At 57.5% G+C, this 52,485-nt stretch carries 66 protein-coding genes, 3 tRNA genes and 1 pseudogene (2 of these 70 only partly in view); 32 read left to right on the top strand and 38 right to left on the bottom strand.

Annotated features, from left to right (window positions below):
• The 8 genes from KVG87_RS09505 to KVG87_RS09470 form a co-directional block, all read right to left on the bottom strand.
• Nucleotides 1–75: the 5' portion of a phage tail protein gene (locus tag KVG87_RS09505; RefSeq protein ID WP_076567285.1), read on the bottom strand. 573 nt of this gene lie to the left of the window's left edge; only the first 75 of its 648 coding nucleotides appear in the window; it begins with the start codon at nt 73–75; its stop codon lies off the left edge, out of view.
• Between the two features lie 72 nt (nt 76–147).
• Nucleotides 148–567: a phage tail terminator-like protein gene (locus tag KVG87_RS09500; protein WP_217850414.1), complete on the bottom strand. Its 420-nt coding sequence runs from the start codon at nt 565–567 to the stop codon at nt 148–150.
• Complete coding sequence (locus tag KVG87_RS09495; RefSeq protein WP_217850412.1) at nt 564–1,220, bottom strand: hypothetical protein; 657 nt, start codon at nt 1,218–1,220, stop codon at nt 564–566. Before KVG87_RS09495 ends, KVG87_RS09500 begins: the two co-directional genes overlap by 4 nt.
• Entirely contained in the window at nt 1,217–1,585 is a 369-nt protein-coding gene (locus KVG87_RS09490) for a hypothetical protein (RefSeq protein WP_217850410.1), read from the bottom strand. Before KVG87_RS09490 ends, KVG87_RS09495 begins: the two co-directional genes overlap by 4 nt.
• Nucleotides 1,586–1,601: 16 nt before the next feature.
• Entirely contained in the window at nt 1,602–2,105 is a 504-nt protein-coding gene (locus tag KVG87_RS09485) for a DnaT-like ssDNA-binding protein (protein ID WP_217850408.1), read from the bottom strand.
• Nucleotides 2,106–2,162: 57 nt separating this feature from the next.
• The gene (locus KVG87_RS09480) at nt 2,163–2,747 is read right to left on the bottom strand and encodes a hypothetical protein (RefSeq protein ID WP_217850406.1); all 585 of its coding nucleotides are present in this window, start codon (nt 2,745–2,747) and stop codon (nt 2,163–2,165) included.
• A 50-nt stretch (nt 2,748–2,797) separates the two neighbouring features.
• Nucleotides 2,798–3,766 (bottom strand): major capsid protein, encoded by a 969-nt coding sequence (locus tag KVG87_RS09475; RefSeq protein ID WP_217850404.1) that lies wholly within the window; start codon nt 3,764–3,766, stop codon nt 2,798–2,800.
• Between the two features lie 11 nt (nt 3,767–3,777).
• Nucleotides 3,778–4,485 (bottom strand): hypothetical protein, encoded by a 708-nt coding sequence (locus tag KVG87_RS09470; RefSeq protein WP_099759319.1) that lies wholly within the window; start codon nt 4,483–4,485, stop codon nt 3,778–3,780.
• 140 nt (nt 4,486–4,625) lie between these two features.
• Here KVG87_RS09470 and KVG87_RS09465 point away from each other — a divergent pair, with 140 nt between their 5' ends.
• Nucleotides 4,626–5,180, top strand: coding sequence for a hypothetical protein (locus KVG87_RS09465; protein WP_217850402.1), 555 nt, complete (start codon nt 4,626–4,628; stop codon nt 5,178–5,180).
• A gap of 10 nt (nt 5,181–5,190) precedes the next feature.
• Here the strand turns inward: KVG87_RS09465 and KVG87_RS09460 are convergent, their stop codons facing one another.
• From KVG87_RS09460 to KVG87_RS09380, 17 genes are all read right to left on the bottom strand, one after another.
• Nucleotides 5,191–6,279 carry a minor capsid protein gene (locus KVG87_RS09460; RefSeq protein WP_217850400.1) on the bottom strand — a complete coding sequence of 363 codons (1,089 nt, stop codon included), beginning with the start codon at nt 6,277–6,279 and terminating at the stop codon, nt 5,191–5,193.
• The gene (locus tag KVG87_RS09455) at nt 6,254–7,717 is read right to left on the bottom strand and encodes a DUF4055 domain-containing protein (RefSeq protein ID WP_217850397.1); all 1,464 of its coding nucleotides are present in this window, start codon (nt 7,715–7,717) and stop codon (nt 6,254–6,256) included. The genes KVG87_RS09460 and KVG87_RS09455 overlap by 26 nt, the downstream gene beginning before the upstream one ends.
• Nucleotides 7,717–9,204 carry a terminase large subunit gene (locus tag KVG87_RS09450; RefSeq protein ID WP_217850395.1) on the bottom strand — a complete coding sequence of 496 codons (1,488 nt, stop codon included), beginning with the start codon at nt 9,202–9,204 and terminating at the stop codon, nt 7,717–7,719. The genes KVG87_RS09455 and KVG87_RS09450 overlap by 1 nt, the downstream gene beginning before the upstream one ends.
• Before the next feature lies 1 nt (nt 9,205).
• Nucleotides 9,206–9,805: a hypothetical protein gene (locus KVG87_RS09445; protein ID WP_131671980.1), complete on the bottom strand. Its 600-nt coding sequence runs from the start codon at nt 9,803–9,805 to the stop codon at nt 9,206–9,208.
• A gap of 372 nt (nt 9,806–10,177) precedes the next feature.
• Nucleotides 10,178–10,360 carry a hypothetical protein gene (locus KVG87_RS09440; RefSeq protein ID WP_047297581.1) on the bottom strand — a complete coding sequence of 61 codons (183 nt, stop codon included), beginning with the start codon at nt 10,358–10,360 and terminating at the stop codon, nt 10,178–10,180.
• Nucleotides 10,320–10,706 carry a hypothetical protein gene (locus tag KVG87_RS09435; protein ID WP_217850393.1) on the bottom strand — a complete coding sequence of 129 codons (387 nt, stop codon included), beginning with the start codon at nt 10,704–10,706 and terminating at the stop codon, nt 10,320–10,322. The genes KVG87_RS09440 and KVG87_RS09435 overlap by 41 nt, the downstream gene beginning before the upstream one ends.
• Complete coding sequence (locus tag KVG87_RS09430) at nt 10,703–11,029, bottom strand: phage holin, lambda family (protein WP_185757852.1); 327 nt, start codon at nt 11,027–11,029, stop codon at nt 10,703–10,705. Before KVG87_RS09430 ends, KVG87_RS09435 begins: the two co-directional genes overlap by 4 nt.
• Nucleotides 11,030–11,407: 378 nt before the next feature.
• A complete protein-coding gene (locus KVG87_RS09425) occupies nt 11,408–11,590 on the bottom strand; it encodes a hypothetical protein (protein WP_217850391.1) in 183 nt (60 codons plus the stop codon).
• 160 nt (nt 11,591–11,750) lie between these two features.
• Complete coding sequence (locus KVG87_RS09420; RefSeq protein WP_217850389.1) at nt 11,751–12,446, bottom strand: hypothetical protein; 696 nt, start codon at nt 12,444–12,446, stop codon at nt 11,751–11,753.
• Entirely contained in the window at nt 12,443–13,045 is a 603-nt protein-coding gene (locus KVG87_RS09415) for a recombination protein NinG (protein ID WP_217850387.1), read from the bottom strand. The genes KVG87_RS09420 and KVG87_RS09415 overlap by 4 nt, the downstream gene beginning before the upstream one ends.
• Nucleotides 13,042–13,512, bottom strand: a complete 471-nt coding sequence (locus tag KVG87_RS09410; protein WP_217850385.1) for a hypothetical protein — start codon at nt 13,510–13,512, stop codon at nt 13,042–13,044. Before KVG87_RS09410 ends, KVG87_RS09415 begins: the two co-directional genes overlap by 4 nt.
• Entirely contained in the window at nt 13,509–13,940 is a 432-nt protein-coding gene (locus tag KVG87_RS09405; RefSeq protein ID WP_217850383.1) for a hypothetical protein, read from the bottom strand. The genes KVG87_RS09410 and KVG87_RS09405 overlap by 4 nt, the downstream gene beginning before the upstream one ends.
• The gene (locus KVG87_RS09400; RefSeq protein ID WP_217850381.1) at nt 13,937–14,734 is read right to left on the bottom strand and encodes a hypothetical protein; all 798 of its coding nucleotides are present in this window, start codon (nt 14,732–14,734) and stop codon (nt 13,937–13,939) included. The genes KVG87_RS09405 and KVG87_RS09400 overlap by 4 nt, the downstream gene beginning before the upstream one ends.
• Nucleotides 14,721–15,692, bottom strand: a complete 972-nt coding sequence (locus KVG87_RS09395; protein ID WP_217850380.1) for an SIR2 family protein — start codon at nt 15,690–15,692, stop codon at nt 14,721–14,723. Before KVG87_RS09395 ends, KVG87_RS09400 begins: the two co-directional genes overlap by 14 nt.
• Nucleotide 15,693: 1 nt before the next feature.
• On the bottom strand, nt 15,694–16,416 hold the full coding sequence (locus KVG87_RS09390) for a Rha family transcriptional regulator (protein ID WP_217850478.1): 723 nt from the start codon (nt 16,414–16,416) through the stop codon (nt 15,694–15,696).
• A gap of 151 nt (nt 16,417–16,567) precedes the next feature.
• Nucleotides 16,568–16,993 carry a phage regulatory CII family protein gene (locus tag KVG87_RS09385; RefSeq protein ID WP_217850377.1) on the bottom strand — a complete coding sequence of 142 codons (426 nt, stop codon included), beginning with the start codon at nt 16,991–16,993 and terminating at the stop codon, nt 16,568–16,570.
• Nucleotides 16,994–17,071: 78 nt separating this feature from the next.
• Nucleotides 17,072–17,278, bottom strand: a complete 207-nt coding sequence (locus KVG87_RS09380) for a Cro/CI family transcriptional regulator (protein ID WP_034152713.1) — start codon at nt 17,276–17,278, stop codon at nt 17,072–17,074.
• Between the two features lie 107 nt (nt 17,279–17,385).
• Between KVG87_RS09380 and KVG87_RS09375 the strand changes: the two genes are divergently transcribed.
• Together KVG87_RS09375 and KVG87_RS09370 are read left to right on the top strand one after the other, a co-directional pair.
• Nucleotides 17,386–18,252: a S24 family peptidase gene (locus tag KVG87_RS09375; protein ID WP_217850375.1), complete on the top strand. Its 867-nt coding sequence runs from the start codon at nt 17,386–17,388 to the stop codon at nt 18,250–18,252.
• Between the two features lie 67 nt (nt 18,253–18,319).
• Nucleotides 18,320–20,311 carry an ATP-binding protein gene (locus KVG87_RS09370; RefSeq protein WP_225930832.1) on the top strand — a complete coding sequence of 664 codons (1,992 nt, stop codon included), beginning with the start codon at nt 18,320–18,322 and terminating at the stop codon, nt 20,309–20,311.
• Between the two features lie 41 nt (nt 20,312–20,352).
• Here the strand turns inward: KVG87_RS09370 and KVG87_RS09365 are convergent, their stop codons facing one another.
• Nucleotides 20,353–20,661: a DUF1654 domain-containing protein gene (locus KVG87_RS09365; RefSeq protein WP_225930815.1), complete on the bottom strand. Its 309-nt coding sequence runs from the start codon at nt 20,659–20,661 to the stop codon at nt 20,353–20,355.
• A 454-nt stretch (nt 20,662–21,115) separates the two neighbouring features.
• Here KVG87_RS09365 and KVG87_RS09360 point away from each other — a divergent pair, with 454 nt between their 5' ends.
• The 10 genes and pseudogenes from KVG87_RS09360 to KVG87_RS09320 all read left to right on the top strand — a co-directional run bounded on the left by KVG87_RS09360 (nt 21,116) and on the right by KVG87_RS09320 (nt 26,347).
• Nucleotides 21,116–21,292, top strand: a complete 177-nt coding sequence (locus KVG87_RS09360; RefSeq protein ID WP_217850371.1) for a hypothetical protein — start codon at nt 21,116–21,118, stop codon at nt 21,290–21,292.
• Nucleotides 21,293–21,870: 578 nt separating this feature from the next.
• On the top strand, nt 21,871–22,107 hold the full coding sequence (locus KVG87_RS09355) for a hypothetical protein (protein WP_217850369.1): 237 nt from the start codon (nt 21,871–21,873) through the stop codon (nt 22,105–22,107).
• The gene (locus tag KVG87_RS09350; RefSeq protein WP_083352044.1) at nt 22,104–22,337 is read left to right on the top strand and encodes a hypothetical protein; all 234 of its coding nucleotides are present in this window, start codon (nt 22,104–22,106) and stop codon (nt 22,335–22,337) included. Before KVG87_RS09355 ends, KVG87_RS09350 begins: the two co-directional genes overlap by 4 nt.
• Nucleotides 22,334–22,528 (top strand): hypothetical protein, encoded by a 195-nt coding sequence (locus KVG87_RS09345; protein ID WP_217850367.1) that lies wholly within the window; start codon nt 22,334–22,336, stop codon nt 22,526–22,528. The genes KVG87_RS09350 and KVG87_RS09345 overlap by 4 nt, the downstream gene beginning before the upstream one ends.
• Complete coding sequence (locus KVG87_RS26015) at nt 22,525–22,650, top strand: hypothetical protein (RefSeq protein WP_264082211.1); 126 nt, start codon at nt 22,525–22,527, stop codon at nt 22,648–22,650. The genes KVG87_RS09345 and KVG87_RS26015 overlap by 4 nt, the downstream gene beginning before the upstream one ends.
• 168 nt (nt 22,651–22,818) lie before the next feature.
• Nucleotides 22,819–23,625, top strand: coding sequence for a phage recombination protein Bet (gene bet / locus KVG87_RS09340; protein WP_217850364.1), 807 nt, complete (start codon nt 22,819–22,821; stop codon nt 23,623–23,625).
• On the top strand, nt 23,622–25,244 hold the full coding sequence (locus KVG87_RS09335; protein ID WP_217850362.1) for a YqaJ viral recombinase family protein: 1,623 nt from the start codon (nt 23,622–23,624) through the stop codon (nt 25,242–25,244). The genes bet and KVG87_RS09335 overlap by 4 nt, the downstream gene beginning before the upstream one ends.
• Nucleotides 25,241–25,483, top strand: a complete 243-nt coding sequence (locus tag KVG87_RS09330; protein WP_217850360.1) for a hypothetical protein — start codon at nt 25,241–25,243, stop codon at nt 25,481–25,483. The genes KVG87_RS09335 and KVG87_RS09330 overlap by 4 nt, the downstream gene beginning before the upstream one ends.
• A pseudogene (locus tag KVG87_RS09325) lies at nt 25,480–25,942 on the top strand (hypothetical protein). The gene KVG87_RS09330 and the pseudogene KVG87_RS09325 overlap by 4 nt, the downstream one beginning before the upstream one ends.
• Before the next feature lie 75 nt (nt 25,943–26,017).
• Complete coding sequence (locus KVG87_RS09320) at nt 26,018–26,347, top strand: hypothetical protein (protein WP_217850357.1); 330 nt, start codon at nt 26,018–26,020, stop codon at nt 26,345–26,347.
• Here the strand turns inward: KVG87_RS09320 and KVG87_RS09315 are convergent.
• On the bottom strand, nt 26,331–27,026 hold the full coding sequence (locus KVG87_RS09315; RefSeq protein ID WP_217850354.1) for a hypothetical protein: 696 nt from the start codon (nt 27,024–27,026) through the stop codon (nt 26,331–26,333). The two genes, KVG87_RS09320 and KVG87_RS09315, sit on opposite strands and share 17 nt — an antisense overlap.
• Before the next feature lie 105 nt (nt 27,027–27,131).
• Here KVG87_RS09315 and KVG87_RS09310 point away from each other — a divergent pair, with 105 nt between their 5' ends.
• Nucleotides 27,132–27,482, top strand: coding sequence for a hypothetical protein (locus tag KVG87_RS09310; protein WP_217850352.1), 351 nt, complete (start codon nt 27,132–27,134; stop codon nt 27,480–27,482).
• A 293-nt stretch (nt 27,483–27,775) separates the two neighbouring features.
• Here KVG87_RS09310 and KVG87_RS09305 read toward each other — a convergent pair whose 3' ends face one another.
• Nucleotides 27,776–29,242, bottom strand: a complete 1,467-nt coding sequence (locus tag KVG87_RS09305) for a hypothetical protein (RefSeq protein ID WP_217850350.1) — start codon at nt 29,240–29,242, stop codon at nt 27,776–27,778.
• A 77-nt stretch (nt 29,243–29,319) separates the two neighbouring features.
• Between KVG87_RS09305 and KVG87_RS09300 the strand changes: the two genes are divergently transcribed.
• Nucleotides 29,320–29,964 (top strand): phiTE_072 family protein, encoded by a 645-nt coding sequence (locus KVG87_RS09300; RefSeq protein WP_217850349.1) that lies wholly within the window; start codon nt 29,320–29,322, stop codon nt 29,962–29,964.
• 1 nt (nt 29,965) lies between these two features.
• On the opposite strand, the gene KVG87_RS09295 is transcribed toward KVG87_RS09300, so the two are convergent.
• Nucleotides 29,966–30,208: a hypothetical protein gene (locus tag KVG87_RS09295; RefSeq protein WP_217850348.1), complete on the bottom strand. Its 243-nt coding sequence runs from the start codon at nt 30,206–30,208 to the stop codon at nt 29,966–29,968.
• 520 nt (nt 30,209–30,728) lie between these two features.
• On the opposite strand from KVG87_RS09295, the gene KVG87_RS09290 reads away from it, so the two are divergent.
• From KVG87_RS09290 to KVG87_RS09265, 6 genes are all read left to right on the top strand, one after another.
• Complete coding sequence (locus KVG87_RS09290) at nt 30,729–31,097, top strand: hypothetical protein (RefSeq protein ID WP_095179776.1); 369 nt, start codon at nt 30,729–30,731, stop codon at nt 31,095–31,097.
• 49 nt (nt 31,098–31,146) lie between these two features.
• A complete protein-coding gene (locus KVG87_RS09285) occupies nt 31,147–31,629 on the top strand; it encodes a class I SAM-dependent methyltransferase (protein WP_095179775.1) in 483 nt (160 codons plus the stop codon).
• A 192-nt stretch (nt 31,630–31,821) separates the two neighbouring features.
• Nucleotides 31,822–31,944 (top strand): hypothetical protein, encoded by a 123-nt coding sequence (locus KVG87_RS26010; RefSeq protein WP_256584134.1) that lies wholly within the window; start codon nt 31,822–31,824, stop codon nt 31,942–31,944.
• A gap of 48 nt (nt 31,945–31,992) precedes the next feature.
• Nucleotides 31,993–32,220 (top strand): hypothetical protein, encoded by a 228-nt coding sequence (locus tag KVG87_RS09275; RefSeq protein WP_095179774.1) that lies wholly within the window; start codon nt 31,993–31,995, stop codon nt 32,218–32,220.
• A gap of 36 nt (nt 32,221–32,256) precedes the next feature.
• Nucleotides 32,257–32,463, top strand: coding sequence for a DUF4224 domain-containing protein (locus tag KVG87_RS09270; RefSeq protein WP_056785291.1), 207 nt, complete (start codon nt 32,257–32,259; stop codon nt 32,461–32,463).
• Between the two features lies 1 nt (nt 32,464).
• On the top strand, nt 32,465–33,496 hold the full coding sequence (locus KVG87_RS09265; protein ID WP_095179773.1) for a site-specific integrase: 1,032 nt from the start codon (nt 32,465–32,467) through the stop codon (nt 33,494–33,496).
• An 82-nt stretch (nt 33,497–33,578) separates the two neighbouring features.
• On the opposite strand, the gene KVG87_RS09260 is transcribed toward KVG87_RS09265, so the two are convergent.
• Nucleotides 33,579–33,665: transfer RNA gene (locus tag KVG87_RS09260), tRNA-Leu, on the bottom strand.
• Between the two features lie 490 nt (nt 33,666–34,155).
• Between KVG87_RS09260 and KVG87_RS09255 the strand changes: the two genes are divergently transcribed.
• On the top strand, nt 34,156–34,689 hold the full coding sequence (locus KVG87_RS09255) for a GAF domain-containing protein (protein ID WP_164488345.1): 534 nt from the start codon (nt 34,156–34,158) through the stop codon (nt 34,687–34,689).
• Nucleotides 34,690–34,775: 86 nt separating this feature from the next.
• Here the strand turns inward: KVG87_RS09255 and KVG87_RS09250 are convergent.
• From KVG87_RS09250 to KVG87_RS09220, 7 genes are all read right to left on the bottom strand, one after another.
• A tRNA-Cys gene (locus KVG87_RS09250) sits at nt 34,776–34,849 on the bottom strand.
• A gap of 46 nt (nt 34,850–34,895) precedes the next feature.
• Nucleotides 34,896–34,971 (bottom strand) — tRNA-Gly (locus KVG87_RS09245).
• A 60-nt stretch (nt 34,972–35,031) separates the two neighbouring features.
• Nucleotides 35,032–35,592, bottom strand: a complete 561-nt coding sequence (gene pgsA / locus KVG87_RS09240; RefSeq protein WP_016774513.1) for a CDP-diacylglycerol--glycerol-3-phosphate 3-phosphatidyltransferase — start codon at nt 35,590–35,592, stop codon at nt 35,032–35,034.
• A gap of 32 nt (nt 35,593–35,624) precedes the next feature.
• Nucleotides 35,625–37,448, bottom strand: coding sequence for an excinuclease ABC subunit UvrC (gene uvrC, locus KVG87_RS09235; RefSeq protein ID WP_076563179.1), 1,824 nt, complete (start codon nt 37,446–37,448; stop codon nt 35,625–35,627).
• Between the two features lie 2 nt (nt 37,449–37,450).
• Nucleotides 37,451–38,092, bottom strand: coding sequence for a response regulator transcription factor GacA (gene gacA, locus KVG87_RS09230; RefSeq protein ID WP_024012761.1), 642 nt, complete (start codon nt 38,090–38,092; stop codon nt 37,451–37,453).
• Between the two features lie 127 nt (nt 38,093–38,219).
• Entirely contained in the window at nt 38,220–38,663 is a 444-nt protein-coding gene (locus KVG87_RS09225) for a GNAT family N-acetyltransferase (protein ID WP_217850347.1), read from the bottom strand.
• Entirely contained in the window at nt 38,664–38,924 is a 261-nt protein-coding gene (locus KVG87_RS09220; protein WP_217850346.1) for a hypothetical protein, read from the bottom strand.
• Nucleotides 38,925–39,268: 344 nt separating this feature from the next.
• On the opposite strand from KVG87_RS09220, the gene KVG87_RS09215 reads away from it, so the two are divergent.
• A complete protein-coding gene (locus tag KVG87_RS09215) occupies nt 39,269–40,342 on the top strand; it encodes a 3-deoxy-7-phosphoheptulonate synthase (protein WP_217850345.1) in 1,074 nt (357 codons plus the stop codon).
• Between the two features lie 53 nt (nt 40,343–40,395).
• On the opposite strand, the gene KVG87_RS09210 is transcribed toward KVG87_RS09215, so the two are convergent.
• Nucleotides 40,396–41,475, bottom strand: coding sequence for a hypothetical protein (locus tag KVG87_RS09210; RefSeq protein WP_217850344.1), 1,080 nt, complete (start codon nt 41,473–41,475; stop codon nt 40,396–40,398).
• A gap of 334 nt (nt 41,476–41,809) precedes the next feature.
• Here KVG87_RS09210 and KVG87_RS09205 point away from each other — a divergent pair, with 334 nt between their 5' ends.
• The 9 genes from KVG87_RS09205 to hbdH form a co-directional block, all read left to right on the top strand.
• Entirely contained in the window at nt 41,810–42,679 is an 870-nt protein-coding gene (locus tag KVG87_RS09205; protein WP_217850476.1) for an esterase/lipase family protein, read from the top strand.
• Nucleotides 42,680–42,774: 95 nt separating this feature from the next.
• On the top strand, nt 42,775–43,056 hold the full coding sequence (locus KVG87_RS09200) for a peptidylprolyl isomerase (protein WP_041478733.1): 282 nt from the start codon (nt 42,775–42,777) through the stop codon (nt 43,054–43,056).
• A gap of 131 nt (nt 43,057–43,187) precedes the next feature.
• Nucleotides 43,188–45,056 carry an extracellular solute-binding protein gene (locus KVG87_RS09195; protein WP_217850342.1) on the top strand — a complete coding sequence of 623 codons (1,869 nt, stop codon included), beginning with the start codon at nt 43,188–43,190 and terminating at the stop codon, nt 45,054–45,056.
• Nucleotides 45,056–46,117 carry a microcin C ABC transporter permease YejB gene (locus KVG87_RS09190; protein WP_039758569.1) on the top strand — a complete coding sequence of 354 codons (1,062 nt, stop codon included), beginning with the start codon at nt 45,056–45,058 and terminating at the stop codon, nt 46,115–46,117. Before KVG87_RS09195 ends, KVG87_RS09190 begins: the two co-directional genes overlap by 1 nt.
• Nucleotides 46,117–47,139 (top strand): ABC transporter permease, encoded by a 1,023-nt coding sequence (locus tag KVG87_RS09185; protein WP_217850340.1) that lies wholly within the window; start codon nt 46,117–46,119, stop codon nt 47,137–47,139. The genes KVG87_RS09190 and KVG87_RS09185 overlap by 1 nt, the downstream gene beginning before the upstream one ends.
• 9 nt (nt 47,140–47,148) lie before the next feature.
• Nucleotides 47,149–48,723, top strand: a complete 1,575-nt coding sequence (locus KVG87_RS09180) for an ABC transporter ATP-binding protein (RefSeq protein WP_217850337.1) — start codon at nt 47,149–47,151, stop codon at nt 48,721–48,723.
• Nucleotides 48,724–48,892: 169 nt separating this feature from the next.
• Entirely contained in the window at nt 48,893–50,308 is a 1,416-nt protein-coding gene (locus KVG87_RS09175) for a sigma-54 interaction domain-containing protein (protein ID WP_217850335.1), read from the top strand.
• A 276-nt stretch (nt 50,309–50,584) separates the two neighbouring features.
• Nucleotides 50,585–51,976, top strand: coding sequence for a GntP family permease (locus KVG87_RS09170; RefSeq protein ID WP_016774505.1), 1,392 nt, complete (start codon nt 50,585–50,587; stop codon nt 51,974–51,976).
• A gap of 7 nt (nt 51,977–51,983) precedes the next feature.
• Nucleotides 51,984–52,485, top strand: the 5' portion of a protein-coding gene (hbdH, locus tag KVG87_RS09165) for a 3-hydroxybutyrate dehydrogenase (RefSeq protein ID WP_071172267.1). The gene runs 272 nt beyond the window's last position; only the first 502 of its 774 coding nucleotides appear in the window; the start codon lies at nt 51,984–51,986; its stop codon lies beyond the right edge, outside the window.

Below are 52,485 nucleotides of genomic sequence, written 5' to 3'. Positions count from 1 at the left end.
GGTCAGAGCGGTGAATGGGATCGCCGTGCCGTAGATGGACGCGATCTCAAGAGTGGCGCCGTTGGGCATTTGCATGGGTGTTTCCTCTTTTCAGAAATGACAAAACCCGCACAGAGGCGGGTTTCGGGGCTTGCCCAGCGGGCGGAATCAAGTGGCGATATCAGCTCGGTATTCGAACGATACCGGCACGGTGTATGTGGGCGGATCAGGAATGCCAGGGCCGGGATCGACTGGCGACATCGTAACGACGGTGAGACCTGCCTTTGTGTCTCGCGCATAAACCGGGAACAGCGCGCTCAACTCAGCCACAAGTGGGTTCGTCTTGGCTTTGCCGGTATTGGCCGGAGCCACAATGCTGACCTGGTAGACGCCGATGAAAGCGCGATGGTCGCCGGCGAGCGTGCTGCTGGCTGTATCGCCTGGTAGCGCGAATGCACGAAGGTAGGTCTCCCCATCGGCTGGTTCGTACTGGACGTTTTCGAACACAACCTTGATCGGCTCCGTCCGGGCCTTGCTCCAGGCAATCAGCTTGGCCTCGTAAATGGACGCGATAATGGCGTGGCTCATACCAGGTTGTTCCTTGTGGCTTCGTCGACGATCTGCTGGAAGCGGGCCAGGGTGATTCGGACCATGCCGCCGGGTGCCTGGGTCGAATGCCCATACTCCAGCGGGATGCCGTACGGGAGATTATTCACGATGTAGGCTGTCTCGCCAGCCGTAAGAGCCTGGACCTGTAGTCGTAGCTTGGCCAGCGTCACACCGCCAGCAGGATCGGCCTGAATAAGCGTGCCCTCTGAGGGTGTGCCGATGGAAAACTGCCAGTTCCCACGAAACCGCCCGCCGACGTAATCCTTGCCCGCCACCAGGCCATTCACATTGAAATTCTGGTCACGCTCGGTCTTTGTCAGGGGCTTGGCATACTTGACGCCCCGCCGCAGCTTGCCGGCCTTCGTGAAGTTCGATTCGTTGAGGTTGATGATCGTGTTGCGCACTGCGACCTTGAAGTCGTAGTCATCGGCCGCGCGAGTGTTCGCCTGGCGGTGTGCAACGTTGGCAGCCCATATTTCCGGGTTACCCACCGGCGACATGCGAATAACACTGCTGCCGATCTCGATGACGATCTCTCGGATGGTCGCGTCAATACCACCCTTTGCGCGCTCGGCGAAGTCGCGGATGTTCTCGGCAAAGCTGCCATTCATGCTCGCGTACTTGTTCGTCATGACCGCACCTGCAACTCATACAGGATCGGCGTCCCGGCGGGATTCACCTCTTTCAACGGCGGCACAATTGACCAGGTGCGCCCCTGAATGATCACTTTGTTCAGCAGATCCGGAACCCATTCCAGCCCCTGCGCGGCGATCTTGAGCTTCTTGTCGCCCTGCCGGATGAGGCTGTTGTTCTGGAATTCGATACCGGTGAAGTCGAGCAGGACGCCCTGGGCGATTTGCTCGACGGTTGCGCCAGGCGCTTCGCCGCCGATATCCGGGTCGTACTCGCCCGGTTCCGTCTTGCTGATGGTCACGGGCTGGCCGAACTCTGTGATCATCTCCAGAGCCATCACGGCCATTTCGTCGTAGAAGGCCATGGTGGCTCCGTTTCAGCTATGCGCGCACTGCGAACAGACCGCGCTTCTGTAGATAGTCAGCAAACTGCGTGGCGCTCGGCCGGTCCGGCGCCGCCGGCAACAGTCGGCCACTGGTGTTTGGGATGGTCGCGTATTCGCGGGTTACCGCGCCCTCGACACGCTCAAGCGTCACCGCGCCTTTGCGCTTCTCGATCGGGTCGACGTCGTCAGTGTGGATCTCGGCAGCCAGCGCCATTTGCCCGTACTGGATCCGCGCCGGCAGGTAGTTGTCAGGCTTGATCTCGTAGTCCAGCTCAACGCCTTGGCGCGGCCAGGACAAGGCCTGCTCGCTGTTGGACTTTCGCCCTTTCCACGTCATGCCATCCATTGCCAGCGCGGCCCTGCGCAGCAGCGCTTCCTGTGCTGGCACCTCCGCCGGGATGGTAACGCCGAACTTCACGGCGTACATGGCCAGGTCTTCGGCGGATGCGTAGCTTTCGGCGTCAGGCTTGCCGGTACCGTCCTCAATGATGAGAGTCATGAATCAGCTCGCTGTGATGTTTTGGATCGGATGCCACGTTACCGGGCACCCGGACTGTTACGCCTGCTGCAGATCAGCTACCGCCTTTTCCAGCGATTCTACCGAAGCATTCGCTCGATACGGCACATTGGCCGCGTCGAGTTGGGCTTTGAGGCTTGCGATCTTCTCAGCATTGTCGACCGGCTCTGCTACCGCCTTGAGACGTTCGACTTCAGCGCGGAGCGATCCAACCTCGCCCGCCAAGTTATCACGCTCACCCGTCAGCGCTTCAAAGCCTTCATGAATGGATTTCAGCGCACCGAACAAGCGAATCGGCAGTTCGCCGGCGCCAGGGTGTTCCAGTACAGTCAGACCTTCAGCGGCGTCGATCAGCAACACGATGCCGTCACGCTCCGCATTCAACTTGTCGATCAACTCCTGTAACGCAGTACCGTCAAAACCTGCGCCTTCTGCGATCAACAGCATCGGTGCCGAATCAACCTGCCGCACCGTCACTTCCGGCACATCGTAAGCCTCATTATCGCGGCTATCGGTAGCGTTCGCGTCGACAATCCGCAGATCGTTTTCCTTGGCCAGCGCCTTCACATCTTCCTGGTACTGATGGAATGGACCGGGCAAGTACCAGATGTTTTTGTTGCTCATGATCATTACCTCGTCGAGCCGGGCACACCGCACGGCTCGACATTCAGGGGTTACTTGGAGGCATCACCGATCAGAGCAACACCGGCGGTGTGCTTGATGCTGGTGGCGGTCTTGTCCCAGTTGGTACCGGTCGCCAGCTCGGCGTCGGTCGGAGACTTGCCGCCGGTGGTGGTGTCCCAGGTGTAACCCTTCAGGCCCAAGCCGAAGGTGTAATCGGTTTGGAGCGTGGTTTCGATGCGCTCCTTGCCGTTGGTGGTCTGGACGTTGCTGATGATGTCGCGGCCGTCGTGGACCAGCGCAGCGCCTTGCACCAAGGACAGGATGATTTCCTTGTTCGGGGTGCCGGCCTGCATCAGCGCCGGGGCATCCGTCACAACGGAGATCTTGCCGAGGATGTCCACCACGCGGACGTTGCCCGCTTGGAAAAGCTGCTGCTGATTCGCCAGGTTCTGGCCGACCAACTTGTGGTAGCTGGTGCCCTGCATCACCTGGGTGACCAAGTTCTGACTGGCGTCACCGAACTTCGCATGCGCGTTGTTCAGGCCGGCGTGGGTGATGCCTGCGGTCGCCGACACATCGTTGACTGCGGCGGCTTGGGCGGTGATCGCTGCAACCAGTGCCGCGATCGCAGTGTTCAACTGGTCCTTCAGCAGGATTTCAGCGAACGCGCGGCTCGCGACTTCGATACCTTGCGCAGTTGGGCGCTCCAGCCAGGTCATCTGCGATGGCTCATAGCGGATCGGGCCGAAGCCGCCGGCGACCTTCACCGAAGTGTTCTTCAGCTCGGTCAGGTCAGTGGCAGCAACGGCGGCGTTGGCGCTGTAGCGGTCAACGCGGCGCTGGGCGGCAGCCAGTGTCTGGAAGAACGACTCTTGGAGGAAGTCGCCAGTGAAGCCTTCCGGGGACAGCACAATAGCGCCCCGGCTCGCAGCGTTGAACGCGGCGAGATATTGATCCAGCGTCTCGAGAGTCGCCGGCATGATGTACTCGTTAAAAACCTGCATTTGCGACAGGGACATGAGTTATTTCCTTACGATTGAGGGAGATCTGGGAACCGGCTTGCGATTGCAGCCGTGCGTTCCTCTTTGGTACCGCCGATTTTTCCTTTCGGGGCCCCGCCCCCACCACCTGCACCGCCGGCCCCGCCGCCCGATGCTTTACTGCCCGCGATCAGCGGGGCGAACGCCGCGTCGTTCGCGATTTCTGCTTTCAGCTCATCCAGCGTTGCCGCCGAGAGCTTGCCCTGTGCGTCGAGGACAACCACAACAGGCTTCCCGTCGCGCTGCTCGACGCTCAGACGGCGCTCGATGTGCGGCAACAGGGCTTTTGCACTGCCTTGCACTGCAAGTGCAGAGGCGATGTCAGTAGCGGTACGACCGACAGTCAGATCCCGGATCTGCCCGCTCAGCGTTCCACGCTCCTGCTCCAGCATGCCGTTCAGCTCAGCTTCGCGGCGGGTAAATTTTTCAGTCCAGGAGCGTTCGAGCTCTTCAACGTTGCCGGACTTGCGAGCGGCTTCTTCACGCTCAAGGCGCGCTGCATCTTCAGCTTCGCGTGCCTTCTTCTCTGCGGCTTTCTTCTCGCCGAGCAGCTCATCAACCTTGGCCTTCAGGCCGGATACATCTTCTTGCTGCGGCAGACCTTCAATGCCGAGTACGAACTTGCCGTCCTTCTCGGTGTAAAGAGCGCGCACGGCTTCATCTACCCCTTCCAGGGTATCCAGTTGGAATTTCAGCATTGGTTGTCTCCCAGAGACGTAGGTGCAGGCCCTGCCTGCGAGTGATAGAGATGCTCGACGCCCGAACGGTCGCCGTAGTCAAATGAGCGCTTGCGCGATGGCAGCCGCCTTATTTGATGATTTGGGTTGAGGACGAAGTAATGACAATCGGAGATTGGGCAAACGTAGCGGCAGCATTTGCTGGCGCCATGTCAGCTGGTTTTGCTTTTTTGACTATTCGGAAAAGTGTCAATGAAAGGCGCGATGACCGCTTATTACCCTTTGCAGTCAAGACACTTGAACGTGCGTACGAATCCCTTGTTGGCGATACTCGCGACATCCCACCCAAACCAAATCGACTTGCATGGCTAACAGCAGCGAGGTTGATTGAGGATTACAAAAGAGCAAAGTTGCGCATCCGTGACAAAGTGGCCCTTGAAGAACTTGAAGGCCATGAGGAGCACTGGAGGCACCAGTTTTATCTGGCGCTCGCGCCCCTTGAAAGGTGTCAGCCTGAGTTTTATTCAGGGTCCGACAGAACGACGTTTTTTGACCAAATCCCAAAAGTTACTGCAATTATCATCCATGCCTTCGCAAGCTGGCCGGAACATAAGGTTGACCCACTCGACACCTACAAAAATCCAAAAGACGCAGAAGAACGCCTCGGCGTTAGCAAGATGTGGATAGGGCTTCGTCGCTATCTCGGGATCCTTTAATTTCGCACACTCAATTCAGTCCAGCTCGCTCAAACGCCAGCGGCTCAAGAACCTTCATCTGCAAAAGGGTCAGAGGTGAAAAGTTACGATCAAGCTGCAGCTCGGAGAATCGTTCGATGCTCAGGCCGCCTTCGCGGAACAGCTTGGCGCGGACCGGGCCGATGGCCTTGTCCTGAAACGCTGCCGGTTGTTGCTTGAGCCAGTCGTAGTAGGTGAGGTCTGCCCTCACCTGCTGGGCACCGCCGTCGCCGATGGATGCCCGAGTGGCGTCCTTGGCGAACATCGCGCTGAAGCGAGTCACCGCCACCACCGTCGAGCGGCAGTTGATGTGGATCGGCGGCCGCGGCCCTTCGGTCAGCTTGAAACGGCGCTTGTCGAGCGTCCGGCACTGGCTGGTAGTCTTCGAATCCAGGGTGCTGACCCACTCCACCGACGGCACGACATCAGAGTTCGCTTTCAGCGTCTCCATGCGCGCCTGGGTAGCGACGTGCTGCACCGCCGTCCGCACGATCGAACCGGCATTCCGGTTGGTCGTGGCCAGGACGCCGTCGTTGTACTTCAGCGCCTTGGTGCCGCGAATGTTTTTGATGATCTGGAAGTTGGTTTGGCCTTCGAAGAAGCCCTGCCTGATTGCGCCTGTGAGGCGTTGCCGCTCCGTGGCGGTGAAGCCATCAATGAACGACTTGAGCAGCTTGCCGCCGTCCGCACCGCGCACGCTGAGTGGGCTTGTCAGGATTGCTGCCCTGATTGCCGCAGCACCTGGCACCGCAGCATCGAACGAGACGCCAATCGGTGCCGCCCGGGTCAGGCTAGTTGCCTCAAACTCGGCCTCGTAGTTGGCGATATCCACCAGCTCGAAGTTCAGCTTTTCGCTGTACCGGTCGAAGATGCCCAGCAGCAGGCTGTCGACCTCGCTCAGCAGCCGCTCCAAGCGGGCGACGGTGTAGTCCGTCAGGTCCGCCCGGGTCAGCCGCTCACGAATCGAGCGGTCGATCTCCTTCAGGAAGGGGGCGAACTTCGCCACCTCCCCCGACTTCAGTTGCTCAAGGAAGACGGCGTGCCGAATCGTGGCATCAAGGATCGCTTGGTTTGCCGCCATTTAGATTTGCCTCGTCGTCGTCATCCAGATCCGGCCCGGTGCTTTGTGCTTCGAGTTCACCCCGAATTTCATCGTCCGTCTTCTCTGGGTTGATCACGCCTCGATCCCGCAGGTACTGCCAGAAGTCGCCCTCCGGCAGTTTCCCGCCCTGCACTGCGTTGAACAGCGCCGCCAAGATCGTCGCGTCCAGAGTGATCTGGCTGAAGTCTTGGTTGAGTTTGTAGACCACTTCGCCGGATGCATTCACGAATTCAGCCATCCATTCCAGGCACTGGCTGTAGGCCTCGCTGACGTTGCTGACCACCAGCGACAGAACGCTGTGTTCGGCGGCGCTATCGTTGTCGGCCTGGGTGGCGGTCTTCACCGCGCTACCTCGCTCGATCAGTCGGGCGCCGAGCGACACCATGTCCTGCTTCTTAGCGTCCATGGCTTCCTTCACAAGCGTATTCGGCTCAGGCTGAGCAAACCCGCATGAGCCATTGGCAGGAAGCGTCAGCGGCGCCCTGGACCCCACATAGATGCCATTCGCTTCAAGATGGTCGCGCCATGCTTCGTCCAGTCCGGAGATCCAGAACTGCGGCTGACCAGAGAACCAGACAGAGTCCTCATAGTCCGCGCTGTTGCAGTAGTGACCAATGTTCAGCACCGCCATGTCGTACAGCGGGGCGTCGTCGATGCTGGTGTCGTTGTTTTCGCTGCCAAGGAAGTGGAACGGGATGATCCGCCAAGGCTGGCCCGCGCCACTCAAGGGGGTGAATGGCGGGATAATCATAGCCGTCTGGCTTGCTCCCTCTTCCCACACCTCTTGGGTGTAAACGCCGGCCTCGTCCAGGCGCAGCACTCGGTATTGGGTCACCTTTTCGCTGCCGAAGCCGTCATCGGTGTCGACATCTACGGATTCTTGCAGCACAACCAGGCTCAGCAGATGCTGACCGCCGACCTTACGAGTCTTCCAGTTCCTGATCGACTCAGCCGGGTAGCTCGCAACACTCGCGCGAGCGCGACCCGCCTGCTCGTCCGCCTTGCTCACGGTACCGGCCTGCACCGCGGCGTAGTCCACCAGCAAGCCGTGTCGGCCAACTTCGAGCAGGTGCCCAATGACCGATTGAGACTGTTGGTAAACGCTTACGCCCTGCCCGTCGATATCCGTAGACACGTAATCGAGTGCGCCGGGGACAGTGAGGGTTGGCCAAGTGCGGAACACCGCGCCGACCAAGCTGTGTTTCGTACGCCCCGTAGCGTTGTAGAACACTGCCCGCTGCTTGTAGGACTTGTACCGCTCGACGTTTTCACGGCTGGTGTCGTGATGGTTGGGCTTCGGCAAATACACATCGCCGCGAGCCTTTACAGTCTCGGATCCCTTGCACACGTCGCGCACCAGCCGCCAACGGGACTGTGCCGCGTCGTATTCCGGGCGGGTATAGGTGACGTCTGCCATTAGCGTGCGAATCCCATTTTGATTGATTTGACCGGCTTCCTTGCGCTCTTGGCGACAGCGAAGTACCGGAGGGCGTCGGAGCCGTGAGACGTCCAGTCGTGCAGGGGCTTGTCTTTCCAGCAGCCGCGCTTGTCGTCCCACTCCTTGCGATAGTTCTCAAGGCACGCGATGCCTTCCTCGCATTTCGACTCATCGAAGGCGCACTTGGGCAGGATCTCGCGAGCCTGCTCAATGCCGTCGTTGACGCCGAGCTTGGGAACGACCTGGAACGTCATGCAGTACTTCTGCCCGTCGATGTCGTAGCCCTCACGGGCCAGCTCGCGGCGGGTCTTGGCATCGCTGCCAAACTCGCGGTTGTCGATATCGTGCGGGCCCCAATGCTCGGAGTAGGTGTATCCCTTGTCCTTGAGCACCTTCATGTAATGCCGCAGGCCTTCGCCTGAGTTCTCGTAGTAATCGATGACGTGGTATTGCTCGCCGACCTGACGCACAAACCAGATGGCCGTGGAATCGCCGACGCCGATGTCCCAGAAGGTCATCACCGGCAGGTGACTGTTGTCTGGCAGCGAGCCGATTCGCTGAGCGGCATACAGCTTGGTGAACTGCTGGGCGTAGTAGGCGCCCTCGATCGACTGCTGGAATGCTTCGGCCGGAATCGACGGGTATTCCCGCTTCATGTCGTCGCCGAGGGTCTTCTCCTTGGCGGCGTACCAGGCGCGCTGTCCCGGGTTCGTGTCGATGCCATGCTTGGCGAACAGTTCGTTGAAGTAGTCGGTCAGGCGCTGCGGGATGATCGCATCGGCCGGATCGAGCCAGTAGGCCTTGTTCTTCCACCAGCTGAAGAAGAAGAACTTCCAGTCCAGCTTGCCGAGCGGCGTGCCGGATAGGAGTTGCTTCTCTGCGCTCTGCGAGTAGTCGAAGAAGTAGCCCGCCCGCCCCTCCGCCGTCGATTCAATCGTGACGAAGCAATCGATGGCGACAGCCTCGAAGGCGCCGGTGACGATCTCTCTGGCCTTGTGCGGAAACTTGGCGCAGATCTTCCCGAACTCGGATACGTGCAGATACCGTAGAGTCCCGCCCCGGAAGGACGTGGACACGTAGAGCGATCCGCCTTTGCTGAACACAAGCTCACCAGCAGCATCGTTAGAAGCAGGATTGGCGGCGCGTATCTCTTTAGGCAGGTTGTCGTAGGCATATTTGACCTTCTCCCGGAACAGGCGCTTGGCGTCGTTCAGGGTGTGGGCGATCAGCGCGCACTTGGCCGACTCGAACAGTGCGGCGTCCAGCTGGATGATGCAGCATTCAGTGGTGAAGCCGAGCTGCCGGGCCTTCAGGATGATGTTGCGGGTGTGCATCCCATCGAAGTATTCAATCTGCTCGTCCGTCATCCGGAAGCGGACTTTCTTGCCCTGCTTGTCGGTGATGAAGTAGAGATTGTTCAACCGCCAACGCTTATCCCGGAGCAGCTTCATGTGCTCGGGCTTCATGTCAGGCGTCCTTCGATAGTTCGTCCATCATCTTCGAGAGTTCGTCGGCTTCGTCCGTCTTCTCCTTCTCGTCCAGGCTGTATGCCTGACGCTCCAGAACCTGCAGGTTCTTCATTGCAGAGGAAAGCTGGAACAGTGTTTTGGAATTGCTGGGCAGCGAGACGGCGGCGAGCATTGAGGCTCGGCGCATACCGTTGTTGTCTTCGGAGGTCTCGGCCTCGATGTCTTCTTCGATCTCTTCGCGGCGCTGGATGGTCGACAGCAGATCGTCCATCAGGAGGTTCGCAAGATTCGTCGCCTTGCGAATGTCTCGCCGGTGGCTGCGAACCACCCGGGCGCCTTCCTCAGCGGCCTCTTCGATGATCTCAGCGTCCAGTTCGCAGTTCGCGCCTTGGTCGTTGCGAACCTCTCCGCGAACCAGCTTGCTGCGAACCTCTTTGCGCACCTGGTCAGAAAGGTCTCTCGCCCATCCAAGGGCTTTGGCCTTCTTCCTGATAGCGGTATCGCTCACGCCTTGGCGCTCAGCGATTGTTCTGATGGAAAGCGAACCCGCCCGGTAGGCTCGTTCTATCGCCTCCCAGTCGGGTTGCTTGGTTGTCATGGGGAATCCTTGATTATTGGAACCAGCCAGTGGCCTCTGTGCCACAGCCTCGGCAGAACACAGCGCCGTTCGCTTGGGTTCCACGACGCATGATGAAGAAGTCGTCGGAGCCACAGTTGCACTGGTAGCCCTCCTCTCCCTTGCTCGGGCCATACGGCCGCTTGAACACTCCACGGTGAGAGCTGCAGGACGGGCATTCGAGATTGCGACATCCAGCGGGCGCTACAGCTACCCACTCATGCTTACAGTTCGAGCAGATGGCCTCGCCGGCCGAATGCGGCGCCTCCTGCGGCTTGAACTCGAGAATCTTTCCGGTCATGCCCTTCTCCAGTGTCGCGACACAATTTGCACTCCCGCGAAACGTGTCGCGACCTACTTGCTCTGACTGCGCTTGATCTGCGCGTCGACCTGGTCTGCACAAGTGTCGAGCAGGTTGATGGCTTGGTTCTTCAGTTCCCACAGCTGGCCGTTGTCGGCGAGGTCTTCATCAGCTACCCGCTCACATGGCACCAGTTCAGGGGGCTCGACTCTTACCGCCGCTGTCTTTGTTACCAGTGGCGGCTTTCCCGCGCAGGCCGTCAGGCAGAGGCTGAGCAGCCCAATCACGAACAGGCTTGCTGTTGCGTTTGAGTTCTTCAAAGTTCTTCTCCGCCTTTCTGGCTTTGGCTTGGCTGGCCTGTAACCGCTTGTTCAGGTCTTTCTGGTAATCGGCGTTGCGCTGGGCTTCGGCTCGTAGGGTGGTGATCGTGGCCTGGCTTTCGAGGTTGGCGGCGAGAGCCTCATTCTTGCTCTTGGTCTCAACCTGCACCTCGCCACGCAGGGCGATGACGCGGTACTGCTGAATGCCGACCAACAAGATGCCAACCAAGGCGATGATGAACGCTGTAGCTATCGCTTTCATGCTGAGTCCGCCTTGCGTCCGAGGAACTTGATGATCAGCTCCCGAATCGCGGTAACACCGATGAAACCGATAGTGCCGCCGGCCGCAACCGAAAGACTTGATGGCCAGGCCATCCACTCAATGACGCTACTGGCAGAAAGGCTCAACGATCCGCAGATCATCGCCTCAAGAATCACGCGCCACTTGTTGGCCTCTTTGCCTTCGTAAAGAACGCGCAATAGCGAGACCGTGGACGCCATGATTGCACCCTGCCAAAGCGGGGTACTGAGGACGAGCCAGACCTGCGCCCAGAAGTCAGGATTTTTCTCAGGCATCTTGGACATCCGACTGTCCTCCCCCTCGGGGAGTGAATAAATCCGGCGTCCGCTGCACTCCCAGCTCGGGGCAATGGGTGTGGGGAGCCGAAAACGAAAAAAGCCCCTGCGAATGCAGAGGCCCTGAATAGGTGCGCTCGTCTTTCCGAGCTGTCGGCCAAAGACCATCCCAGCGTCGACGCCCCTTTGCATCGATCTCGCTGTTCCTGTCTCGCGCCACCCTGAAAGCATTGTGAGGTCAGAGTGCGCGGGCTGCCGGCGTTGATCCGTGCGTCGCACTATCCGGCTATCGACGTCCAGGCCTTCCCGAGGGCTGTCCTGGCTACAGGGAAATTCGAGGCATAAAAAAACCCGGCGCAAGGGCCGGGTTTAGTCGAGGCCGAAGCCTCAGATGGAGTGGGGAACTGCGCCAGCAGCGATGCAGCTACACCAGATGGCAGATATCACAATTGCAACAGGCTTGAACAACATTCCAGCGATGTCGGTGATCTCAGTCATCTTACTACCCTCATCCACGAACGAAAAAACTGTCGTGGTCAGCACTTCTGGTGTAACGGAAAGCACGGCCATGAAGACCGCCAGTACAAACAGCAATGTCATCTGGGTAGCTGGTAGAGCTGCCGGAATCGAACCGTCCGCCCCCCGAAGCCATTTTGTCAATCCTCGATACGCGCAGGGATGACACAATGGGATTAATTTCGCTCATTCGCTCACTGATGTCAACAGGCAATCACGCCGCTTGTTCGATCAGCAAACCTTCGCCTCCGAGAATGTCTGCGGCATGTGCCAAAGCCTTGTTCACCAGGTCATCAGCAGCCTTGCCGATATCCTGACGCCATCGGCGGCGAGTTGACTCCGGCGTGCCGTCGTTGTCCCAGGTGTTCATGTCGTAAAAGCTGTCCTTGAGCACGATCATGTCGGCCGATCGGGAGCTGTCACGCTTGACCTTCGCCTGGCCGGCCGCCAGCGCAGCCTTCACCACAGCCTCACGACGCCACTCTGGCGCATCGATCGGGATCTCGACGGATACGGACGTCGCCACCTTCGGTCGCGCGCCCTTCAGCTGCGGGATAGCCCAGGCAGTGGTCGCCTTGAACAGGAACAGCTTCGGCGCCGGCGTGTTGATCTGTGCCTGCATTGCCGCAATGGCTTGCACCTTGCGTCCCTTGTGGGTGCTGTACTTCGCCACCAGCGCATCCCAATGCTTCTGCTCGAGTGCGCTGTGCAGCCGCGCGGATACCCAGCAATCAACCTGAGTGCGGTCGATGCTGTCGGCACCACGGGAACGGACCAGAGTCGCCAGATCGCCGCCCTCATCCTCGTCGGCCGAGTTGTACAGCTTCTGCCACGCCTGCTTGCTGGTGTTGTCGATCGCCTCAGCCGCGAGGGCCGAGACAACTGCGTTCAGAACACTTGGATAGATCATGCTGCAGCCCTCTTCAGTTCGCGGGTCTTGGCCCGGTATTCGGCCTTGATGGTTTTGATTTCTTCGACGGTGTACTTGCAGGGCTCATGAGGCCCTTCAAGCCATGCCACGGTTTCGGCGCCGATGCGCTGCACCAACCGGATGCGGTACTCGACCGCGTTACCGGACAGGTCGCGGTTGCACTTCACGCACTGGCGGTGAATATTCAGCGGCTCTAAGCGCAGCTCCGGACAGGCGCCGACGGATCGGTAGTGGCCGGCGTCCCAGCGGCTGCCCGTCATCAGGTCGTTGTCGTTCGGCATCGAGTCGCAGCTGATGCACGGCAGGTGCGCGTCACGTAGGCGGACGTACTCGTTCACGGCGGCCTGTGCTTCTCGCAGGTGATCCGCCCTGCTCTTCAGTTTGTCCTTGCGCACCTGGATCTCACGGCGGTCGCGCTGGGCGATGGCCTTCCGTGCTTTCTCCATGTGGCGCGGTGCATCAATGGCCGCGCAGGCCGGACTGCAAACCGCCTGCCCCATCCGCGACGGGACGAATGAGGCCCTGCAAGTAGCGACTCGGCACTTCTTCGGTTTGGGCAGCTTCCGTTCAATCGTCATGCGGCCTCCTGGCTCAGCAAATCATCGAAGTACACGCCCTGCGGTGCGAAGCGCGCGACAATGCGATCGGTGTAGGCAATGCCCTGGGAACGATTGAACAGACTGGTCACCGGGAAGCCGTCCGGCCCGAACAAATGGCACTCGCCCATCATGTCCAGCTTCGTTTCGTATGGCAGATGACGCATCACCCGGTACCACTCAGCCTGAAACCCGGCATCCTCGTTCAGAAGGATCTGCACGCCGATGTGCAGCTTGCAGTAGCGCCGGGCTTCAGCCTCATCACCGATCTGGGTCATTTCCGCGATGCGCTTGTACATTGCGAACCACAGCCGGTTCTGGTCTAGCGTGCGGTCCTTGCCCGGGCGCAGCGATACCACGACGAACTTCTTGTCGCGGAACATGGCGCTGAGCCGTGTGATGGCTTCGGAGAGCTTGGCCTGGCAGTTAACGCTGATCTTGTCAGTCATGCCTGAGCCGCCTTGCCAATGGCCGCGTCAAGGATGGAGCGAGCTTCTTCAAGCCCGGCGTACTCGCTCCAGTATTCACGCTCCAGCGCGCCGTCGACGTCGGCGATGGCTTTGCGCAGCGCCTCGTTCTCGGCCTTGAACTGGTCGATCCGTGTGCGCAGCACATCCGCGCGATGGCGGCCAAGTTCGGACGCTTGCACGGTGGACTGCACCCAATCGGTTTTCTCGATCCACTCCGAAAATGCGTACTCGATTTGCCCAAGCCGGTTGTTCTCGGCCAGCAGCTCCAGCGCCACCTCCTCCACGGTCTTTTCCCCGAGGAAGTCCTGCAGAGCCTCGGTGTTGCGCTTCCAGTCTGCACAGTCGGCACGGTACGACGCGGCTTCTGCCCACAGCAGCTTCTGGAGTTTTTGTTTATCGATACTCATTGAGCCGCACTCCTTGCTTCCAATTGTTCGGCCTGCTGAATGAGCAGCGCCCGGCGATCCGCCAGCTCATTGGCTGCCTGAATTCGCATTTCTGTTTTTTCCTCGGCTGATGCTTGGCGCATGGAAAGCATCGAATCCTTCACCGCGGCGAGCCTCTCGCGTAGCTTTGGCGACGGCCTTGCAACCTCACCGGTGAGCAGCGCAACGACGGCCCGACCGTCTTCAGTGACCGGCACGACACTCAAGTCGGCCAGGTACTGCTGAGCGCGCTCCTGAGGGATTCGCTGCATCTGCACGGCCTTGGCGATCGCCTGTGTGCGGCGGTTGGCGTCGAAGCCGACCGACACATGCCAGTTCACTTCCTTGCTGTCCTCCCGGGCCTGCCCCACCAGACGCTCGTAAGCACTGTTGAATGCCATGCGCGCACCGACCTTGTCGCCGGCATCGAGGACAGGTTTCGCGGCTGCCAGCGCGAGCTGAATTTCGTCCGTCAGCACCACGGTTTCGAATTCATCGTTGGTGGTCATCGCGATCGCCCAGGCCTCGTCCTTTCCCGGCCGGCCGTCGGCAATCTGAACCCGCTGAAGAATGTCAGCCATTGCCAACTTGCCCTTCACCTCAAAGCGACAGGCCTTCAGAGCGGCCTTCACAACCGGTACTGGGTAGGCACAGAGATCTTCGGCCATGATCGCCGCGGTGCCTGGGTTCATTTCCTGACCCATGGCCTCAGCGGTGGCGCAGATCGCTGCAGCAAGCCCGGCAACCTGCTGGTCGTTCATTTCAAAGGTATTCATTGCGCTCCCCTGCTTGGCGCTTGGCCAAGACCATTTGCGCGGCCTGCTCGGCGGCGGAAACGTTCGCTTCGGTGCGTTCCATCTGGCGCGCGGTTGTTCCGTTGATGCGCTGCCCGGTCACCCACTGGGTGTGGTAGCTCTCGGCATTGGCCAGCAGCTCGTTGAGGCTGTGGCACTTTCGGAGCACAGCGGCATCGCTGGTTTTCAGGAAGTGAGCCGCGACGTGATGAGCGACATCGGCGCCGAGGCGGTCGACAAGTTGACCGAGCTGGCCACCTACCTTGGCGTTCCACACAGGCCAAGTGCTGTAGCGCTTGCGGTAGGCCATGGCGTAGTTCGCCCACACCTTGTAGGTTTTGCAGGACTGGTCTTTTGGGCCAGGCATGTCAGCGGGAATCTCAACCCGCGGGGCATCGGTGCGATCGACCACGAGAACCAGATTGCGGGCCGGCTTGTCCGGGCTGCCTTGCAAGTCCTGACTGGTATCCTGATTGGTACCCTGATGATTGGTATCCTGATTTGTCGGAGATTTTTCCGACCCTTGTTCGGATTTTTCTCCGACCTTGCTCGGATTTTTTTCCGAGGTAGATCGGATTTTTTTCCGACCTTCGTTATTTGGTGGGGTCGGATATTTTTCCGACCCGTCGAGCTTCTGGTTCCACTCGATCGCCTTCTCGGTCAGGCGGAACAGTGTGATGTTCGAAGTGCTGGAAAGCTCAATAAGACCGGCTTCTTCCAGGGCCTTCAACATGCGGTAAGCAGTGTCTGGTTTGTCAGTGAGCAGCGGCAGCTCCTCGATGATCTTGGCCTTGCTCAGCGCGAAGAAGATCCCGTCGTCAGTCTTGATTGGCTTTGTCCAGCTCGGACAGCCATAGACGAAGGCAAACAGCAGGGCCTGCTGAGAATTCAGCCCCCACTCCAACGCCTTCACCTGATTGATCGTGATGGTGAATTGCATATCAGGCCTTCCCGACCAATTTGGCCAGTTCGAGGAAGCGGTCCACGTACCAGTGAGGCTGTGTCTCGCGTGGGGATTGAGGGCTGGTGAGGTTTTTGCCGTAGGCTAGACCCTTCTCGGTCACCGACCAGAAGTCGACCATTTCCTGCTTGGAGTTTTTGCGCTGGAGTTGCTTGAGGAAGCCCTTGACGGCCAGCGCGCGGTTGAATGCTGCGGGCGCAACGCGGATGCTGTTGTCTTTCAGCAAGGCCGTGGCCGACTTGGTGGGCATCGAAGAGCCGCCGGCGGCATCAGGTGCAGAGTCGACGGCGTAGCTTGGGAGAAATATCGGATCGAGCCCGTTGTTCTGGGCGATCTTGGTGAGCATGGCCATCTGGCAAGATGGCGCGGGCTTCAGCAGGCGCGTGTAGCACTCCATAATGGCGATCTCGCCGACGACCTTGGTGCCATTGAGCAGAACCTGCTCGCGGGCGCCCTGCTGCTGTTCAAGCTCGCGCCACCGGCTAATCACCTTCATGCGCATCGGGGCGCTGTAACCGGTGAGCAGGCAATCGGTGTGCTCGCGATCAAGCATGTACTGGACTTGCTCACGGTTGCGTCCGTCGAGGTAGATGTCCTCAAAATTGAGTGCATCTACTTTCAGGTCTTTGAGCATTGCCAAGATGTCGCGTTTTACATTGTCGTGCCGTTTACCGGTGACGTTGGCGATTTCGCGAGAGGACATAACGGTACGCGACACGTTTTCAGAATCTGCAAAACGTGTCGCGACATGTCCGGTATTGTCCTGTTGTGAGTGTGCGTGCATAATCAGCTCCACTTGTTTTACCGCTATTGAAAAAGCCGACCTCGTACGTCGGCTTTTTTGTGTCTGAAATTCAGGCTGCCTTCACGGACTGCTTGAACAATTCCAAGCTGACGATCACTTCCTCAGCCTCCTTGAGCAGGCTAGTTTTCTCGAGCGAGCAGACTCGACCGTCAGCCTGTGCGTCGAACGCAAGCCGGGTAACGTCAGCAAGATCGGCATGCAGTCGCAGCAGAGCGGCGTTTAGGTTGATTCCTTCCGGCCGCTCCTTCGGGACCAGGTCGAAACCGAACGCCTCCGCCCAAGCCTTTAGCGGGCGGAAGTCTTGGGTAAACTTCATGATCCGGTGCAGCTCTTCCACGTTCATGCGGTGGGTGTCGTAGTCCGGGTTTGCCTTCTGGGAAAGAAGCGTCCGAGATTTAAAGTCCGCGCCCTCGGCGATTTTTTTGGTGCCATGGTCGTCAACCACGTCGTAGATCGCTCTCATCAACTCCTGCATGTCACACCTCGAAAATTGTTACGTGGCTTTGCGCCACCAGCGGCGCGATCATTTGCTCTAGGAACGGCGGACTCGATGTCAGGCGGCAGTTTTCTGAACCGGCAGCTGGCACGGAAATGGACGAACCTCCTCCGCTGTCAGCTTTCCGTCCTCATGTTCAATGACTAGGATTTCCCTGGCCGCCTTCAAAGCTTTTGAAATGGCTGGAGCGCTGACGCCAAGGCCCTTGGCGACAGCGGACTGACCAATTCGCTCAACCAGTTCTGGCAGTGGCGTCTTCTTCATGTCGTTGCCTCAGCAAACTTTGTCAGACCCAATATTAACCGCCGGTTAGTTTTCAAGCAATACCGGCGGTTGCCGCAATAAAATTAACCAACGGTTAAATTTCACGGATGAGCAGAAAGAAAGAGCTGTCCCCAGAACTGAAAGCTGAGTGTGACGCCGCCAAGGCGCTTTTCGTGTCCAAAAAGAACGCACTCGGATTGACCCAGGCGAGTCTTGCGGCGGAGGCTGATATATCGGCCGCTGCGGTAGCGATGTACCTGAACGGAACGAATCCTCTGAACGCCAAGTTCGCGGCGGTTCTATCGCGCCTGCTCGGCGTTCCAGTCGAGCGCTTCAGTAAGCGACTTGCGCGCGAGATCAGCGGGCTGACGAGCGTCGCCGAAGCGCCATCGACTTCGACGCTTTCCGCTGCTGATATGGTCCGCCAGATGCTCGATAACCAGGGCAAAGGGCTTACTGACACAGCCAGACAAAGATTGATGGCAGCCGCTGAAGCAGACGATGCTGGCGGCGCTATCGAGATTGACTACTACCGGCCAGGCGTTATGGGTGATGAGGTATGGATCGCGCACTACGACGTCCGCGCAGCCATGGGCGGCGGCCAGATCCCGCACGACTATCCAGAGATGCTGCAGGATGTTCGAGTAAGCCCCAAGCATTTGCGGGAGATGGGAGTCGAGTTCAAAGAGCATTTCCACCTGAAGATGGTGACCGGTTGGGGCCAGTCTATGGCACCGACGATCAAGCATCGTGATCCGTTGCTGGTCGACATCAGCATTCGAGAATTCGTAGGCGATGGGATCTATATGTTTTCGTGGGAAGGTCATCTCTACATCAAGCGGCTTCAGTGGATAGGCGGCGATCAGATCAAGATGATTTCCGACAACGATCGTCACCCGCCACAAACGATTAGATCGGATGAAACTTTCATACAGGCAAGAGTATTATTGGTCTGGAATGCTCAATTAGTTTGAATGCAGAGATGATGCTGTAACCTACCTGCGCGATGGGCGCGCAAACGCTGAGGATGATGAATTGACTATGGACTTTGTCGCTCGAGACTTTTCTGGATCGAATACCATTACACACAGCGGCATCACGAAGCACTTTAAGAATGTTGAGCCTTGGCATGCACTTGCTGAGTTGGTCTGGAACGGCCTTGACGCTGGAGCAACAACCGTTCAGATAGAGATAGAGAGCACCGAAACAGGGGGGACTGTTTCTGTTACCATTCTCGATAATGGAACTGGCATCAACATTGAGAAACCTGACGAAAACTTCCGTAGATTTAACGACTCCCTCAAAAAAGATTCGTTTGACTCTCATGGATCACAAGGGCGCGGCAGGCTGGCTTTTCACAAAATTTGCCATACTGCGAAATGGTTTACTCGATTTGAAGGTATCGATGCGCGAATTGTAGTTTTGAGCAGCAACCTAAGTGCAGTAGATGGTAAAACAATTCAGCAACACGAGCAGCATACTCTGTTATCTCGGGCCGAATCGGGCACATGTGTTAGTTTAACAAATTTTGATAAGAATCTTCCTACCGATAGCTTTCTAATCAGTGAATTCAGCAAAGAATTCGGCCCACACCTTGTATTGATGCCGGAAAAAACGATCACCATTAACGGCATCAAAATATTACCACTATCGCACACGAAGACTTCCGTAGCCATTAAAACCAACTCTGCGATATTTGACGTAGATTTAGTCCAATGGGACGAGAAGCCCGGGGCGGAGAAATCTTATTTATACTTCATCTCAAGCAAGCTGAAGACAATTTATAAACAGTACAGCAGTCTAAACAAAAAAAGAGACTATTACACCTCGGTATTCATAAAGTCACCGTTCCTCGAGCGCTACGTCAAAGACGACGGCATGCTATCCGAACCATTTACCTCTTTCTTGGCGACTGAAGATTTCAGAATGCTAATACGAGACTTGAATGCATTTCTCAGGCATAGCTACGCGGATTTTTTAGTCAGTAAGGCGCAGGAACAAATAGATGCGTTTGAAAAGGCCGGTGATTTCCCAGATTACGAAGGTCTTGATCACGCCGAATCCAAATGGCGATTGTCCCACGTTAAAGAAATTGTTAAAGCCGTATTAGTTAGAGAGCCTAAGCTATTTGTTGGCGGTAATAAAACACAGCGCCGACTGATTATAAGATTATTAGACAGACTATCAGTTTCAAACGAAAATAGCGGCATATTTGACGTACTCGAAAGTGTACTTAATCTGGATGCCGCAGCCATGACTCAACTTGCAAGCCAATTAAAAAAGACCAAGCTCGATAATATTATTCAAACAATTGAGTTACTGCAGAACCGGGAACTTGCAATATGCCAACTAAAGGAGATCATGAACATTCACTACAAGGATGTTTTAGAGACTCCAGACTTACAAAAAATAATTGAAAACAATACATGGCTTTTCGGTCCTGCTTACGAAATCCTCGGAGCAGAAGAGGCAACATTCACTACCACAGCGAAAAACCTACGATCCAAAATAAAAAACATAAATGAAATCGAGATTGAAGACTTATCGAGCGACGTGACAATTGACGGCGCGAATCGACAAGTAGATTTACTTCTGATTAGAAAAAAACTACAACTTGACGCCCGCGGACGCAAATTCTTTCGCTGCGTAATAGTCGAGATAAAAAGACCAGGTGTATCACTCAAAAATAAGCACCTGCAGCAGCTTGATGAATACGCGTCGATCCTGAGTCACTATCCTGAATTTAATAGCGACCTCACCAAATTTGAATTGATTTTGGTGGGACGAAATATTTCGAAAGAAGCTTACTCGATCCATAGCAGGCTTAAAACCTCAGAGGTATATGGCGAGCCTGGGCTGATCACAAGCGACGACAAAATAAAAACCTACATCAAGACTTGGCCAACTATTTTCGATGAGTTCGATATCAGCAATGAATACTTGCTGGAACGACTGAAAACACAGCGTGCTTCCTTATCATCTTCCTCTAGAGAAGAGTTAGTGGAGAGCTTACAAACTGAAACGACCCAATAACATGAACAGGCCCGCCTTCGTAGCGGGCTTTTTTGTGCATGTCAAAACGGCGCAGACTCGATCTCGCGTTCCATCACCTCCACCGGACGATCGTCATTTACATTCGCATCCCACCTGAGCGTCACTGATTCATCATCATTGAAAGTCATGTCTATGCACTCCGTCTCTGACAACAACCCCATCACCTCCTCCCACTCCCTCTCTCCGTCCGTGTCGAGCCGATGGATCGTCACCCATCGCTGAATCTGCGCGACTGGGTGATTGATCATTGACGAGACGCGTAGCTCAAGACGCTCCAGGCCTGTCATGCCAGCGCTTGCTAGCCGGTTTTGTTGTTGTGCCACTGCCATCTATTTCACTCCTGATAGCTGTATATCCATCCAGTTATGACAAAGCATACCCAATCCTTGCGCAAAGTAAATTAACCGCCGGTATTGACGACAAAGAAACCGCCGGTTAACTTACACCCATCGCAGCGACGCACAGCCACTGCGAAGGGCCTCAACAGACCCGCCGCTCTTTAACAACCAATGCCATGAACGACTACCCGGCCAGTCCGGTTAGGTCACTCCCGGCTCCATCGGTGGGAGGTCAGTAAACCGATGAACAAAACCGTACTTGCCTCTACCGGCGACCGGCGATCCGACAGGCCCGAAAGCCTGCCCACGCGCAGCCCACTGCGACGGCGGACGAGGTGTTGACCGAACTGAGTGAATGACCTGGTAAGCGGGTGCGGAGTAACACGGAATTTTTCACTGATGCACCTGGTGACGGGTGCATTGGGAAAACAACCGGAGAATCACGATGACGCGCAATGAACATGAAGAAATCGAAAGCTACGCACTTGCAGCAATGATTGGACTTGTGTCCTTCGGCGGTGTGTCACCAGAACTCATCCCAAGCAAGGCCTTCGATATCGCGGAGGCGTTCCAGCAAGAAAAGTTGAAGCGCATCGGCGAGAAGCCGCCTTACGACGCGTGACGACCAGCGCCACGACAGCCTGTCGTTAACTGCCCGATCCTCTCTATGAGAGCGCATCGGGGTGTGATCTGAAGCTAAGCCTCGGGCAGCGGATGTGCCAACCGGTTGCCTATAGGGCCACCCCTTCCGCCGAATGCCGGGTGAGCCCCGGCCAGATCACACCCCGATGCGGACGAAGCTGCGGCCTATAACCGCCCACCTGCATGCAGTAACACCAGAGACCGGCGAGCGCCCGCCAAGATGCCAACGGCGCGCATTGGAGGATGACCACCATGAAATAGACGAATGCTTCAACTTGGGTAGCGAAGAAAGCCTGCAGTATTCGCTCGAGACTCCATGAACAGGCAGCGGACAGTAGGCCGTCGATGTCACCGCGCATCGGCCGAATGAGGTAGGCCACCCCAGCGCACGAAGACAACTTGACGCTGCAAACCCGGTCTGTCGCCAGCAGCGAGACCGGGCCACCCTCCCTCCGACCAATCCCGAATGCACTCCCCTCCGCGCCCAACGGCAACCAGCGGAGCGGATGAGTGCATCCGAGTTTTGTTGGATCAACACCCGCCACCACGGAGGCGACCATGGCAACCAGCTATGCAGACAGTGCGCAGGCCCGAGAGTGGGATAGGCGCTACGACGACTGGGGGCGCCCGAAAGCGCCGCAGGTTGAAGACTTCCACGACTACGAAGCCGTGGCGCAAAAACTCACACAGCGTCAGGCGCTGATGGCAGCTCAAGAGCTCGTCGACCGCAAGGCGCGGGCCAAGCGAGTCGCGGCAGCGGTGGTCGCCTACGGCGAATTCTGGGGGCTCAAATGAACATCCAGCAGCGTGACCATCAAACAGCGGTGACCTGGATCGAAGGCGAGATCAGCAACATGATCCGCGACCTCGGCAAGCCCAACGCCAGCGCCGCCGCGACATCCTGCATCACCCTGGCCTTCATGCTTCGTGCCATCGACGACAGCGAGCACCGTCACTACCGCGCTCGCATCGACCAGATCTACGCCACCTACAACGCCACCGCCTCGCAAGGAGCTGCAGCATGACAACCCCTTTGGTGAAATCGCTGGTCGATGAGCAGTTCGACGATATCGAGCGCCGCATCGCGATCCTCGGCTTCGGCCTGCCCTTCAACGAAGTGATCGGTCGCAAGCGCGAGGATCTGGTCGACAGCCTCCCGCAGCGCCTGTCGGTGACAATGAAAGGCGGACGCATCGCGGTGAGGGCTCGGCCATGAATCTCTTGTACTGGTTTCTCGTTGTGATCTTGATTGCCGGTGCCGGCGCCTACGGCATCGTGAAAGACGGCTCGGGCACTTGCCAGGTTCCGCGCTCCACCACCTATCACGTGTTCCGATGACCAGCCGGCAGATGGCCCGCCGCATCCTCATTCGGCGCGGATCGTTCTCCGCTATCGGCATGTTCACCTTCCTGATGCTGCTCAGCGCCCTCGCCGATCGCATCACTCAATAACCCAAGCATTCAATCGCTGCGCATGTCGCGGCAAGGATTTCCCGTGAGCGCAGTAATGAAGCAGGAAGACCAATTGCCTGCGATGTCTGAGGCGGCACTTGTTGAAGTGCTGAGCAACAGCCTCTACCCGGGCGCAGAGAAAAATTCGGTGGTGATGGTGTTGGCTTACTGCCAAGCCGCGCATCTGGACCCAATGCTGAAGCCTGTGCACATCGTGCCGATCTGGAACACCAAAGCGAAAAAGATGCAGGACACGGTAATGCCCGGCATTGGTCTCTATCGCATTCAGGCCGCGCGCACTGGGCAGTACGCAGGGATCAGCGATCCTGAATACGGGCCGCCAATCACCGCAAAGCTGGGCGGCGTGGACGTCACCTATCCAGAGTGGTGCCGGGTGACCGTCAAGCGCCAAATGTCGAACGGCCTCGTTGCCGAGTTCACCGCGAACGAGCGCTGGCTTGAGAACTACGCAACGGCCGGCAAGGACACGATTGCCCCGAACACAATGTGGAAGCGCCGCGCCTTCGCCCAGCTCGCCAAGTGCGCCGAGGCTCAAGCGCTGCGCAAGGCATTCCCTGAGGTCGGATCAGCGCCAACGGCCGACGAGATGGAAGGCAAAACATTCGAAGAGGCGCCGCGCGACGTGAGTCCGCAGAGGCAGCAAGAGCCTGAGCCCGACGCTCTTCCGCCCTACTCCGATGATCTTCTGAAAGAGAACATCGCCAAATGGCAGCCACTGGTTGATGCCAACCGCACCAGCCCAGAACACCTGATCGCGACCATCAGCAGCAAATACACGCTAAGCCCGGACCAGATCGAAAAAATCCAGAACCTCCAAGCCATCGACGGAGACGCAGCATGAAAATTCACAACGTAGCTCAAGGCTCCGCCGAGTGGCACGCATTGCGCGCTCAGCATTTCACCGCCTCCGAGGCACCCGCAATGATGGGTGCTTCGAAGTACCAGACCCGCACCGACCTGCTGACCATGAAGAAAACCGGCATTACGCCGGACGTCACTCAGGCGCAGCAGTACATCTTCGACAAAGGCCATGCAACTGAAGCGCTTGCCCGGCCACTGGTTGAAGTCATGATCGGCGAGGAGCTGTATCCAGTCGTAGGCACCGAAGGCAATCTGCTCGCTTCCATGGATGGCGCGACGATGCTGGGAGAGACCCTTTTCGAGCACAAGCTTTGGAACGAATCATTGGTCGCCCAGGTGAAGGCCGGCGAACTGGATCCTCATTACTACTGGCAGCTTGAGCAGCAACTGCTGGTGAGCGGCGCCGAGCGCGTGATTTTCGTTTGCTCCGACGGCACCACCGAAAACTTTGTGCACATGGAATACCGACCTGTCGCCGGCCGCGCCGCGCAGTTGGTCGAAGGCTGGAAACAGTTCGAGGCCGACCTGGCCATCTTCGAAATGGCCGAGGCGCCGTCGATTATCGTCGGCAAGGCCCCGGACGAGCTGCCAGCGCTACGCATCGAACTGACCGGCATGGTCACCGCGAGCAACCTCAAGGTGTTCGAGGATTCGGCTCTCGCTGTCATCGACTCTGTGAAAACCACGCTGCAGACCGACCAAGACTTTGCCGACGCCAAGAAGGCGGTCAAGTGGTGCGGCGATGTCGAGGAAGCGGTTGCGGTAGCGAAGAAACAAGCGCTCTCCCAAACCCAAAGCATTGACGAGCTTTTCTCGTCTCTTGATCGAATCAGCGCACATGCTCGAGAGACGCGCTTGAAGGTCGACAAGCTCGTTAAGGCTCAAGAGCTGCTGGTGAAGACCAGCATCAAGCAGAAGGCTGAGCAGGCGCTGGCGGATCACGTGGCGGCCATCAATAAAACACTGGGCCGGGTAACGCTGCCAGCGGTTGCTACCGACTTCGCCGGCGCGATGAAGAACAAACGCACCATTGCCAGTCTGCAGGACGCCGTCGGTACCGAGCTGGCTCGAGCAAAAATCGCCGCGAGCCAGTCAGCAGATGCAATTCGCTTGAATTTGACCAGCTTGGCCGAGCTCGCGCCCGACCATGCATTCTTGTTCAACGACATCCAACAGCTTGTTCTGAAGGCCAACGACGACCTGGTCGCGCTGATCAAGGTGCGAATCTCTGAGCACCAGAAGGCTGAAGAGCAAAAAGCCGAGGCGCAGCGCGAGCAGATCCGACAGCAGGAGCTGCAACGGATTGAAGCTGAGGCGAAAGCCAAGGCCCCTGTTGAGCCTGCACCAGTCACCAGTTCAGCACCTGTAAAAGCAGCCTCGCCTGTTCAGTCTGCCTCGAAGCCAGCAGCAGCAACTGCGGCGCCGGCGAACCTGCAGGCCGAAGTGTTCGATCTGGAAGAGCTGATCAAAGCAGTTGCCTACGGCCAAGCGCCTATCTCGGTGCTGACCGTGAGCTGGGAACACCTCGACGCACTGGTCGCCGATCAGGGCAACAAATTCAGCATGGCCGGCGTGAGGCTGGTAAAGGTGGCAGCATGATCAGCAACCACCTCAACCTCGTCGAGCAGCACCGGCCGGACGCCGAATCGATCGCTGAGCGAATCGCGCAGTACCTGGCCGCCGGCGGGCGGATCGACCAACTGAAAAGCCCGCCACGCAATCCGCTGCCACCGCCCCGCTCGAAGAAAATAGACCCTGAAACGGTCCTCAAGCGCCGGCCGAAGCCGATATCGGCGGCCGAACGCAAAGCGCTGCGCAAAATGGCGGACTCGATATGAAGTCGAAACGCAAACCCAACAACGGGTTCGCCCGGGCTGAGCGCAGCTGCCGGGCGCTGCTGCGCACCAACCACGTCGCGGTGGTGAACATCGATCCCAGCGGCAGCCAGATCATGGCGAACTGGAAGAGCTGCAAGCAGATCCGCAGTCTGGCGATCGCCAACGCGATATTTGATTTCTCCTACCGCTGGACGATCTACATCGCCGCCATGTGTCGAGACGAGCGCGGCGCCGAGTACATCAAGTCGGTGGAGATCTCGCCCGAGGGCATCTACGGTCGAGCGCCTGACTGTTGCGATCGAGCATTACTACCTGGATCTGCGCAACAGCGCGAACCCGAACCATCTGGTTGCGTCAGGCTGGATTGCCATTCCCGACCAGATCTCGATGGACGAAGCCCAAGCCGCGAAGCTGTTCTACGCCGCCCGCGCCTGGCATCAGGTGAAGGTAGCAGCGTGAGACGTTTTCGCACCCAACAACGCAAACGACAGACCTGGCTGGACTTGCCGGCCAGCGGAATTGAAGAGGTAGGCCATGGCCAAGAGCAATGCAGATCGCTCAGCGAAAGCCGCGGCGAAGAGGAAGGAGCGCGGCGAAGAGGAAATCAGGCTGCACTGCCTGCCCGGTACGCGCCAAGCACTTGCTGACCTGATGGTTTGGAGCGGGATCGAGGAACAGGGCGAGGCAATCACGCTGATGATTCACAACCTGCACGGCCTCGGCCCGCGCGGTGCCCTTCCCCTGCTCACCCCGCCGCGACACGAATACGTCATTCCAGAAAACGTGTCGCGGAAATTGAAGCTGGCTTATCGACAACAAGAACTTCGGCACTCGGGAGACTGTGCCGCTAGCTCAAAAATTTGATGAGCTCCGCCCCGAGTTTGGTTGTTCTTCCAGCGATCATACCGTCCCTACTCATGGTCGTGTTGAGACCATCGGTCGTGAGCAATCCTCGCTGGAATAGATCTTTCCAGATAATGGTGTAAGTTTCGGCATGACCTTTCAATTCGGGTAATGCGAACTCCAATACGCTGGAAATCGCACCCATGCTCCAGCCAGGCGGCGTCATATTTCGAGAGCTAATCCACTCTTGTGGATCATCGAAAACGTGCAAAATTTTGATATGGGTAACGGTACACACGTCAACGAAATTCAGGAACATCTGACGGTGATCATCAGACGGACAACTGGGCAGGGCAGAGTTTTTTACCGCGTTGCGTAATGCTTCAAGTTTTTCAGATTGGTGGTTGCGCAGCGAAATGGCGCACACCTCAGAAACCGTACTGATAAAGGCCTCGTTGTCCTGCAGATCTTCCTCAGTCAATACGTGTTTTTCGATCAGATCGTTTATCACCTCGCCTATCTGGATCATTGTTTCCGTTCGGCGCCTATTCAAAGGCGATTCAAGAACAGAGTTGAATATCTCCATTAACGGACCACCGACCACTGGTAGTGCGCTGATCCCCATGCGAGCCAGGCGATGCGCCTTTTCGGCAACCGGTTCCAAATCAGGATCCAGGCCGTCCAAGTCAATTTTTTCCATAATCGCTCCTTGTCTCGGCCGGGTGCCGATCACCCGTAATACCCCAACCAAAACCAAATTGCCACCACCGGTCACGGAGGGCGGCGCCTGACTGGAGTATCAGCCTTGAAATTAGAAATCAAAGAGCTGTACCGGTGCGGTGAGTGCCGCGAGGTCCATGACGATGAGGACGATGCCCGCGAATGCTGTATGCCGGCCGTGTACACGCTCTATGTCTGCCCGGTGTGCGCGGAAAATCATGACGAACCGGAAGAGGCGATGTCCTGCTGCAATGCGGACGGAATCAGTTGCCCTCAGTGCCGACGAGATTACCCGTCGATCTCAATCGATTATCAGGCAATCAAGATCGCCGGGCACTGCAACCCCTGCAACCCGCTATTTACGATTGAGGAGCAGCTCGCGGTTCAGGACCTGCACTACCAACACACCGGAAAGCGCGAACACCTTCACGAATAATCCGGCTCCATGCCGGGCCGAACGCAAATACCCCACTTCTACGGATCACGCCAGCCGGCGAGGATCAGCGTGTCAGAGATTACGGGCGCCTAGAATGGCACTCCATTAGGAGCGGAAGCAAGAAACAACCTTGACGTGGCCAGTTGTGTATGATAAAGCTATATTTCCTAAATAGGCATGCAGAAGGACAACTGCAATGAAAGAAATGTAATCGATGAATATTAAAATAGTGCTAAATAAAAGCCACTTTTGAAAGTGGCTTTTATTATTAGTAGATTTAAGGATCGACAAAACTAGCTTTTATCATCAAATCCGGAATCAGCATCCATAATTAGCTCCGCTTCAAGCGCACTATCTTTTTCTTTTTCTTTTTCTTTTTGTTCTTCTTCTGCCGCCTGCTGCTCTGCTACAACTTGAGCATCACTAACAATCTCCGAAAGCTTAGAAAGATATTTATATCCAAAAACTTCTTCATAACCTTCTAAAAATTCGGGAGTTTCTCGAAAATCTTTGAATAATGGCCAATCGTGATACGCCTCTTCGACCACTATCTCTCCAGCCTTGCCAATCTTCAGCATATATTCTTTAGCTGATATATAATCTTCCACGAGCACAGCACGTGCTAGACGGAAGTCGTAAATAACTGCGGACCAATCTTTTTTTTCCAGGATTTTTTTAGCAGCAGCTGCGCCATTCATCTGTCGGACAGCTATGGCATGATTCAATGTAAACATTCGATCCATTAAATCCTCAGAAATTTTCGGCATTTTCTGAGCAAAACGACACAACGCAGCTGCCTTATGGTACTGCCCCAGATGAAGGTAGTCATATATCAAGGAGTTCAATTCTGAGTCAGCTTGCCTACGTTCATCCGGCAGCATTTTACGCCAGATTGTATGACCCAACATTACTCCCACCTCCATAACAAGGTGGCAGGTTTGATAAAAATATTTTGCGCCGATCTCCAACTGACTTCCTACAACATCTTCTTTAGCAGGCTTATATCCCGCCTCTATACAAACTTTAAGATACTGTTGACTGATCACTCCGTCGCAGTGCGTAAACAGATTTCGACGCTGCGACGCTTCAATAAACGCGGGCCATGAGTCAAACTTTGTTAACGTTTCAAAACCAAATCTCCTTTCAAACTCCTTAAACTGCTCTCCATAGCTCTTTCTTCGGACAGTTTCGATTTCCTTCTCTAGAACGGCTGACTTAAACTCGTCAAGCGACGGATACTCTAATACATCACAAACACTGAATTGGGCCCCCACCCCCTTAAAAAGGTCTGAGCGAATAGAATAAACACCTTCCATCAGCTCACCAACAAACTTATCAAAACACGTGAACAACCCAATAAATAAACTTCTTTCCAAAGTTACTATTGTCGCATCATTACTTAATCTTTTTGCAAGTCTGAGCATTGTTCTTAGATTACGCGCAGCAACCAACTTCTCTTCAGCTGAGCAATCGCTATCTAGAACCTCCTGAGCTGACAAAAAGGTGCTTTGCAGTTCTTTTGCACGTCTTATATAAGCTTTTCTCGCCTGCGGGATACAGTTTTTAGCAGACTCTTCGATATCATGGACCTTATGAACAAACCTGCTCAAAGCACTAGCAATAAGATGCAAAGGGGGCCCCTCAATCTCAACCTCAATTCCGCCCTCGACCTCTTCAACTTCTGAAGCCACTTCAGAGCCGCTGATTACGTGCTCCGCTTCATTATTATTAATAGGGTTCTCTTGAGCCAAATCGTTCATTTCCAATCCTTTGACAAAGTCTTAATTAATACTGGACTGGCTGATCATGTCACAGTGCCATAAAAGCAGGTACCCCTATGTCAAAAGAAAACAAAACGGCCGAGCCGCTGCAGGTTGAGCGCTCGACTGTCACGACGCTGGTGATCACCGGCGCATCACGGCTTGATCCGATCACCGTGTTCCTAGAGGACTTCGGCCGCCGTGACTGCCCTACTGAATCCGACCCGAGCTATCAGACCGCCCAGGGCAAGATCACGATCAACTGCTGCAACAACAGCTGGAGCGCGTACTGGGGTGGCATGGGCCCGCGCACAGTGGCCGAGTTCGTAGCCGACTGTGACTGGCACTACGTTCTGAACTGCCTCGATCGCGGTATCAGCAGCACGCGGTTCAGCGGGAATGCCCTTCACGCCTTCGCAAAAAAATGCATCGTCCAGCGCCGCCGGCAACAGACTGGCGGACATGACTGGGAGCTGGATGAGCTGAGCAAGGACGAGGCTCGTGAACTCTGGCACGACATCGAGGTTCTGCGAAGCGTGGAGTCGCCAAACGAGTGCTGGCATCACGACAGGCTACTGACTGAGCTGTTTGGAGATGAGTGGCACTACCCGGTTGGCGACAAGGCGGTCGAGGAGAATCACGAATTCAACTACCTGCGCCGGGTGGTTGAGGCGGTACAGGCTGCGCTGCGTCAACAACCGCTGGAGCAGCTAGCAGCTTGAATCATGGCAACTGACTGTCGACCCATCGCTCAGCAGTGGCAAGAGCCTCCGCCAGCGCGCTTTGATAGTCCTCCCACGGGCCAGAGAGATCGGCCACAGTGTTGGCAAAACCTGGTACCTCACTGGCCTCAATGACATGAGCACTCACAGGGGCTTCGTCGTTGGGCTTGTCCCAGTCGAATTTGATGATCACTTGATGCCCTCGATATTCGTGGGCGATCGGCCTATCCAGGCTGTGGGACATGTCCTCTTCCTATAGGCACCCGTTGGCAAGAAGGTGATTTTCAACGAAATAGGCCGCTTCGCCTATCGAGGCAAAAAGCCACCCCCACACTCTACCGTCGGGTTCTCGCGATCAGGTGGACGCCCATCAAGTACCGGCATCGGGTCAACGGTCACTCCGGTTGCCGCTTTCAACCATGCGGTGTAAGCGGCGCTTTGCCGGGAGAACGCTTCATCCCAAGCGCGTCCTGAGAGTTCGCCGGCTACTACCAGCATCATCAGTTGGGTTGTCGCAGCGTCGAGCTCTACAAGAAGAGCGTGCGATTGAAATCTGAAGTCGTCATTCGAAGTCATGGTGGTTCTCGAAAACGCGGGCACGGCGCAGCAGGCTGGTTTTGAAGCGCGATTCTCCTATCTGAAGTTTGACATGTTCTTATACAAATACCAGTCGCCTGTAGAAGTATTTTAGCTGCGATCACCTATCAAGTATCGCTACCCCTTCCCCCTTCAAAGTCAGCCGCTATATCGGCAAGGACGAAGTCATGTCTGAAGAAAAGTTTTCGTTCATCCAGCCCCTACCGGTCGAGCGCGATGAGGACGGCTGGTGGTCGCATCCAGATTACCTCTCGGAGTACGACGACGAGCTCACTGAGGCGCAGTTTCAGGAATGGTGTCTGCGCCACCAGATTGAAACGAAAGTCTCCTACATGGAGAGCGACGTTCCTTTTGAGGTTTTCGATGCGTACATGGATGACGGCCAGTGCGATTGCTCGGCGTGGGAAATCCAGCGGCCGGACGAGCCAGACTGGTTCATCCTGTCGATCCACGATCACGAAGATGGACCAGTCTGCGTTTGGGGTCGTCGGGCATTGCCGGTGCCGAAACTCCCCGGCGCGCAGGTGACGCCATGATCGCCCTCGCCTGGTTCGCCTACGTGTACTGCTACAAGGGGCCGCGGTGATGAGTGCAGCAGCGAAGGTCCTCGACCCGTGCAGCGCCAGCCGAATGATGTGGTTTGACAAGCAGGACCAGCGCGCGCTTTTCGGCGACATCCGTGACGAGCAGCACCTGCTTTGCGATGGTCGGGTGTTGAAAGTTGAGCCGGATGTGCTGATGGATTTCCGGAAATTGCCCTTCGAGGCCTCAACCTTCCGCCTGGTGGTATTCGACCCGCCGCACCTGACCCGCGCCGGGGTCGACAGCTGGATGCGGGCCAAGTACGGCATGCTGACCGCCGACTGGCGCGAGGACATTCGACAGGGTTTCGCCGAGTGTTTCCGGGTGCTGGAATCCGAAGGCGTTCTGATATTTAAGTGGAACGAGACCCAGGTGACGGTCAGCGAGCTGCTTGCGCTTACCGATGAAAAGCCGCTGTTTGGCCACAAGTCAGGCAAGCGCGAAAAAACGCACTGGATCACGTTCATGAAGCGGCCGGCACCATGAACCGCATGGTCAGCGTCCGCACCGAGGAACTGACCGGCCCGGCGCTGGACTGGGCGATCAACGCGATCGAGGGTGATCAGCAGCCTGTCGCCGGCCAGCTGGATCTCTTCGCCCTGCCCGACGCCGAGCAACTGATCACGAAGTACGGCGTCTGGGTCGACGCTGGCCACCTGCACCCTTGTGCTGGCCGACATGACAAGCGACCCGTTCAACCGCCAGCCCGGCGAAACCAGAACCATCGCAGTGTTCCGCGCCGTGGTATTCGCCAAGCGCGGCGCCGCGGTGAAAGTCCCCGCCGAGCTGATCCGGCAATAACCCCAACCACTCAACAACCTGCCGGTGTACGGCGGGCGAGGAATTCGTATGCCCGTGATCATGATCACAACCTCAGTCGCGACCGTTTTTGAAGTGCCTGACGGGGTCGACCTCTTGCAGGTTCGCCGATTAGCGTTATCAGAACTCGGCGATGACGAATGCGCCACCGACACAGTGGCCGTCCAGCACGACGACGTCATGAGCCAGATCTATCTCGGAGCCGCCGATCGCAAGACGGTTTCCATCTCGCACAGCGTTGTCGACCCAACCGAATAACCACCTTCTGCCGCCACGCGCGGCATGGAGCATCACATGACCATCCAGTTTCTATCTCACGAGGAGGTTTGCGAGCTCACCGGCGCGCGGACCAAAGCAGGACAGATCCTCAACCTGAAAAAGAACGGCGTCCGCCATACGATTAAAGTGAACGGCTGGCCGAGCGTCACCGCGATGGCGGTCACCGCCGTCGGCGCATTTGAATCAGAAAAGCCCGTATGGAAATCACGTAAGGCCAGCTGACATGGGAAGACGACCAAGTAAACCCGGCTCGATCGCCAGGCTGCGGGAGCGCAAGAAAGCCAGCGGCCGGGTGTTCTACTACTACGACACGGGCGGCAAAGACAGAAAGGAAATTCCACTGGGCAGCGACTACGGCTTGGCGATCATGGAGTACGCGAAGCTTGAGCGTGATCGCACCGCAACCGATCTGGTCGCCAAGGTCATCACGTTCCGCTACGTCGCCGAAAAATACATGGTCGACGTCGTCCCTACCAAAGGCACGGCGACCCAGGCTGACAACAAGCGCGAGCTGAAGAATCTGATCGCTTTCTTCGACGACCCGCCAGCGCCGCTGGAAACGATCGAGCCGTTGCACGTACGCCAGTACCTGACATGGCGCAAGGCCGCGCCGGTGCGCGCGAACCGCGAGAAAGCGCTGCTCAGCGCCATCTGGAATTACGCTCGGGACAAGGGTTATACGTCTCTTGCCAATCCATGCGCCGGCATCAAGGGAAACAAGGAAACCGGGCGGGATACGTATGTCGAGGATGCGCTGTTCAAACGCGTGCACGACAAGGCAGATGTGGGCCTGCAAGACGCAATGGACCTCGCCTATCTGACCGGGCAACGGGTAACAGATACCCGGCTGATGGATGAGCGCGACGTGCGTGACGGGCAGATTTGGGTGTTGCAGGGCAAGACAAAGGCGAAGCGGCGGATCGAGATAACGGGGGAGCTGAAGGTTTTGATTGATCGAATCATGTCCCGCAAGTCAGAACACAAGGTCCGCTCGACGCGGCTGATCGTTACAGAGGACGGCACACCGATGACGGTGGCGATGTTGCGCAGGAGATTCGACTTGGCCAGGGAATCGGCCGGCGTGCCGAAAGCTGAATTTCAGATGCGCGACTTGCGCGCCAAGGCGGGTACCGATAAGGCTGAATCCAGTGGCGATATCTTGCAAGCCAGAGATCAACTTGGGCATACGACGGTGGTTATGACCGAGCAGTACATCCGCAATCGAAAAGGCAAAAAAGTCATGCCTACCAAGTGAATTGCGGACCAACTCCAGAATAGCGGACCAGAAACAAACAAGGGTTTGCATCAGCTTTCGCTCGCAAACCCTTGATTTAAGATGGTGCCCGAAGCCGGAATCGAACCGGCACGCCCTTACGAGCGGGGGATTTTAAGTCCCATGCGTCTACCAGTTTCGCCATTCGGGCGGTAGCGCGGTGTTGCTCTGTTCAGCCTTGCGGTTGGATCCTGACAGGATGACCGCTTGAAAAGCCGAGCGGGGAATATATACATCACGTCCCGGTGAAGCAAGTTTGGAGTGCGCGATTTGAGAACTAAATATTGCTGACCGCGGAAAATCAAAAAGCCTCAGAAATCAGGGAGCTACGGAGTTTGCTTGAAGTAGAGGCCGAGGTTAGTGGCAAATCGCAGCAACCAGACTGGAAATTGGGGCGATAAACTCAAAAGATTCAGATGCTCACTATCACCTTAGCTGCACGGGTGACAGATGTTTCATCGATTGAGATTATGAGCAGGAAACCCAATTCTGGACGGGATGTCTACGCTAAAGGTTGGCGCCGAAGTCAATAATCAAAGGGTATCAGCACGCCCCCCTTCAACCACGATCACGCCGCACAGAACGTCACCAGAGCAGAGCTCAGGGATGTACAAGCAATCAGGAGATTTGATTCCATGCAAATGAGTGACACCGTTCTAAAAGCGTCTTTAAGCCAAGAGGAGCGCTCGGCGATCGCCGAGATCGAAGCGACCACCAATATCCTGCAGCTTGTCACCCGTCTGACCGGTACACGCTTTGCCGGAATCGCAAAATTCACGGAAACGGAATGGATCGTCTGTTCGGCATACGATCCGATTGAACTGGGAATAAACGTAGGCGATACGCTGGATCTGGAAACTACGCTCTGCAGTGAGTTTCGACGAAATCCTCAAGCCCTCTTCCTTCCACAAATCAGCAAGGATGGACGACTTTCGTCACGTCCTGTGGTGAAGCAGTATTCAATTGAAAGCTACGCAGGCGCGCCTGTTTTCCTGCCGGACGGAAGACTCTGGGGTGCCCTCTGTGCTCTGGATTCAAGGGCCGTTCTGTTTGATAACCCGGATCTTGCGGACACACTGACGTTATTCGCACGCCTTATTGGCTGCATCTTTTTCTCGAATCTGACGGTGGAAGGCGCCAGCCATATCAAGACCGGAGCGTGTCTGACTGAGTGACCCTACACAAACGATGCGGAAAACCACACTTTTTCCACAAGCAACAAAAAACCCCGTAGATCATTGATCTACGGGGTTTTTGATAGTGGAGGCCGAGGTCGGAATCGAACCGGCGTAGGTGGATTTGCAATCCACTGCATAACCATTTTGCTACTCGGCCTCAAAGTATTTGCTGTCAGTAGCGCAACAACAAACACTGTACAAATTGGAGCGGGAAACGAGACTCGAACTCGCGACCCCGACCTTGGCAAGGTCGTGCTCTACCAACTGAGCTATTCCCGCTTGGTGTGGCGCATTCTATAGAATTAAGATGCCCCGTCAACCCCTTGATTCAAAAAACTTTTATTTCTTTTCGACATCGGTCTTCAGGTGCGGCCAGGCGGCGCGAAGGTACTGAACCATCGACCACAGGGTCAGCCCTGCCGATACGATCAGCAGCGTATAACCGAGCACAACCCAGAAGCTGAAGGCCTTTGGATGAGCCAGCAGAATCACCAGCGCGAGCATCTGCGCAGCGGTTTTCCATTTGCCGAGATTGGAAACGGCCACCTGCGCTCGTGCGCCGAGTTCGGCCATCCATTCGCGCAGGGCCGAAATCACGATCTCGCGACCGATGATGACCGCCGCTGGCAGCGTGAGCCAGAGATTGCCGTGTTCCTGTACCAGCAAGACCAGGGCAACAGCGACCATCAGCTTGTCGGCGACCGGATCGAGGAAGGCCCCGAACGGTGTGCTTTGCTCCAGTCGGCGCGCCAGATAACCATCGAGCCAGTCCGTTGCGGCCGCGAAGGCGAACACCGAAGCGGAGGCCATGTAACTCCATTCGTAGGGCAGATAGAACAGCAAAATAAAGATCGGGATGAGCAGGACGCGTAGAACGGTAATCAGATTAGGGATATTCATCGGCACAACTGGCTACGAGGTGAAGGGGCATTCTACTCACTATGCAGGTTCGCATAAATCGACTCAGCGAGCTTTTTACTGATCCCCGGGGCTTTGGCGATCTCTTCGATGCTTGCACGAGACAGCTCCTGCAATCCACCAAAATGTTTCAACAGGTCACGGCGGCGGGTCGGCCCTACACCTGCCACGCCTTCCAGCGTTGAGGTTCGGCGGGTCTTGCCGCGACGGGCGCGATGGCCCGTGATTGCGAAGCGGTGCGCCTCATCGCGGATCTGCTGAATCAGGTGCAACGCGGGCGAATCGCCGCGCAAGGTGAACTCGTGCGCTGCATCATTCAGATACAACGTTTCGAAACCGGCCTTGCGCGTGGCGCCTTTGGCGACGCCCAACAGGATCAGATCCGGCACGGCCAATTCGTTGAGCACATCACGGGCCATCGACAATTGACCCTTGCCACCGTCGACCAGCAGGATGTCCGGCAACTTGCCCTCGCCGTCCTTGAGTTTGCTGAACCGGCGGGTCAGTGCCTGGTGCATGGCCGCGTAATCGTCGCCGGCGGTGACGCCTTCGATGTTGTAGCGGCGGTAATCCGACTTGATCGCGCCTTCCGGCCCGAACACCACGCACGAGGCCACAGTGGCTTCGCCGCTGGAATGACTGATGTCATAGCATTCCAGGCGTTGCGGCGGCTCATCCAGATTCAGCACTTCGGCCAGCGCGTCGAATCGCGCGGCGGTGTGCTGACGGTTGGCCAGACGCGCGCCCAAGGCTTGCTCAGCGTTGGTCACTGCCAGTTGCTGCCAGCGCGCACGGGTACCGCGCACCCGGTGACTGATGGCCAATTCGCGGCCGCGCAAGGTATGAATCCCTTCGATCAGCGCTGGGAAATCTTCATGAACCACGTTGACGATCAGTTCGCTCGGCAAATCCCGCTCGGGGCTGCTGATGTAGTACTGGCCGAGAAACGCCGCCATGACTTCGGAAACATCTTCCTCGATGCCGACCTGCGGGAAGAAATTCTTGCTGCCCAGCACTCGCCCGCCGCGCACGCTGATCAGGTGGACGCAGGCGCCGCCGGGGTTGACGAATGCGGCAATAACGTCGATATCGCCGGTTCCGCCTTCCATGCTCTGCTGGTCCTGCACGCGGCGCAGCAAAGCGATCTGGTCGCGCAATTCGGCCGCGCGTTCAAATTCGAGATTGATCGCTGCCTCTTCCATCGCGGTGGACAGCTCGTTGGTCAGCGCATGGCTGCGACCTTCGAGGAACATCACCGAGTGGCGCACGTCTTCGGCGTAGACGTCAGGCTCGACCAACCCCACGCACGGCGCCTTGCAGCGTTTGATCTGGTATTGCAGGCACGGACGGGTACGGTTCCTGTAATAGCTGTCTTCGCACTGGCGAACGAAAAAGGTTTTTTGCAGGATGCTCAGGCTTTCGCGTATGGCACCGGCACTCGGATATGGGCCGAAATACTTGCCCTTGGCCTTTTTTGCCCCGCGATGGATGCTCAGGCGCGGAAACTGTCCGTCGGAGAGAAACACATACGGATAGGATTTATCGTCGCGCAGCAGGATGTTGTACGGCGGACGCCACTCCTTGATCAGCGTCTGTTCCAGCAGCAGCGCTTCGGTTTCGTTGGCGGTGATGGTCGTCTCGACCTGAGCGATACGGCCGACCAGTGCAGCCGTCTTCGGCGCCAGCCCGGTCTTGCGAAAGTAGCTCGCCAGACGTTTCTTCAGGTTTTTCGCTTTGCCGACATAGAGCAGGCGCGCTTCGCTGTCGAACATGCGATAGACGCCGGGCCGACCGCTGACGGTCGACAGGAAAGCACTGGAATCAAATGTCTCGGTCATGGTCAGGCGCTGGCATCCACCATGCCGTGACGCACCGCGAGCAGTGTCAACTCGACGTCGCTGCTGATCGAAAGCTTCTCGAAAATGCGGTAGCGGTAGGTATTCACGGTTTTCGGCGACAGGCACAACTTGTCGGAAATGATCTGGACCTTCTGGCAACCGACAATCATCAACGCAATCTGGATTTCCCGCTCGGACAACGCATCGAACGGCGAATCATTGGTGGGCTGGAATGATTTGATTGCCAACTGCTGAGCGATCTGCGGACTGATGTAGCGCTGCCCGGCGAAGACCAGACGAATGGCCTGAACCATTTCCGGCAGACCCGCGCCCTTGGTCAGATAACCAGCCGCCCCGGCCTGCAGCAAACGCGTCGGGAAAGGGTCTTCCTCGCACACCGTAACGGCAACCACCTTGATGTCCGGGTGGCTGCGCAGCAGCTTCCGCGTGGCTTCGAGGCCGCCAATGCCGGGCATCTTGACGTCCATGAGCACTACGTCAGGCTTCAATTCACGGGCCTTGATCAGGGACTCTTCACCTGACTCGGCCTGACCCACCACTTGCAGGCCATCGATATCGGCCAGCATTCGTGTAATGCCTGTGCGAACGAGATCATGGTCGTCGACCACTAGCACCCTAATCAAGCAGACACCTCGCGATATGGTCTTATTGGGATGCCGGACACCTTAGCAAAAAGTGCCAGACAGACCTAGCGGAAAGCCGCATTTAAAAAGTTTCAATTCATCATTCAGGGCTTGCCGGCCGTGGGTTTCAGAGCACAGCTGTACTCAAATCGAGTTGCATCCTGAGGAAACACTCATCCCTGCCCACCATGCGCAGTCCTTTGCGTGCATACAGTTCTTGTGCCGGGTTATTGTCAAACACTGTCAGCCGCAGTGCCGGTCGCCTTGCCTGACGAGCCATCTGGATAACCTGATCAATGGCCCAGGAACCGGCGCCCTGCCCTTGCCACGGATGATCAATCTGCAATTCGCGTATGTACAGCGCTCGCGCATCCTGGCTCAGACTGACAAAGCCGATCAGCAGTTCATCCTGAAGGATCATCCAGTTGTCACGATACTGCCAGCCTGCGTCGAACGCCTCGTCCTGCCACAACAGGTCGTGGTCAATGTAATAGCGCAGCATGTTGCGACAGGTCAGATCCCGCGCAAAAGCAAGATCATCACGGGTGGCATGCCGGATTCGATAACTCATTCAGCTTTCTCCATGACTGCAAAGTTGCCCTTCACCCGCATGGTTTGCCAGTGATAGGCGTTTTGAGCGGCGGGCAATAGCATTTTCTGATTGCTGATGCGTATCAGCGTCGAGTAAGCTCGGCGCATTCAACGGAGACAGCGCATGTTCAACACCCTTCCACAGTCTTGCACCACCAGCGCCCTGCGCTCGGTTGCGGCTGCCCGGGTGAATCACACTTGCGCTCCAGACAATTTTTATTTTGGGTATTGGTTTAGCCACTGGCGCGCCTGATACCCAAACGGCGCCCATGATAACGGGTCGCCTACCAGAGATTTCTCAACCCCCGGTCGGCCTCCCGACCGGGGGTTTTGTTTTTTCAGGCCCATCACTTTCAGCGACACACCACATTTTGAGGAATACACCATGAACTACGCCACTTATTACCGTTACGACAGCTTCAGCGCCTGGCGATTTACCAGCCTCCGCTCGGGACAGCCTGCCGCCTCCGATCGGTCACCCACAGGTGGCAAACACACATGCCTAGTCAGTACGGCCATTTGTCGAACACCCCAGTAGGGCCGATTGCGCGGGAAAGACCCGCCATCCGCCCAGGAAGACCGAACATGAACTCTTCAGTTTCCGCTTTGCCGCTGTCCACAATCGATTCTGCCAACGAGGCGCTGACCCTGCGTCTGCCCAGCTCGTTGCAGCTCAAACAGCAATTGCCACTCAGCCATTCCCTGCATCAACAGGTCAACACTCATCGCCAGGCGGTGCGCGCCATCCTTAACGGTGAAGACCCACGCCTGCTGGTCATCATTGGCCCCTGCTCTATCCATGACCCGCAATCAGCGATTGAGTACGCCAGCAAACTCGCTCGTCTGGCCGAGGATGTCAGCAGTGAAATGCTGCTGGTGATGCGCGCCTACGTCGAAAAGCCGCGTACGACGGTCGGCTGGAAAGGTCTGGCCTACGATCCGCATCTGGACGGCACTGACGACATGGCTACCGGCCTGACGCTGTCGCGCGAACTGATGCTGGAAATGATCCAGCTCGGACTACCGGTCGCTACCGAACTCCTGCAACCCATGGCCGCCAGCTACTTTGATGACCTGCTGAGCTGGGTGGCCATTGGTGCCCGCACCACCGAATCGCAAATCCACCGCGAAATGGCCAGCGGCCTGAACATGCCGGTGGGCTTCAAGAACGGCACCGACGGCGGCGCCGCCATTGCTGTCGACGCCATGCGCTCGGCAGCCCATCCGCATCGGCACTTCGGCGTGGACAGCCAAGGACATCCGGCGATCGTGCAGACAGCCGGCAACGCTGACACCCACATTGTGCTGCGCGGTGGCCATCAAGGGCCGAACTACGATGCAACCAGCGTAGCCAACATCAGCGCCGAGCTCAGCCGCCTGAAGATCCCCAGCCGGATCATGGTCGATTGCAGCCATGCCAACAGCGGCAAGGATCCACTGCGTCAGCCAGCCGTGTTCAACGATGTGCTTGAACAACGCTTGCATGGTAACCATGCGCTGATTGGCATGATGCTCGAATCCCATCTGTTCGAAGGCTGCCAGCCGCTGAGCAGCTCTCTGCGCTACGGCGTATCGATCACCGACGGCTGCCTCGGCTTCAGCGCAACGGAACAATTGCTGACCGACGCTGCTACGCGCCTGGCACAAGCCAGAGCCTGATCGCAGATTGCCCTCCCGCTCTATCAAGAGCGCGGAGGGCTCATCGCCCCGGTCTAGGCAACGACGCTGATCCGCCTCACGGCAGATTGCTGACTGGTATCGTCCAGACGTTCGATGGTGTAGGCAATCTCCACCGTCGTGCCGTGGTGCTCGCGCCAGAACCGATGGGGAACAATGAAACTCACCGGTTGCCCGGCCGTCTCCCGAGTGATTTCAAGATCATCGCGATGACTGAAAAAATCACCATCGCACTTGAGATAGACCAACTCGTCTTCCTGCACCAGCGGGTCTTCAATCAGAATGGAAACCCCCTCTATCGAGTCCTTCACCGACAGCACATCATCGATCGCCCCAACAATATCTGGCGCGGCCAGTTCAGCACGCACTGCCGGCCCAATGAAAATCGTCGCAGGCTCCGACGTTCGGATCGTTCCACTGCATTGTTCAACACGGTAGGCGACCACCACCTCGCCGCCGCGATGCGCCTCGATGTAGCTGCCCGGCACCCAGAACGACAGACTTTGCGCGACGGCGTAGGCCTCGACTTTCAACGAGTCGATGAATATTTCGGGCGAAGCATCTCCATGCCACGACAGCATGATCCGGTCGCCCGCCGACATTCGAGCGTAAGGCTGCAGAGTCACCAGAGTGCCCTCGGCCACTCGCGACGGCTCCAGTGCTCCGTTTACAGCGCCGTCTATCTGCGGCGCCAACAGATGCGGTCCAACATCCCCGACAGACAGTTGCAGGCGAGCAGATTCTACTGCCTTGGGTGCGGACGCACTTTGAAGTGCCCAGTAAACCTCAAGCGAACCCCCGTCCAGTGCAGCGACATGCATCGCCTTGATGACGAAGATGACGTCTTTGCCAACCTGGGCCTGGCTGATGAATCGAACGCTCTCGTATTGATAGGCAAAGCCTTCGATATCCAGCCCCTCCCAGTACAGCACCAACTGATCGCCGCAGCTCATGTTGGCATAAGGGAAAATGCGAACGACGGCCTTGGCCAGCGAAGGATCCAACACGCTCCCTTGGAGCCCGTCAATCGTTGGCGCGACCAGAGGTTCGATAGACGCTTCGGCAACCATCGGCTGGCGCATCCGCCAGCAAAACTCGATTTCATGGCTATTCATTTTCGCTTCCACTCCCTGGAAAACGTGCCGCCCCGAATGACGACACTGACATCTACATTGAGGACCTCTTTGAACGTTCCGGATGTCAGCCGAATCCACCGCGACAACGGCGTAACCGCTACTCGCAAAGTAGGCAACAGCAGAGGTCACGCGGTTATGCCGACAAACGACCCACTGAACTTCCGATTCGGATTTCACAGCTCTCCGAAATTTCGTACGCCTCGTAGTCCATTTTCAAACGCAATGTGAAGCCTCTTCGTACTTCTTCAACGGGATGAGTGTTTTAGAGTGGCCCGGTGATTTCCCGATGAACTTCTACGAAAAAGGTAAGAACATGCAACGGAATGCTACAACTCGTTATCCCATCCTGTTGGTCCACGGTCTGTTCGGGTTCGAGCATATCGGTCATTTCGAGCTGTTCCATGACGTCAAGTCCGCGCTTAAAACAGCCGGCTGTCGATTGTTTGTTCCACACCTTTCGGCCACCCACGACAATGAAAAGCGGGGCGAGCAATTGCTGTCACAGATTGCTTGCGTGCTGCGAGGCACAGGCGCGAAGAAAGTCAACCTCATAGGACACAGTCAAGGCGCACTCGCTGCACGCTATGCCGCGGCGCTTGCACCAGACGTCGTCGCTTCGGTCACCTCCGTCAGTGGCCCGAACCATGGCTCGGAGCTCGCCGACTTCCTGCGCAGGGCACTGATTCCAGGCAAGCTTCCCGAAGCCGTCGCACAGAACGTGGCGACGCAATTTGCTGACTTGCTGTCGCTACTGAGCGGCAGCGTGACATTGCCGCAGAATGCGTTAGCCGCACTCAACGCATTGACCACGGTCGGCGTCGGTCAATTCAATGACAAATTTCCCCAAGGGCTGCCGCAAACCTGGGGCGGGCAAGGTCCTGAGCAAGTCAACGGCGTGCGCTATTACTCGTGGAGCGGGGTTGTTGCGCAAACCAGGCTGCCAGTGCTGGATCCGGTTCAAGCAACCTGCCGGGTCCTGTCGCAATATTTCACCACCGAACCCCAGCAGAATGACGGTTTCGTCGGACGCTTCAGTAGCCATCTCGGCCAAGTGATCCGCTCTGATTATCCAATGGATCACTTGGCTAGTTTGCGGCGCAGCCCGGGCGTAAACGCGTCTTCGCCGGACCCTATCGAGCTGTACGTCGAGCATGCCCAGCGCCTGCGTGCGGCGGATCTTTGAGTAGAGTCAGGGAATCAGAATGGAACTTTGCCGAGAATTCACCGACTGATTCCGGTACGCTCCACCTTTTATTGAAACAGTTCGGAGAATTCCCCATGGCCAAAGCCACTGCCCGCCACATCCTGGTTTCCAGCGAAGACAAGTGCAACGAACTCAAGGCTCAGATCGAAGCCGGCGCCGATTTTGCTGAAGTCGCCAAAGCCAACTCCACCTGCCCGTCCAGCCGTCAGGGCGGCGATCTGGGCTCGTTCGGTCCAGGCCAGATGGTCAAGGAATTCGACACCGTGGTATTCAGCGCGCCGATCAACGTCGTGCAAGGCCCGGTGAAGACCCAGTTCGGTTATCACCTGTTGGAAGTCACCAGCCGTCAGGACTGATTCGTCGTCCGATTGCTGACAACGGCCCGCCTTCTGGTGGGCCGTTGTGTTTCAGTTACACATATGGCTGGCGAGTGGCGCGTGGCTCGCGTACAACTTGCGCTTATCGATTTTGCGTTCCAAGGCTGACGATGCGACTGGTTTTTCCCACACTGATGCTCACCGCCCTCGCCTTTCTCATTGGCGCCGCTGGCGTGAACGCTGCCCCGCAACACGCACTGACCGTTTACGGCGAACCGGCCAAATACCCCGCCGGTTTCAGCCATTTCGACTACACCAATCCGCAAGCGCCGAAGGGCGGGACGATGCGGCGCTCGGCCATCGAGATCGGCCACTTCGACCATTTGCTGCCTTATATAGACAAAGGCATCGGCGTGACGCAGATCGACGGCCTGCTGTATTCGCCGCTGGCCCAGCGCTCGCTCGACGAGCCTTACACCGTCTACGGTCTGGTCGCGCAGAAGATGGAACGTTCGGACGACGGTCTTTCGCTACGTTTCTTCATCAACCCGAAGGCGCGCTTTGCCGATGGCAAACCGATTACCGCCGAAGACGTGCGCTACACCTACAACCTGCTGATGACCCAGGGCAGCCTGCGTTATCGCACCCAGTTCGCCGACGTCAAAGGCGTCGAAATCGAGGCACCGCTGACCGTGCGCTTCGACTTCAAAAGCAACGAAAACCGAACTTTGCCGCTGGACATCGCAACCTTGCCGGTATTCCCCGAACACTGGTGGAAGAGCCGCGATTTCGCCAGCGGGGGTGGTTATGAACCGCCGCTGGGCAGCGGGCCGTATCGAGTTGGCAAGGTCGATTCCGGGCGCAGCATCACGTTCGAACGCAATGGCGACTGGTGGGGCAAGGACCTGCCGGTCAGCCGCGGCCTGTACAACTTCGACCATTTCAGTATCGAGTATTTCGGCGATACCGATGTCGCCCGCCAGGTGCTGCGTGGTGGCGCCTACGACTACAACCGCGAGTTTTCCGCGACCGGCTACTCGATCGGCTACGACAGTCCCGCCCTCAGCGATGGCCGTTTGCAGAAGGCCCACCTGGCCACTGAATCGCCGCAGTCGGCGCAGGGTTTCGTGTTCAACCTGCAAAAGCCGATGTTCGAGGACCGCCGCGTGCGCCAGGCTCTGGCGATGCTCTGGGATTTCGAGTGGAGCAACCGGCAGATGATGCGCAACGTCTATATCCGCCAGCAGAGCTACTTCTCCAACACCGACCTCGCCGCCCGGCAGTTGCCCGATGCGAAAGAGTTGGAAATTCTTGAACCGCTGCGCGGTCAGGTGCCTGAGGAAGTGTTCAGCAAAGTCTTCGAGGCGCCGAAGACCGACGGCAGCGGCATCATCCGTGACAAGCAGTTGCAAGCCCTGCAGCTGCTCGAGCAGGCCGGCTGGAAACCGGATGGCGATCAACTGGTCAACGGCGCCGGCGAGCCGCTGAGCTTCACTTTTCTGGTCAGCCAGAACGGCATGGACCGCCTGCTGTTGCCATACAAGCGCACGCTGAAGCAGATCGGCATCGAGCTGAATATCCGTCGCATCGACGCCTCGCAATACGTCAATCGCCTGATGAGTCGCGACTACGACATGATCGTCACCGGCTACCCCGTTACTACTTCTCCGGGCGGCGAGTTGCTCAACTACTTCGGCTCGGCAGCGGCCAACGATCCGGGCGCGAACAATTACATGGTGCTGAAAAATCCGGCAGTCGACACTTTGATCAACGGCCTGATCCGCGCCTCTACTCAGTCGGACATGCTGCATTACGCCCATGCGCTGGACCGGGTGCTGCAATGGAGCTACTACTGGATTCCCAACTATTACCCGCCGGGCACTTCGACCGTGTGGTGGAACCGCTTCGGCATTCCCACGGTGCAGGCGAGCAATGACGAAGCCATCGAGAGCTGGTGGGAAATCAGCCGGACGCCGCTGACCAATCAGCAAATGACCGCTGAGAAAATCAGTCGCGGCAGACCCGGAGGGCCGCACTGATGTGGGGTTACATACTGCGGCGCCTGCTGCTGATCATTCCGACGCTGGTGATCATCCTGCTGGTCAATTTCGTCATCATTCAAGCCGCGCCCGGCGGGCCGGTGGAACAAGCCATCGCCCACCTGCAAGGCATTGGCGGAGCCAGTGTCGGCGGCGGTGCCAGCGAGACCTCGAGCAACGCTTCGCGCGCCAGTCGTGGCCTCGACCCGCAACTGATCAAGGATATCGAAAAGCAGTACGGCTTCGACAAACCGGCCCACGAGCGTCTGTGGCTGATGCTGAAGAATTACGCGCAACTGGACTTCGGCAAGAGCTTCTTCCGTGGCGCAACAGTCACCGACCTGATTCTGGAAAAGATGCCGGTCACCATTTCGCTCGGGCTGTGGGCGACGCTGATCACCTATCTGGTGTCGATCCCGCTGGGCATCCGCAAGGCTGTGCACCACGGCAGCCATTTCGATATCTGGAGCAGCACGGCGATCATCATCGGTTACGCCATGCCGGCGTTTCTGTTCGCGATGTTCCTGATCGTCGTATTCGCCGGCGGCACTTCGCTCAACTGGTTTCCGGTGCGCGGGCTGGTGTCGGACAACTTCGAATCGCTGTCGACACTGGGCAAGATCGCCGATTACTTCTGGCATCTGGTGCTGCCGGTCACGGCGCTGGTAATCGGTGGATTCGCGACGCTGACGATCCTTACAAAAAACTCGTTCCTCAATGAAATCACCCGACAGTACGTAGTAACCGCCCGCGCCAAAGGCTTGAGCGAACGCCGCGTGCTGTACGGACACGTGTTTCGCAACGCCATGCTGTTGGTGGTCTCGGGGATACCTCAGGCGTTCATCAGTGTGTTCTTCGCCGGCTCACTGCTGATCGAAGTGATCTTCTCCCTCGATGGCCTTGGACGCATGAGTTACGAAGCAGCGGTATCGCGGGATTATCCGGTGGTGTTCGGTTCACTGTTCATCTTCACCCTGTTCGGCCTGCTGATAAAACTGATCGGCGACCTCTGCTACACCCTGGTCGACCCGCGTATCGACTTCGCCGCGAGGAATGCCTGATGTTCAAGCTCTCGCCTTTGGGTCGTCGCCGTTTCGAACGTTTCAAGAAAAACCGTCGTGGCTGGTGGTCGCTGTGGCTGTTCATCGGCCTGTTCATCCTGACGCTGGGTGGCGAGTTGATCGCCAACGACAAACCATTGATGGTCAGTTATCAGGGCCAGTGGTACTTCCCGGTGTTCAAGCGCCACACCGAACAGGAGTTCGGCGGGCAACTGCCGTTTCAGGCCGATTACCGCAGCGAGTACGTGCAGAATCTGATTCGCAAGGACGGCGGCTGGATGCTGTTCCCGCCGATTCCGTTCAGCGACGACACGCCCAACTATGACCTGAACAAACCGGCGCCGAGCCCACCAACATCGGTCAACTGGCTGGGCACCGACGATCAGGCGCGGGATGTGCTGGCGCGGGTCATCTTTGGTGCTCGGGTGTCGATTCTGTTTGCCTTGATGCTGACCTTTGTCAGCGCGCTGATCGGTATCGCCGCCGGCGCGTTGCAGGGCTATTACGGCGGCTGGGTCGATCTACTTGGTCAGCGCGTGCTGGAAGTCTGGTCGGGGCTGCCGGTGTTGTATCTGCTGATCATCCTTTCCGGGTTCGTCGAGCCGAATTTCTGGTGGCTGCTGGGGATCATGGCGCTGTTTTCCTGGTTGGCGCTGGTGGACGTGGTGCGCGCCGAGTTCCTGCGCGGGCGCAATCTGGAATACGTCAAAGCCGCACGCGCCCTGGGCCTGACTGACCGTAAAGTAATCTTCCGGCACATCCTGCCCAACGCAATGAACGCGACGCTGAGCTACCTGCCGTTCATTCTGACTGGTGCCATTTCAACGCTGACCGCGCTGGATTTCCTCGGCTTTGGCATGCCGGCCGGCAGTGCCTCGCTGGGTGAACTGATCGGTCAGGGCAAGCAGAACCTGCAAGCACCGTGGCTCGGGTTGACCGCGTTCTTTACCCTGGCGCTGATCCTCTCCTTGTTGGTATTCATCGGCGAAGCGTTACGTGACGCTTTTGACCCTCGATCCTGAAGCGTGACCATGACTGAAAACCTGATTGAAATCCGCAACCTCAATGTCGCCTTCCATGGTCAGACTGTGGTGCGTGACCTGTGCCTGGATATCCGCCCCGGTGAGTGCCTGGCACTGGTGGGCGAATCGGGCTCGGGGAAATCGGTGACCGCGCATTCGATCCTGCAACTGCTGCCTGAGAGCGAGGCGCAAACCCGTGGCAGCATCCGCTATCGCGGGCAGGAGTTGCTCGGTGCTGATCCGAAGGTCTTGCGAGAACTGCGCGGCAATCGCATCGCCATGATCTTTCAGGAGCCGATGACTTCGCTCAATCCGCTGCACACCATCGAAAAGCAGATCGGCGAGACCCTGTTGCTGCACCGCGGCCTAGGCGGCAAGCAAGCGCAGCAGCGCATTCTCGAATTGCTCGGACTGGTCGGCATTCAAAAGCCCAAGGAACGCCTGAAAGCCTATCCGCATCAGCTCTCTGGCGGGCAACGGCAACGGGTGATGATCGCCATGGCCCTGGCCTGCGAACCGGAGTTGTTGATTGCCGACGAGCCGACCACGGCGCTGGATGTCACCGTGCAACGCAAGATTCTCTTGCTGCTCAAGTCCCTGCAACAGCGCCTGGGCATGTCGCTGCTGCTGATCAGTCACGATCTCAATCTGGTGCGCAGCATCGCGCAGCGGGTGTGTGTGATGAAGTCTGGCGAGATCGTCGAGCAGGCACCCTGCGAAATCCTGTTCACCGAACCCAAACACCCTTACAGCTGCGTGCTGTTGAACGCTGAGCCGGAAGGTGAAGCCCTGCCCCGTGACGAACGTGAAAATGTGCTGGAGGTAGCTGACCTGCGCGTCGATTTCCAGGTCAGCGGCGGACTGTTCAGGCGCAAGCAGTATCTGCGCGCTGTCGATGGTATCAGTCTGAATATTCAGCGCGGCAAGACCTTGGGCATTGTTGGCGAGTCCGGTTCGGGCAAGTCGACGCTGGGTCAGGCGATCCTGCGTTTGCTGGACTCCGAGGGCAGCATTCGCTTTCAGGGCGAAGCGCTGGATGGCCTCAATCAAAAACAGCTGCGGCCGTGGCGGCGGCAGATGCAGGTGGTGTTTCAGGATCCGTTTGGCAGCCTCAGCCCGCGCATGTCGGTGGCACAGATCATCAGCGAAGGTCTGGAAGTGCATTGCGAGTCGACCGCTAATGAATGTGATGAGCAAGTGATTCGCGTGCTCAAGGAAGTTGGCCTCGACCCCGAGAGCCGCCACCGTTATCCCCATGAGTTTTCCGGTGGCCAGCGCCAACGCATCGCCATTGCCCGGGCTCTGGTGCTGAAACCGGCGCTGATTTTGCTTGACGAACCGACCTCTGCGCTCGACCGCACCGTGCAGAAACAAGTGGTCGCCCTGCTCCGTGATCTGCAGGAGAAATACGGTTTGACCTACCTGTTCATCAGTCATGATCTGGCGGTGGTGCGCGCGTTGGCGCATGACATGATCGTGATCAAGGACGGTCAGGTGGTCGAGCGTGGTGCCAGTCACGACGTGTTTGACAACCCGCAGCATCCCTACACCAAAGAGCTGCTGGCGGCGGCGCATTCGGGGTAGGCATAATTTCCGATCGACTTGAAATCGAGTTGCGGCCATCGCTGGCAAGCCAGCTCCCACAGGGGGCTGCGGTGTACACAACAAGTGTGAACGACCCAGAACCCTGTGGGAGCTGGCTTGCCAGCGAAGAGGCCCGCATCAACAACCCAAATTCCGGATCAGCCGTCAGATGAACACCACCGAAAGCCTCAAGGACTACCAACGAGTCCGCACTCTGGCGATCCGTTCGCTGTTCGAGATCATCGAGCAATCCAGTGAGGGCACGGTGATTGTCGATCGCGATGCGAACATCGTCTGGATGAACGAACGCTATGCCCGGCGCTTTGGTCTCGAATCGGCGGCAGGCGCTATCGGCAAGCCTTGCGAAAGCGTGATCCCCGGCAGCCTGCTGCGCGAGGTGGTGCGCACCGGTCGGCCGATTCTGCTGGACATGCAGGACACGCCAAAGGAGCCGCTGGTGGTGATGCGCCTGCCGATCCACGACGACGCCGGCAGCGTGATCGGCGCCATCGGTTTCGCTCTGTTCGACGAGTTGCGCACGCTGTCGCCGATGCTCAAGCGTTACCTGAGCATGCAGGAGGAACTGGCCTCGACCCGCTCGCTGCTGCGTGCGCGGCAGACCAAATACAACTTCGCCCACTTCATCGGTACCAGCGCTGCCAGCCTCGAAGTCAAACGACGTGCGCGACGAAGCGCCAGCGCTGATTCGCCCGTGTTGCTGCTGGGAGAAACCGGCACCGGCAAGGAGTTGCTTGCCCAAGCCATTCACAGCGCTTCGCCACGTGCGCACAAAGCCTTCGTCAGCATCAACAGCGCGGCAATTCCCGAGGCGCTGCTGGAAGCCGAGTTCTTTGGCACGGCACCCGGCGCCTTTACCGGCGCTGACCGCAAGGGCCGCACCGGCAAATTACAAATCGCTCAGGGTGGCACGCTGTTTCTCGATGAGATCGGCGATATGCCGCTACCGCTGCAAAGCAAACTGTTGCGCGTGTTGCAGGAAAAGGAGTTCGAGCCGGTCGGCTCCAATGAAGTGATTCAGAGCGATGTGCGGGTTATCGCCGCGACGTCGACGGATTTGCAGGCGGCGATCAAGCGCGGCGAGTTTCGCGCCGATTTGTACTACCGCCTCAATGTCCTGCCGATCCAGGTGCCGCCGCTGCGTGAACGTCTCGATGATCTGCCGGCGCTGAGCGAGGCGATTCTCGAAGAACTGCGCAGCCAGCATGAACTGCACCGCGATGCGCTGGCGTTGCTCGGCCAGCATGCCTGGCCGGGCAACATCCGTGAGTTGCGCAACGTGCTGGAGCGGGCGGCGTTGCTCAGTGATGATCTGATGCTGACCGAGCAGGATATTCGCGGGGCGATTGGCACCTTAACTCCGGTTGAGCGGACGGCCGAGCCGAGCATGCAAGCCTCCGCTGGGGAGACATTTGCACAGGCGCGGGCACGGTTTGATCGGCAGTTGATCGAGTCGACCCTGGCGCAATGCGCGGGGAATGTACCGGAGGCTGCGGTTCGGCTGGGGCTGGGGCGGTCGACGCTGTACAAGAAAATGGCTGCGCTGGGGATCGCAGAGTCTACATAAAGAGATATCGAGTCTCTGCATGAAGACAAAACAAAAGCTTCGCAAGCAGGCTCGCTCCCACAGGGAAATCCATGTCAAATGTGGGAGCGTGCCTGCTCGCGAAGGCGCCGACCCATTCAAAGAAAATCTCAATTAAGAGACAAAAACAGCTCCCAGAACGCGACTCTGATCTAATTTCCTTATATTTCAACCAGTTAGAAGATTGGCACAAATCTCGCTAACCCACTCTCCGTACCCGTTCCACCCACAAAAATAACAATCCTGGAGAGACACACCATGAGTGTGATCATTGCCTTGGCAGCCCTGACGCTGCTGATGCTCGCCGCTTACCGTGGCTACAGCGTCATCCTCTTCGCCCCGATCGCCGCTCTCGGCGCGGTGCTGCTGACCGATCCGTCCGCCGTTGCCCCTGCGTTCACCGGGGTGTTCATGGACAAGATGGTCGGTTTCATCAAGCTCTATTTCCCGGTATTCCTGCTCGGCGCGGTGTTCGGCAAGCTGATCGAGCTGTCGGGTTTCTCACGCTCGATCGTGGCCGCTGCGATTCGCCTGCTCGGTACCAAACAAGCGATGCTGGTGATCGTGCTGGTCTGTGCCCTGCTGACTTACGGCGGCGTGTCGTTGTTCGTCGTTGTCTTCGCCGTTTATCCGTTTGCAGCGGAGATGTTCCGCCAGAGCAATATCCCCAAACGCCTGATCCCGGCGACCATTGCCCTCGGTGCATTCTCGTTCACCATGGACGCCCTGCCCGGCACGCCGCAGATCCAGAACATCATTCCCAGCACCTTCTTCAACACCACCGCATGGGCGGCGCCGTGGCTGGGGGTGATCGGCACGATTTTCGTGTTCTGCGCCGGCATGCTGTTTCTGCAGCGCCAACGCAACAAGGCGCAACGTGCCGGCGAAGGCTACGGCACTGAACTGCGCAACGAACCGGAAACTGCCGAAGACCTGAAACTGCCCAACCCGTGGATTGCCCTGTCGCCATTGCTGGCCGTGGGCATCATGAACCTGCTCTTCACCCAGTGGATTCCGCAGTGGTACGGCAAGACGCACAGCCTCGCGCTGCCGGGCATGGCCGCGCCGGTCACTACCGAAATCGCCAAGCTCACGGCGATCTGGGCGGTGCAGGCGGCGTTGCTGGTCGGCATCCTCATGGTCCTGGCGTTCGGCTTCAAGGCGATCAAAAGCAAACTCGCCGAAGGCAGCAAAAGCGCAGTCAGCGGTGCGTTGCTCGCGGCCATGAACACAGCGTCTGAATACGGCTTTGGTGCGGTAATCGCTTCGCTGCCGGGCTTTTTGGTGCTGGCCGACTGGCTCAAGCAGATTCCCAATCCGTTGGTCAACGAAGCGATCACCGTAACGCTGCTGGCCGGTATCACCGGTTCGGCCTCGGGCGGCATGAGCATTGCGCTGGCGGCGATGTCCGAGCAGTTCATCAGCGCGGCGCACGCGGCCAATATCCCGCTGGAAGTGCTGCACCGCGTGGCCGCGATGGCCAGCGGCGGCATGGACACCCTGCCGCACAACGGCGCGGTGATCACCCTGCTGGCGGTGACCGGATTGACCCACCGCGAAGCCTACAAAGACATTTTCTGTATTACGCTGATCAAGACCCTCGCGGTTTTCGTGGTGATCGGCACTTTCTACGCCACTGGCATTGTGTGAGGTATTCATGACCACTCTTTCCGGCAAGACAGCCTTGGTGACCGGCTCCACCAGCGGTATCGGCCTGGGCATCGCGCTGACTCTCGCGAAAGCTGGCGCCAACCTGATTCTCAATGGCTTCGGCGATGCCTCGAAGGTGATCGCCGAAGTCGCTCAGTTCGGCGGCAAGGTCGGCCATCATCCCGCCGATGTCAGCGACCCGGCACAGATTGCCGACATGGTCGCCTACGCCGAGCGCGAGTTCGGCGGCGTCGACATTCTGGTCAACAACGCGGGCATTCAGCACGTTGCGGCCGTAGAAGAGTTTCCTGTTGAGCGCTGGGATTCGATCATCGCGATCAACCTGTCATCGGTATTCCACAGCACGCGGTTGAGCCTGCCGGGCATGCGCCGCAAGAACTGGGGGCGCATCATCAATATCGCCTCGGTGCATGGCCAGGTCGGCTCCACCGGCAAAGCCGCGTACGTTGCTGCCAAACATGGCGTGATCGGCCTGACCAAAGTGGTCG

Origin of the sequence: Pseudomonas siliginis (assembly GCF_019145195.1) — a bacterium.
In the GTDB taxonomy this organism is placed as follows: Bacteria; Pseudomonadota; Gammaproteobacteria; order Pseudomonadales; family Pseudomonadaceae; genus Aquipseudomonas; species Aquipseudomonas siliginis.
Note: the sequence above shows the minus strand (reverse complement) of the source record. Positions and strands in the feature narration are given on the sequence as shown.

What these genes read in the sequence shown, in the direction of transcription:
- KVG87_RS09500 (WP_217850414.1), bottom strand. Translation starts at nt 567, where the DNA reads ATGAGCCACGCCATTATCGCGTCCATTTACGAGGCCAAGCTGATTGCC.
- KVG87_RS09495 (WP_217850412.1), bottom strand. Translation starts at nt 1,220, where the DNA reads ATGACGAACAAGTACGCGAGCATGAATGGCAGCTTTGCCGAGAACATC.
- KVG87_RS09490 (WP_217850410.1), bottom strand. Translation starts at nt 1,585, where the DNA reads ATGGCCTTCTACGACGAAATGGCCGTGATGGCTCTGGAGATGATCACA.
- KVG87_RS09485 (WP_217850408.1), bottom strand. Translation starts at nt 2,105, where the DNA reads ATGACTCTCATCATTGAGGACGGTACCGGCAAGCCTGACGCCGAAAGC.
- KVG87_RS09480 (WP_217850406.1), bottom strand. Translation starts at nt 2,747, where the DNA reads ATGAGCAACAAAAACATCTGGTACTTGCCCGGTCCATTCCATCAGTAC.
- KVG87_RS09475 (WP_217850404.1), bottom strand. Translation starts at nt 3,766, where the DNA reads ATGTCCCTGTCGCAAATGCAGGTTTTTAACGAGTACATCATGCCGGCG.
- KVG87_RS09470 (WP_099759319.1), bottom strand. Translation starts at nt 4,485, where the DNA reads ATGCTGAAATTCCAACTGGATACCCTGGAAGGGGTAGATGAAGCCGTG.
- KVG87_RS09465 (WP_217850402.1), top strand. Translation starts at nt 4,626, where the DNA reads ATGACAATCGGAGATTGGGCAAACGTAGCGGCAGCATTTGCTGGCGCC.
- KVG87_RS09460 (WP_217850400.1), bottom strand. Translation starts at nt 6,279, where the DNA reads ATGGCGGCAAACCAAGCGATCCTTGATGCCACGATTCGGCACGCCGTC.
- KVG87_RS09455 (WP_217850397.1), bottom strand. Translation starts at nt 7,717, where the DNA reads ATGGCAGACGTCACCTATACCCGCCCGGAATACGACGCGGCACAGTCC.
- KVG87_RS09450 (WP_217850395.1), bottom strand. Translation starts at nt 9,204, where the DNA reads ATGAAGCCCGAGCACATGAAGCTGCTCCGGGATAAGCGTTGGCGGTTG.
- KVG87_RS09445 (WP_131671980.1), bottom strand. Translation starts at nt 9,805, where the DNA reads ATGACAACCAAGCAACCCGACTGGGAGGCGATAGAACGAGCCTACCGG.
- KVG87_RS09435 (WP_217850393.1), bottom strand. Translation starts at nt 10,706, where the DNA reads ATGAAAGCGATAGCTACAGCGTTCATCATCGCCTTGGTTGGCATCTTG.
- KVG87_RS09430 (WP_185757852.1), bottom strand. Translation starts at nt 11,029, where the DNA reads ATGTCCAAGATGCCTGAGAAAAATCCTGACTTCTGGGCGCAGGTCTGG.
- KVG87_RS09425 (WP_217850391.1), bottom strand. Translation starts at nt 11,590, where the DNA reads ATGGCCGTGCTTTCCGTTACACCAGAAGTGCTGACCACGACAGTTTTT.
- KVG87_RS09420 (WP_217850389.1), bottom strand. Translation starts at nt 12,446, where the DNA reads ATGATCTATCCAAGTGTTCTGAACGCAGTTGTCTCGGCCCTCGCGGCT.
- KVG87_RS09415 (WP_217850387.1), bottom strand. Translation starts at nt 13,045, where the DNA reads ATGACGATTGAACGGAAGCTGCCCAAACCGAAGAAGTGCCGAGTCGCT.
- KVG87_RS09410 (WP_217850385.1), bottom strand. Translation starts at nt 13,512, where the DNA reads ATGACTGACAAGATCAGCGTTAACTGCCAGGCCAAGCTCTCCGAAGCC.
- KVG87_RS09405 (WP_217850383.1), bottom strand. Translation starts at nt 13,940, where the DNA reads ATGAGTATCGATAAACAAAAACTCCAGAAGCTGCTGTGGGCAGAAGCC.
- KVG87_RS09400 (WP_217850381.1), bottom strand. Translation starts at nt 14,734, where the DNA reads ATGAATACCTTTGAAATGAACGACCAGCAGGTTGCCGGGCTTGCTGCA.
- KVG87_RS09395 (WP_217850380.1), bottom strand. Translation starts at nt 15,692, where the DNA reads ATGCAATTCACCATCACGATCAATCAGGTGAAGGCGTTGGAGTGGGGG.
- KVG87_RS09390 (WP_217850478.1), bottom strand. Translation starts at nt 16,416, where the DNA reads ATGTCCTCTCGCGAAATCGCCAACGTCACCGGTAAACGGCACGACAAT.
- KVG87_RS09385 (WP_217850377.1), bottom strand. Translation starts at nt 16,993, where the DNA reads ATGCAGGAGTTGATGAGAGCGATCTACGACGTGGTTGACGACCATGGC.
- KVG87_RS09380 (WP_034152713.1), bottom strand. Translation starts at nt 17,278, where the DNA reads ATGAAGAAGACGCCACTGCCAGAACTGGTTGAGCGAATTGGTCAGTCC.
- KVG87_RS09375 (WP_217850375.1), top strand. Translation starts at nt 17,386, where the DNA reads ATGAGCAGAAAGAAAGAGCTGTCCCCAGAACTGAAAGCTGAGTGTGAC.
- KVG87_RS09370 (WP_225930832.1), top strand. Translation starts at nt 18,320, where the DNA reads ATGGACTTTGTCGCTCGAGACTTTTCTGGATCGAATACCATTACACAC.
- KVG87_RS09365 (WP_225930815.1), bottom strand. Translation starts at nt 20,661, where the DNA reads ATGGCAGTGGCACAACAACAAAACCGGCTAGCAAGCGCTGGCATGACA.
- KVG87_RS09360 (WP_217850371.1), top strand. Translation starts at nt 21,116, where the DNA reads ATGACGCGCAATGAACATGAAGAAATCGAAAGCTACGCACTTGCAGCA.
- KVG87_RS09355 (WP_217850369.1), top strand. Translation starts at nt 21,871, where the DNA reads ATGGCAACCAGCTATGCAGACAGTGCGCAGGCCCGAGAGTGGGATAGG.
- KVG87_RS09350 (WP_083352044.1), top strand. Translation starts at nt 22,104, where the DNA reads ATGAACATCCAGCAGCGTGACCATCAAACAGCGGTGACCTGGATCGAA.
- KVG87_RS09345 (WP_217850367.1), top strand. Translation starts at nt 22,334, where the DNA reads ATGACAACCCCTTTGGTGAAATCGCTGGTCGATGAGCAGTTCGACGAT.
- KVG87_RS26015 (WP_264082211.1), top strand. Translation starts at nt 22,525, where the DNA reads ATGAATCTCTTGTACTGGTTTCTCGTTGTGATCTTGATTGCCGGTGCC.
- bet (WP_217850364.1), top strand. Translation starts at nt 22,819, where the DNA reads ATGAAGCAGGAAGACCAATTGCCTGCGATGTCTGAGGCGGCACTTGTT.
- KVG87_RS09335 (WP_217850362.1), top strand. Translation starts at nt 23,622, where the DNA reads ATGAAAATTCACAACGTAGCTCAAGGCTCCGCCGAGTGGCACGCATTG.
- KVG87_RS09330 (WP_217850360.1), top strand. Translation starts at nt 25,241, where the DNA reads ATGATCAGCAACCACCTCAACCTCGTCGAGCAGCACCGGCCGGACGCC.
- KVG87_RS09320 (WP_217850357.1), top strand. Translation starts at nt 26,018, where the DNA reads ATGGCCAAGAGCAATGCAGATCGCTCAGCGAAAGCCGCGGCGAAGAGG.
- KVG87_RS09315 (WP_217850354.1), bottom strand. Translation starts at nt 27,026, where the DNA reads ATGGAAAAAATTGACTTGGACGGCCTGGATCCTGATTTGGAACCGGTT.
- KVG87_RS09305 (WP_217850350.1), bottom strand. Translation starts at nt 29,242, where the DNA reads ATGAACGATTTGGCTCAAGAGAACCCTATTAATAATAATGAAGCGGAG.
- KVG87_RS09300 (WP_217850349.1), top strand. Translation starts at nt 29,320, where the DNA reads ATGTCAAAAGAAAACAAAACGGCCGAGCCGCTGCAGGTTGAGCGCTCG.
- KVG87_RS09295 (WP_217850348.1), bottom strand. Translation starts at nt 30,208, where the DNA reads ATGTCCCACAGCCTGGATAGGCCGATCGCCCACGAATATCGAGGGCAT.
- KVG87_RS09290 (WP_095179776.1), top strand. Translation starts at nt 30,729, where the DNA reads ATGTCTGAAGAAAAGTTTTCGTTCATCCAGCCCCTACCGGTCGAGCGC.
- KVG87_RS09285 (WP_095179775.1), top strand. Translation starts at nt 31,147, where the DNA reads ATGAGTGCAGCAGCGAAGGTCCTCGACCCGTGCAGCGCCAGCCGAATG.
- KVG87_RS26010 (WP_256584134.1), top strand. Translation starts at nt 31,822, where the DNA reads ATGACAAGCGACCCGTTCAACCGCCAGCCCGGCGAAACCAGAACCATC.
- KVG87_RS09275 (WP_095179774.1), top strand. Translation starts at nt 31,993, where the DNA reads ATGCCCGTGATCATGATCACAACCTCAGTCGCGACCGTTTTTGAAGTG.
- KVG87_RS09270 (WP_056785291.1), top strand. Translation starts at nt 32,257, where the DNA reads ATGACCATCCAGTTTCTATCTCACGAGGAGGTTTGCGAGCTCACCGGC.
- KVG87_RS09265 (WP_095179773.1), top strand. Translation starts at nt 32,465, where the DNA reads ATGGGAAGACGACCAAGTAAACCCGGCTCGATCGCCAGGCTGCGGGAG.
- KVG87_RS09255 (WP_164488345.1), top strand. Translation starts at nt 34,156, where the DNA reads ATGAGTGACACCGTTCTAAAAGCGTCTTTAAGCCAAGAGGAGCGCTCG.
- pgsA (WP_016774513.1), bottom strand. Translation starts at nt 35,592, where the DNA reads ATGAATATCCCTAATCTGATTACCGTTCTACGCGTCCTGCTCATCCCG.
- uvrC (WP_076563179.1), bottom strand. Translation starts at nt 37,448, where the DNA reads ATGACCGAGACATTTGATTCCAGTGCTTTCCTGTCGACCGTCAGCGGT.
- KVG87_RS09225 (WP_217850347.1), bottom strand. Translation starts at nt 38,663, where the DNA reads ATGAGTTATCGAATCCGGCATGCCACCCGTGATGATCTTGCTTTTGCG.
- KVG87_RS09215 (WP_217850345.1), top strand. Translation starts at nt 39,269, where the DNA reads ATGAACTCTTCAGTTTCCGCTTTGCCGCTGTCCACAATCGATTCTGCC.
- KVG87_RS09210 (WP_217850344.1), bottom strand. Translation starts at nt 41,475, where the DNA reads ATGAATAGCCATGAAATCGAGTTTTGCTGGCGGATGCGCCAGCCGATG.
- KVG87_RS09205 (WP_217850476.1), top strand. Translation starts at nt 41,810, where the DNA reads ATGCAACGGAATGCTACAACTCGTTATCCCATCCTGTTGGTCCACGGT.
- KVG87_RS09200 (WP_041478733.1), top strand. Translation starts at nt 42,775, where the DNA reads ATGGCCAAAGCCACTGCCCGCCACATCCTGGTTTCCAGCGAAGACAAG.
- KVG87_RS09195 (WP_217850342.1), top strand. Translation starts at nt 43,188, where the DNA reads ATGCGACTGGTTTTTCCCACACTGATGCTCACCGCCCTCGCCTTTCTC.
- KVG87_RS09190 (WP_039758569.1), top strand. Translation starts at nt 45,056, where the DNA reads ATGTGGGGTTACATACTGCGGCGCCTGCTGCTGATCATTCCGACGCTG.
- KVG87_RS09185 (WP_217850340.1), top strand. Translation starts at nt 46,117, where the DNA reads ATGTTCAAGCTCTCGCCTTTGGGTCGTCGCCGTTTCGAACGTTTCAAG.
- KVG87_RS09180 (WP_217850337.1), top strand. Translation starts at nt 47,149, where the DNA reads ATGACTGAAAACCTGATTGAAATCCGCAACCTCAATGTCGCCTTCCAT.
- KVG87_RS09175 (WP_217850335.1), top strand. Translation starts at nt 48,893, where the DNA reads ATGAACACCACCGAAAGCCTCAAGGACTACCAACGAGTCCGCACTCTG.
- KVG87_RS09170 (WP_016774505.1), top strand. Translation starts at nt 50,585, where the DNA reads ATGAGTGTGATCATTGCCTTGGCAGCCCTGACGCTGCTGATGCTCGCC.